Source organism: Mariniflexile gromovii (assembly GCF_017814435.1).
GTDB lineage: Bacteria > Bacteroidota > Bacteroidia > Flavobacteriales > Flavobacteriaceae > Mariniflexile > Mariniflexile gromovii.
Window position 1 is genome coordinate 1 of the sequence record NZ_JAGJCB010000024.1, and the last position, 49572, is coordinate 49572.

48 protein-coding genes and 1 pseudogene are annotated in these 49572 nt (G+C 33.9%); 21 read left to right on the forward strand and 28 right to left on the reverse strand.

Features of this window, described 5'->3' with window-relative positions; translation table 11 throughout:
* Positions 1–87, forward strand: coding sequence for an IS3 family transposase (locus tag J8H85_RS19205; protein ID WP_394368987.1), 87 nt, complete (start codon positions 1–3; stop codon positions 85–87).
* A gap of 270 nt (positions 88–357) precedes the next feature.
* Here the strand turns inward: J8H85_RS19205 and apaG are convergent, their stop codons facing one another.
* Together apaG and J8H85_RS16790 are read right to left on the reverse strand one after the other, a co-directional pair.
* The gene (gene apaG, locus J8H85_RS16785) at positions 358–744 is read right to left on the reverse strand and encodes a Co2+/Mg2+ efflux protein ApaG (RefSeq protein ID WP_209656550.1); all 387 of its coding nucleotides are present in this window, start codon (positions 742–744) and stop codon (positions 358–360) included.
* An 85-nt stretch (positions 745–829) separates the two neighbouring features.
* A complete protein-coding gene (locus J8H85_RS16790) occupies positions 830–2083 on the reverse strand; it encodes a type IX secretion system plug protein (protein ID WP_209656552.1) in 1254 nt (417 codons plus the stop codon).
* A 157-nt stretch (positions 2084–2240) separates the two neighbouring features.
* On the opposite strand from J8H85_RS16790, the gene J8H85_RS16795 reads away from it, so the two are divergent.
* From J8H85_RS16795 to J8H85_RS16825, 7 genes are all read left to right on the forward strand, one after another.
* Positions 2241–3596, forward strand: coding sequence for a Na(+)-translocating NADH-quinone reductase subunit A (locus tag J8H85_RS16795; RefSeq protein ID WP_209656554.1), 1356 nt, complete (start codon positions 2241–2243; stop codon positions 3594–3596).
* Complete coding sequence (locus J8H85_RS16800; RefSeq protein ID WP_209656556.1) at positions 3596–4822, forward strand: NADH:ubiquinone reductase (Na(+)-transporting) subunit B; 1227 nt, start codon at positions 3596–3598, stop codon at positions 4820–4822. The genes J8H85_RS16795 and J8H85_RS16800 overlap by 1 nt, the downstream gene beginning before the upstream one ends.
* Before the next feature lies 1 nt (position 4823).
* On the forward strand, positions 4824–5573 hold the full coding sequence (locus tag J8H85_RS16805) for a Na(+)-translocating NADH-quinone reductase subunit C (RefSeq protein WP_209656558.1): 750 nt from the start codon (positions 4824–4826) through the stop codon (positions 5571–5573).
* Between the two features lie 4 nt (positions 5574–5577).
* The gene (locus J8H85_RS16810; protein ID WP_209656560.1) at positions 5578–6222 is read left to right on the forward strand and encodes an NADH:ubiquinone reductase (Na(+)-transporting) subunit D; all 645 of its coding nucleotides are present in this window, start codon (positions 5578–5580) and stop codon (positions 6220–6222) included.
* A 74-nt stretch (positions 6223–6296) separates the two neighbouring features.
* On the forward strand, positions 6297–7013 hold the full coding sequence (gene nqrE, locus J8H85_RS16815) for an NADH:ubiquinone reductase (Na(+)-transporting) subunit E (protein WP_209656562.1): 717 nt from the start codon (positions 6297–6299) through the stop codon (positions 7011–7013).
* 1 nt (position 7014) lies between these two features.
* Positions 7015–8322 (forward strand): NADH:ubiquinone reductase (Na(+)-transporting) subunit F, encoded by a 1308-nt coding sequence (gene nqrF / locus J8H85_RS16820; RefSeq protein ID WP_209656639.1) that lies wholly within the window; start codon positions 7015–7017, stop codon positions 8320–8322.
* A 661-nt stretch (positions 8323–8983) separates the two neighbouring features.
* A complete protein-coding gene (locus J8H85_RS16825; protein WP_209656564.1) occupies positions 8984–9370 on the forward strand; it encodes a pyrophosphohydrolase domain-containing protein in 387 nt (128 codons plus the stop codon).
* Positions 9371–9477: 107 nt separating this feature from the next.
* On the opposite strand, the gene J8H85_RS16830 is transcribed toward J8H85_RS16825, so the two are convergent.
* Positions 9478–10545, reverse strand: coding sequence for a branched-chain amino acid aminotransferase (locus J8H85_RS16830; protein ID WP_209656565.1), 1068 nt, complete (start codon positions 10543–10545; stop codon positions 9478–9480).
* A 94-nt stretch (positions 10546–10639) separates the two neighbouring features.
* On the opposite strand from J8H85_RS16830, the gene J8H85_RS16835 reads away from it, so the two are divergent.
* From J8H85_RS16835 to J8H85_RS18995, 4 genes and pseudogenes are all read left to right on the forward strand, one after another.
* A complete protein-coding gene (locus tag J8H85_RS16835) occupies positions 10640–11104 on the forward strand; it encodes a DUF4920 domain-containing protein (protein ID WP_209656567.1) in 465 nt (154 codons plus the stop codon).
* Positions 11105–11106: 2 nt separating this feature from the next.
* Positions 11107–11835 carry a tRNA (5-methylaminomethyl-2-thiouridine)(34)-methyltransferase MnmD gene (gene mnmD, locus J8H85_RS16840; RefSeq protein WP_209656569.1) on the forward strand — a complete coding sequence of 243 codons (729 nt, stop codon included), beginning with the start codon at positions 11107–11109 and terminating at the stop codon, positions 11833–11835.
* 265 nt (positions 11836–12100) lie between these two features.
* Entirely contained in the window at positions 12101–13006 is a 906-nt protein-coding gene (locus J8H85_RS16845; protein WP_209656571.1) for a TIGR01777 family oxidoreductase, read from the forward strand.
* Between the two features lie 367 nt (positions 13007–13373).
* Positions 13374–13721 (forward strand): annotated as a pseudogene (locus tag J8H85_RS18995) (transposase); the annotation flags it as partial.
* Between the two features lie 439 nt (positions 13722–14160).
* Here the strand turns inward: J8H85_RS18995 and J8H85_RS16855 are convergent.
* Both J8H85_RS16855 and rsmG read right to left on the reverse strand, forming a co-directional pair.
* A complete protein-coding gene (locus J8H85_RS16855; protein ID WP_209656573.1) occupies positions 14161–14388 on the reverse strand; it encodes a hypothetical protein in 228 nt (75 codons plus the stop codon).
* Positions 14389–14658: 270 nt separating this feature from the next.
* Positions 14659–15294, reverse strand: coding sequence for a 16S rRNA (guanine(527)-N(7))-methyltransferase RsmG (gene rsmG, locus J8H85_RS16860; RefSeq protein ID WP_209656575.1), 636 nt, complete (start codon positions 15292–15294; stop codon positions 14659–14661).
* A 142-nt stretch (positions 15295–15436) separates the two neighbouring features.
* Between rsmG and J8H85_RS16865 the strand changes: the two genes are divergently transcribed.
* Together J8H85_RS16865 and J8H85_RS16870 are read left to right on the forward strand one after the other, a co-directional pair.
* Entirely contained in the window at positions 15437–16537 is a 1101-nt protein-coding gene (locus tag J8H85_RS16865) for a fatty acid desaturase family protein (protein WP_209656577.1), read from the forward strand.
* A 20-nt stretch (positions 16538–16557) separates the two neighbouring features.
* Positions 16558–17742, forward strand: a complete 1185-nt coding sequence (locus J8H85_RS16870; protein WP_209656579.1) for a pyridoxal phosphate-dependent aminotransferase — start codon at positions 16558–16560, stop codon at positions 17740–17742.
* Between the two features lie 68 nt (positions 17743–17810).
* Here J8H85_RS16870 and J8H85_RS16875 read toward each other — a convergent pair whose 3' ends face one another.
* The 14 genes from J8H85_RS16875 to rpsO form a co-directional block, all read right to left on the reverse strand.
* Positions 17811–17975 carry a hypothetical protein gene (locus tag J8H85_RS16875; protein WP_209656581.1) on the reverse strand — a complete coding sequence of 55 codons (165 nt, stop codon included), beginning with the start codon at positions 17973–17975 and terminating at the stop codon, positions 17811–17813.
* Positions 17976–18009: 34 nt separating this feature from the next.
* The gene (locus J8H85_RS16880; RefSeq protein ID WP_209656583.1) at positions 18010–18468 is read right to left on the reverse strand and encodes a ferritin-like domain-containing protein; all 459 of its coding nucleotides are present in this window, start codon (positions 18466–18468) and stop codon (positions 18010–18012) included.
* 27 nt (positions 18469–18495) lie between these two features.
* Positions 18496–18999 (reverse strand): hypothetical protein, encoded by a 504-nt coding sequence (locus J8H85_RS16885; RefSeq protein WP_209656584.1) that lies wholly within the window; start codon positions 18997–18999, stop codon positions 18496–18498.
* 39 nt (positions 19000–19038) lie between these two features.
* Positions 19039–19701, reverse strand: a complete 663-nt coding sequence (locus J8H85_RS16890; RefSeq protein ID WP_209656587.1) for a hypothetical protein — start codon at positions 19699–19701, stop codon at positions 19039–19041.
* 74 nt (positions 19702–19775) lie between these two features.
* Positions 19776–20030 (reverse strand): YtxH domain-containing protein, encoded by a 255-nt coding sequence (locus J8H85_RS16895; protein ID WP_209656589.1) that lies wholly within the window; start codon positions 20028–20030, stop codon positions 19776–19778.
* A gap of 72 nt (positions 20031–20102) precedes the next feature.
* A complete protein-coding gene (locus tag J8H85_RS16900; protein ID WP_209656591.1) occupies positions 20103–20255 on the reverse strand; it encodes a lmo0937 family membrane protein in 153 nt (50 codons plus the stop codon).
* An 18-nt stretch (positions 20256–20273) separates the two neighbouring features.
* The gene (locus tag J8H85_RS19000; RefSeq protein ID WP_209656593.1) at positions 20274–20843 is read right to left on the reverse strand and encodes a DUF4142 domain-containing protein; all 570 of its coding nucleotides are present in this window, start codon (positions 20841–20843) and stop codon (positions 20274–20276) included.
* Positions 20844–21012: 169 nt separating this feature from the next.
* The gene (locus J8H85_RS16910) at positions 21013–22797 is read right to left on the reverse strand and encodes a CHASE3 domain-containing protein (RefSeq protein WP_209656595.1); all 1785 of its coding nucleotides are present in this window, start codon (positions 22795–22797) and stop codon (positions 21013–21015) included.
* A complete protein-coding gene (locus tag J8H85_RS16915) occupies positions 22798–23244 on the reverse strand; it encodes a response regulator (RefSeq protein ID WP_209656597.1) in 447 nt (148 codons plus the stop codon). It lies immediately after the preceding gene.
* 21 nt (positions 23245–23265) lie between these two features.
* Positions 23266–23829, reverse strand: a complete 564-nt coding sequence (locus J8H85_RS16920; protein ID WP_209656599.1) for a helix-turn-helix domain-containing protein — start codon at positions 23827–23829, stop codon at positions 23266–23268.
* A gap of 163 nt (positions 23830–23992) precedes the next feature.
* A complete protein-coding gene (locus J8H85_RS16925) occupies positions 23993–25105 on the reverse strand; it encodes an AI-2E family transporter (RefSeq protein WP_209656601.1) in 1113 nt (370 codons plus the stop codon).
* A 332-nt stretch (positions 25106–25437) separates the two neighbouring features.
* Complete coding sequence (locus J8H85_RS16930) at positions 25438–25644, reverse strand: hypothetical protein (protein WP_209656603.1); 207 nt, start codon at positions 25642–25644, stop codon at positions 25438–25440.
* Positions 25645–25832: 188 nt separating this feature from the next.
* Positions 25833–28085, reverse strand: coding sequence for a polyribonucleotide nucleotidyltransferase (locus J8H85_RS16935; protein ID WP_209656605.1), 2253 nt, complete (start codon positions 28083–28085; stop codon positions 25833–25835).
* 156 nt (positions 28086–28241) lie between these two features.
* The gene (gene rpsO / locus J8H85_RS16940; protein WP_209656607.1) at positions 28242–28511 is read right to left on the reverse strand and encodes a 30S ribosomal protein S15; all 270 of its coding nucleotides are present in this window, start codon (positions 28509–28511) and stop codon (positions 28242–28244) included.
* A 145-nt stretch (positions 28512–28656) separates the two neighbouring features.
* Here rpsO and J8H85_RS16945 point away from each other — a divergent pair, with 145 nt between their 5' ends.
* Positions 28657–29817 (forward strand): sensor histidine kinase, encoded by a 1161-nt coding sequence (locus J8H85_RS16945; RefSeq protein ID WP_209656609.1) that lies wholly within the window; start codon positions 28657–28659, stop codon positions 29815–29817.
* A gap of 19 nt (positions 29818–29836) precedes the next feature.
* On the opposite strand, the gene accD is transcribed toward J8H85_RS16945, so the two are convergent.
* The 3 genes from accD to tamL form a co-directional block, all read right to left on the reverse strand.
* On the reverse strand, positions 29837–30694 hold the full coding sequence (accD, locus tag J8H85_RS16950) for an acetyl-CoA carboxylase, carboxyltransferase subunit beta (protein WP_209656610.1): 858 nt from the start codon (positions 30692–30694) through the stop codon (positions 29837–29839).
* A gap of 246 nt (positions 30695–30940) precedes the next feature.
* Positions 30941–32008: a class II fructose-bisphosphate aldolase gene (gene fbaA, locus J8H85_RS16955; RefSeq protein WP_209656612.1), complete on the reverse strand. Its 1068-nt coding sequence runs from the start codon at positions 32006–32008 to the stop codon at positions 30941–30943.
* A 136-nt stretch (positions 32009–32144) separates the two neighbouring features.
* A complete protein-coding gene (gene tamL / locus J8H85_RS16960; RefSeq protein WP_209656614.1) occupies positions 32145–34676 on the reverse strand; it encodes a translocation and assembly module lipoprotein TamL in 2532 nt (843 codons plus the stop codon).
* A 264-nt stretch (positions 34677–34940) separates the two neighbouring features.
* Here tamL and J8H85_RS16965 point away from each other — a divergent pair, with 264 nt between their 5' ends.
* Positions 34941–35660 carry a TrmH family RNA methyltransferase gene (locus J8H85_RS16965; RefSeq protein WP_209656615.1) on the forward strand — a complete coding sequence of 240 codons (720 nt, stop codon included), beginning with the start codon at positions 34941–34943 and terminating at the stop codon, positions 35658–35660.
* A gap of 176 nt (positions 35661–35836) precedes the next feature.
* On the opposite strand, the gene porT is transcribed toward J8H85_RS16965, so the two are convergent.
* Positions 35837–36565: a type IX secretion/gliding motility protein PorT/SprT gene (porT, locus tag J8H85_RS16970; protein ID WP_209656617.1), complete on the reverse strand. Its 729-nt coding sequence runs from the start codon at positions 36563–36565 to the stop codon at positions 35837–35839.
* A gap of 4 nt (positions 36566–36569) precedes the next feature.
* Positions 36570–37295 carry a bifunctional demethylmenaquinone methyltransferase/2-methoxy-6-polyprenyl-1,4-benzoquinol methylase UbiE gene (gene ubiE / locus J8H85_RS16975; protein WP_209656619.1) on the reverse strand — a complete coding sequence of 242 codons (726 nt, stop codon included), beginning with the start codon at positions 37293–37295 and terminating at the stop codon, positions 36570–36572.
* A 216-nt stretch (positions 37296–37511) separates the two neighbouring features.
* Between ubiE and trkA the strand changes: the two genes are divergently transcribed.
* Together trkA and J8H85_RS16985 are read left to right on the forward strand one after the other, a co-directional pair.
* Positions 37512–38861: a Trk system potassium transporter TrkA gene (trkA, locus tag J8H85_RS16980; protein ID WP_209656621.1), complete on the forward strand. Its 1350-nt coding sequence runs from the start codon at positions 37512–37514 to the stop codon at positions 38859–38861.
* A 12-nt stretch (positions 38862–38873) separates the two neighbouring features.
* On the forward strand, positions 38874–40367 hold the full coding sequence (locus J8H85_RS16985; protein ID WP_209656623.1) for a TrkH family potassium uptake protein: 1494 nt from the start codon (positions 38874–38876) through the stop codon (positions 40365–40367).
* 447 nt (positions 40368–40814) lie between these two features.
* Here the strand turns inward: J8H85_RS16985 and J8H85_RS16990 are convergent, their stop codons facing one another.
* Complete coding sequence (locus J8H85_RS16990) at positions 40815–41771, reverse strand: tetratricopeptide repeat protein (RefSeq protein WP_209656625.1); 957 nt, start codon at positions 41769–41771, stop codon at positions 40815–40817.
* A 409-nt stretch (positions 41772–42180) separates the two neighbouring features.
* Positions 42181–43809 (reverse strand): L-glutamate gamma-semialdehyde dehydrogenase, encoded by a 1629-nt coding sequence (pruA, locus tag J8H85_RS16995; RefSeq protein WP_209656627.1) that lies wholly within the window; start codon positions 43807–43809, stop codon positions 42181–42183.
* 151 nt (positions 43810–43960) lie between these two features.
* On the opposite strand from pruA, the gene J8H85_RS17000 reads away from it, so the two are divergent.
* Together J8H85_RS17000 and J8H85_RS17005 are read left to right on the forward strand one after the other, a co-directional pair.
* Positions 43961–44686 carry an NRDE family protein gene (locus J8H85_RS17000; RefSeq protein WP_209656629.1) on the forward strand — a complete coding sequence of 242 codons (726 nt, stop codon included), beginning with the start codon at positions 43961–43963 and terminating at the stop codon, positions 44684–44686.
* Positions 44679–45671 (forward strand): DUF6695 family protein, encoded by a 993-nt coding sequence (locus J8H85_RS17005; protein WP_209656631.1) that lies wholly within the window; start codon positions 44679–44681, stop codon positions 45669–45671. The genes J8H85_RS17000 and J8H85_RS17005 overlap by 8 nt, the downstream gene beginning before the upstream one ends.
* Before the next feature lie 82 nt (positions 45672–45753).
* Here the strand turns inward: J8H85_RS17005 and crcB are convergent, their stop codons facing one another.
* Positions 45754–46119 (reverse strand): fluoride efflux transporter CrcB, encoded by a 366-nt coding sequence (crcB, locus tag J8H85_RS17010; RefSeq protein ID WP_209656633.1) that lies wholly within the window; start codon positions 46117–46119, stop codon positions 45754–45756.
* Complete coding sequence (locus J8H85_RS17015) at positions 46120–47160, reverse strand: SRPBCC family protein (protein WP_209656635.1); 1041 nt, start codon at positions 47158–47160, stop codon at positions 46120–46122.
* A gap of 181 nt (positions 47161–47341) precedes the next feature.
* Here J8H85_RS17015 and J8H85_RS17020 point away from each other — a divergent pair, with 181 nt between their 5' ends.
* Entirely contained in the window at positions 47342–49378 is a 2037-nt protein-coding gene (locus J8H85_RS17020) for a dipeptidyl-peptidase 3 family protein (protein ID WP_209656637.1), read from the forward strand.
* The last annotated feature ends 194 nt before the right edge of the window (positions 49379–49572 follow it).

Below are 49572 nucleotides of genomic sequence, written 5' to 3' on the forward strand. Positions count from 1 at the left end.
ATAAAGTATTATAATAATGAAAGAATTAAACTAAATTTAGAAGGTATGAGCCCGACTGAATATCGAGCTCATTATTATCAAAATTAATTATAAATTTGTCTAACCTTTTGGGTTCACTCTAAATGTGGTAGGAAATATACTAAATATTTGAATGTTCCAAACACGGATTTTAGCAAAAATCCGTGTTTCATGTTTGGAAAATTGCATTTCGTTAGAAGTGCGTTAGCGATAGTAGTGGATAGCTTTTGGCGAGTATGCGCAGCGAGCAAAAACTAGTAACGGATAGCGCGACCCTTGTGGTAGCGCCCAAAATATAATTAAAGGATGGCTTTGTTGTTTGCTCTTTACAATTAAATATTAATTGATGGCAAACGGTGCGCTTAATTTAAACGTAGGTATGGTAACATTAAAGTTTTTGGTGGTGGTAAAATTTACCATGCTGTAATACCCTTGCATGGCGCCAAATGGCGAGGTTAATAAACAGCCCGATGTGTAAGTGTGCGATTCGCCCGGTTTTAAAACGGGTTTTTTGCCTATAACACCTTCGCCAGAAACTATTTCAACATTATTTAAAGCGTCTAGAATTTCCCAGTGGCGTGCATTAAGTTGAACGGAGTCTTTACTTTGGTTTTCTATGGTTACGGTATAACCAAAGGCGTACTGTATTTTATAGTTTTTATAAAATGAGCCTTCGTAGGTGGTTTCTACCGAAATTTTTATGCCTCTTGTAACTTGTTGAACCATGTTGAGTATGGATGTTCCCTGTATTTATGTTGCTAAAATACTAAATTTAAACGGGATTGATTAAAATATTAGTTAAACGGTAAGTTTAATTGGAAATATTAACCGAACTGCCTTCGCCTATGCCTATAATTTTGTCGTAGCGGGCACCCAAATCTCTATAATAAACAATTACCTTATAATTATTTTCGGTTTGGTAGAAGTTGCCACTTATGGCACCTTCATCCAGACTTCCGTTTTTGTTTTTTACAACAAATTTGTAGTTGTAAAACCCTTGTTTTAATAGGATGGCGTTTCTAAAAACATCATTACGCTCATCGTACATTAATTTTGTGCTATCGTCAATAACATAATTATTAAAATTTCCGTACACATGTATGTTTTTGTTTTTAAGCCATTCGGTTGGTGCTAACGAAAAATGGACCCAAACATAATCGGCTTCAATACTTGGGTTGTCGGCATCTAAAATGGTTATTACATAATTTCCGTTTATATCGGGGTTGTAAGTATATGGTTTGCTGGCACGTTCTACATTTGTGAACAAATAGTTGTGATACAGATCTTGTAAATCGATGGCACGAATGCCAGTGTTGGCAGCACGTACATCTTTGTTTTCAAAAAACAAATATTCATTACCGCCCCAAAAACTGGTTTCGCTGTCGTATTTGTAAATTAACTGATTGCCTAAAGTGTATTGTGGCTTTAAATTATAAATGGCAGTGTTTAAATTGTTGTTTTGAACGATTACCGTTTTTACCGTTTGTGTTGGGTTGTTAAGTTGCCCGCTGTTTGGGGTAATGAGAATTTCAACACGCTGTTTTTTTTCGATAAATTGAATGTCGCGTGCTCGTTTTATGCTAACGCCAACGGCAGCTTGGTCTTCGTAAATCATGAATTTTCTGGAAAATACAAGTTCATCATTATTGTTGAAGACCCTTAATAAATAGTTGCCCGATACTTTTAAGCGTTTGGTTTGCTCGTTTGGGATGGTGAGTTGGTAATGTGAATATATTTGATAGGTGTTGAATGAGTTTTCATAATTTCGGATGCGTTGGTTATCAAAACCATCCATAAATTCAGATTTCATTAAAATTGATGGCGTCCAGTCGTAATTATAATGGTCTATTTTGTAGTAGTAATCATCCTCGTTTCCGTTAAGGGCATCAAATTCTAAAACTACATATTCGCCCAATTTTAAAATGGGTAGTTGGGTTTCGGGCGTATTGCCTTTAAAATTGATGGTTTTAATATAGTTTGGCGGGTTCACTTCTTTCACTTGGGCAAATAAGGTTGTAGAAACCAACAGTAAAAGAAGAAAATATTTATATTTCAATAAAGGCATTTTTAAAAGCAGTTTTTTTGTAAATATAAACAAATTTTATGCCTAACTCCTATATTCTATTTGGCTCAAAAAAAATCTAAGTATTTATTATGTAAACTGCATATTTAATTTGTATTTTTGCACCGATTTTTAGACAAATAATTTCAATATATATAATATGTCAAACGACATTCGCATTAAAAAAGGTCTAGACATTAAACTTAAAGGTGAAGCTGAAAAAACCTTGGAAAAGGCGATTTTAAGCAACTTTTATACTTTAAGGCCTGAAGATTTCCATGGCGTTATCCCTAAATTAATTTCTAAAGTTGGAACTAAAGTGAAAGCGGGTGAACCTGTTTTTTTCGATAAATCCAACGAAAACATCAAGTTTGTTTCTCCAGTTTCTGGTGAAATTATAGAAATTGCCCGTGGTGAAAAACGCAGAATTTTATCAATTAAATTTCAAGCAGATAAAGAGCAAACATACCAAGATTATGGTGTGTTTAATGTAGATGCCGCCAAACCAAATGAGGTGAAAGCGCATTTATTAGCTTCTGGTTGTTGGCCTTTTATAAAGCAACGACCGTACGATGTGATTGCAAGCCCTGATAGAGCGCCAAAAGCTATTTTTATTTCAGGTTATGCCAGTGCTCCTTTAGCAGCCGATTTGGATTTTACACTAAAAGGAAAAGAAGCAGCATTGCAAGCAGCAGTTACGGCACTAGGTAAACTTACCGAAGGTAAGGTGCATGTATCGGTTGGAGCTAAGTCTACATCGCCATTAGCAGGTTTGTCTGGTATTACGCTTCATAAAGTGTCGGGTCCGCATCCGTCTGGAAATGTGGGAACTTTGATTAATAAAGTAGATCCCGTAAATAAAGGCGAAGTAGTTTGGACGGTTGCAGCACAAGATTTAGTTATTATTGGTGAATTGCTTTTAACAGGTAAGTTTAATGCTGAGCGTATCGTGGCTTTGGCTGGTTCTTCAGTAGAAAAACCAAGATATTTTACTACTAAAATTGGTAGTGAAGTGGCTACCATGATTTATGATAAAGGCATTACCCAAAGAGCACGTGTGCGTGTTATTTCCGGGAATGTATTAAGCGGTAAACATATTAAACCAGATGGTTATTTAGATTATTACAGCAATGTGATTACGGTAATTCCTGAAGGTGACGATTACGAACTTTTCGGTTGGAATAAACCTGTATTTAATAAAGTTTCAACATCAAGAGCATTTACATTTTCTTGGTTAAACCCAAATAAAAAATACGATTTAAATACCAATACCAATGGTGAGCATCGTGCTTTTGTGGTTACAGGTGGTTATGAAGAAGTTTTCCCATTAGATATATATCCGATGCAAATTCTAAAAGCTTGTATGTATAAAGATCTAGACGAAATGGAAGCTTTAGGTATGTATGAAGTTGCACCTGAAGATTTTGCTTTAACCGAATTTGTATGTGTATCTAAACAACCACATCAAGAGATTATTAGAAAAGGATTAGATGTAATGCTTAAAGAGATAGGGTAATGAATTTAAAGACACGATTACATATTTTAAAAAGAAAGTATAGAGGGTCTAAATGGGCTCCAGCGTTCAATGCGCTTCACACTTTTTTATACTTACCAGATGAGACCACGCATAATGGAACTCATATTAAAGTTGCCGATGATTTAAAACGTACCATGAACACCGTAATAATGGCTATGGTACCATGTTTAATCTTCGGAATGTTCAATGCTGGTTACCAACACAACTTAGCTGTTGGAGATATTCAAGCAGTAGCAGGAAGTTTTTTTAGTTCGGAATTTTGGACCTTAGATAACTTCTTAATTGGCTTCTGGAAAATAATTCCATTGGTTATTGTTTCTTATGGTGTTGGTTTAGGAATTGAATTCTTATTCGCCATCATTAAAAAACACGAAGTAGAAGAAGGATACCTTGTAACAGGTATGTTAGTGCCACTTATTGTTCCTGTTGATATTCCACTTTGGATGTTGGCTGTAGCCGTTGCATTTGGTGTGGTAATAGGAAAAGAAGTATTTGGTGGTACAGGTATGAATATCTTAAATCCGGCATTAACTATTAGAGCCTTTTTATTCTTCGCATATCCAACTTGGATGTCTGGAGATAAAGTTTGGGTTGAAGGTGCGGTTGAAAGAACCAATGAAATTGCAGCAGGAGCTAACTTAGATGCTATTTCTGGTGAAACCATTTTAGGTAGTTTGGCTCAAGGAAAAGAAGTTGCTTTTTCAACTTGGGATATGTTTATGGGCTTTATACCTGGTTCCGTAGGTGAAACTTCCACTTTATTAATCCTTTTAGGTGGGTTATTTTTAATATTCGCTAAAATAGGAAGCTGGAGAATCATGTTGTCATCAGTATTAGGTGCTTCGGTAATGGGTTTAATATTCAATCAAATTGTTGATGCAGGTGTTATTACTGAAACTAGTAAATTTTATTCATTAATGAGTACCCCTTTTTGGGAGCACTTAATTATTGGTGGATTTGCTTTTGGTACCGTGTTTATGGCTACCGATCCTGTTACAGCATCACAAACCAACAAAGGAAAATGGTACTACGGATTTTTAATAGGATTCATTTCTATTTTAATTCGTGTATTCAACCCTGCATATCCAGAAGGTGTTATGTTGGCTATTCTTTTAATGAATGTGTTTGCTCCAACTATAGATTACTATGTAATTCAAGGCAACGTGAAGAAAAGATTGAAACGTTTAAAAGTAAAAACGGCTTAAGATGGAAAGTAGAACAGATAAAAATTCATATACCATAATATTTGCGATAGCAATGGTACTTATTGTAGGGGCTTTATTAGCATTTACAGCATCTTCATTGAAACCGCAAATTTCTGAAAACCAACGTATAGAAAAGCAACAAAACATTCTATACGCCATGGGTGTAAATAATAATGATGAAAGTAGTGCGTCTTTCGTATCTACCCAAGAAGCTGCCGCTTTGTTTTCAAAACACATTAAAAAACAATTGGTTATTGATGGAGGCGATGTAAAGGAAGATAGCGAAGCTTATTTAATTGATGTTAAAAAAGAGCAAGCGAAAGCTAAAACCGGAGGCGTAAGAAGGTTGCCTTTGTTTGTTGGTGAAAAAGACGGTAAAACGTTTTATGTTGCACCAATATATGGTAAAGGACTTTGGGATGCTATTTGGGGCTATGTGTCTTTAGATGAAAACATGGTAATTCAAGGTGCTTATTTTGACCATAAAGGGGAAACTCCTGGTTTAGGTGCCAATATTAAAGAGCGTTTCTTTATGGACGATTTTATTGGTGAACACCTATTAACAGATGCTGGCGATTTTGCAGGTGTTACCGTAGCAAAAGGAAATGCCGATCCAAAAAACGATATTAAAACAGATAATGAGGTGGATGCTATTGCTGGAGCTACTATTACGGGCGACGGTGTAACAGCTATGATTAAAAGCGATTTAAAGCTTTACAAACCTTATTTTGATAATTTAAAAAACAATTAATCTTATGGGACTTTTATCAAAAAAAGACACGAAGTTAATTACTGATCCGTTAGCGGATAACAACCCAATTACCATTCAGGTATTAGGTATTTGTTCAGCTTTGGCTATTACAGCGCAATTAAAAGCATCTATTGTAATGGCAGTGTCGGTAATGGCGGTTCTAGGAATAGGAAACGTGGTTATTTCATTAATGAGAAACATCATCCCATCTAAAATTAGGATTATTGTTCAATTGGTTGTGGTTGCTGCTTTAGTAATTATAGTAGACCAAGTATTAAAAGCGTACTCTTACGAGTTAAGTAAAACCTTATCGGTTTTTGTAGGTTTGATTATTACCAACTGTATCATCATGGGGCGTTTTGAAGCGTTCGCTTTAGCAAACGGTCCTTGGCGTTCGTTTTTAGATGGTATTGGTAATGCTGCTGGTTACGGATTGATTCTTGTAATTGTTGGTTTCTTTAGAGAATTGTTAGGTTCTGGTACTTTGTTAGGATTTAAGGTTTTAGGAGATCCTATCGAAAAAACAGGATTATACGCTATTGGTTACGAAAATAATGGTTTCATGTTATTGTCTCCTATGGCATTAATAGTAGTTGGAATCATCATTTGGGTACAACGTTCAAGAAATAAAGCATTAATAGAAGATTAATCAGTATACAGTTTGCAGTTGCAGTAAACAGTAGTCACTGTAAACTGAGACTGAGACTGAAAACTTAAAAGAATATGGAACATTTAGAATTATTTTTAAAATCAATATTTATAGATAACATGGTGTTTGCCACGTTCCTAGGAATGTGTTCTTACCTTGCTGTATCAAAAAAAGTAAGTACAGCAGTTGGTTTGGGAGCTGCCGTTATTTTTGTATTGGCTATTACAGTCCCTTTAAACTGGTTATTGGATCAGTATTTATTACAACCAGGTGCATTAGCTTGGTTAGGTGCTGAGTATGCCGATTACGATTTAAGTTTCCTATCATTCATCATGTTTATTGCTACCATTGCAACTATGGTACAATTGGTAGAGATTGTTGTAGAGAAATTTTCACCATCATTATACAATTCACTAGGTATCTTTTTACCACTTATCGCGGTAAACTGTGCTATCCTTGGTGGATCGTTATTTATGCAATCGCGTGAAATTCCAACATTAGGTTTAGCCACCACATACGGTGTTGGTTCTGGTATTGGATGGTTTTTAGCTATTCTTGCTATTGCCGCCATTCGTGAGAAAATTAGATATTCAAATGTACCACCTGCCTTAAGAGGGTTGGGTATTACATTTATCATTACGGGCTTAATGGCTATTGGATTTATGAGTTTTGGAGGTATGTTAACTGGTGGTGATGAAGGTGCAAAACAAGAAGAAAAAACAGCCAAAGTTGATTCGGAAGTAGAAAAAGGAGATAAAGTGTTAGCTAATAATATAAAAGACAATGAGTAATATAATTTTAGCCGCAGGTACATTAGGAACAATCATAGCTACAGTAACAGCTTTTTTAATTATTACTATTTTATTGGTAACATTATTATTAGTTGTAAAACAAAAATTATCACCATCAGGACCGGTAAAAATCACGATCAATGGTGAAAAGGAAATTGAAGTAGCTTCAGGAGGTAGTTTACTATCTACTTTAGGAAATCAAAAAATATTCTTGCCATCAGCTTGTGGTGGTGGAGGAACTTGTATTCAATGTGAATGTCATGTATTATCTGGTGGAGGTGAAGCACTTCCAACTGAAACTCCTCATTTTACTCGAAAAGAGTTACAGCATGGAGCACGTTTAGCTTGTCAAGTTAAAGTGAAACAAGACATGAACATTACCATTCCAGAAGAAGTTTTTGGTATTAAAAAATGGGAAGCAACGGTTGTTCGTAATTATAACGTAGCATCGTTTATTAAGGAATTTGTAGTTGAAATTCCTGAAGATATGGGTTACAAAGCAGGTGGATATATTCAAATTGAAATTCCTCCTTGTGAAATAAAATATTCAGATATGGATATTACGGCGCATCCTGAAGAACATGAAACACCAGATAAATTTCAAGCAGAATGGGATAAGTTTGGTTTGTGGAGTTTAACAATGAAAAACGCCGAAACTGTTGAGCGTGCCTATTCTATGGCTTCTTACCCAGCTGAAGGACGTGAAATTATGTTGAACGTTCGTATTGCAACGCCACCTTGGGATAGAAATAAAAATGGTTGGATGGATGTAAACCCTGGTGTAGCTTCATCATATATTTTCAACCAGAAAAAAGGAGATAAAGTAACTATTTCAGGACCTTACGGTGAGTTCTTTATCAACGAATCAGATTCTGAAATGCTTTATGTTGGTGGTGGAGCAGGTATGGCGCCAATGCGTTCGCACTTATACCACTTGTTCAAAACCTTAAAAACCGGTAGAAAAGTAACCTATTGGTACGGTGGACGTTCTAAACGTGAGTTATTCTATTTAGATCACTTTAAACAATTAGAGGATAGTTTCCCTAACTTTAAATTCTATTTAGCTTTATCGGAGCCTTTACCAGAAGATAACTGGAAAGTAAAAGCAGATATCGATTCGCCAGGTGATGGGTTTGTAGGATTCATTCATAACTGTGTTATTGATAATTATTTAAGCAAACACGAATCGCCAGAGGATATAGAACTATATTTCTGTGGACCTCCATTAATGAACAAAGCTGTTCAAAAAATGGGTGAAGATTTTGGTATTCCAGATGAACACATCCGATTTGATGACTTTGGAGGATAATTTTCCAATAAAATAAAAGCAGAATCTTAAATTAAGGTTCTGTTTTTTTATTGACACTAAATACCAAAAGAATAAGGTTTACAACTATAAGAGCACTGATAATGAGAATTATATTCATGATTTTAGTTATGTTAGTTACTTAATAGATGCACAACTTTAAAAAAGGTTGCGTCAAATATTCAAACTAATTATAAAACAGCTAAAAAAAGTTTTTTCCCAGTGAGAAAAGTACACTTTTTTATCATTCACCAATTGTTTATAATTAGTAATAATTCAATTTGATGTCAGGTCGAGCGCAGTCGAGACCTCATTATCACTCGGGTTATTTGGTATACTTTTGATTGTAATTAAAGTAACATCAGATAATGAGGAATAACAAATAATTGATTACTTAAATATAAACTTAATAGCGGCAATCAACAATATAAAACTTACAAAAGCGATGAGTACCCATATGCTGCCAGAGTAAAAGCGTTTGTGCAGTTTAAAATCTTTTCGGTAAGTATAACCAATAACGATGGTGAACACAATAAAAAATAAAACTCCGAAAATGATTTGACCTTTACTAAACATATGATTAATTTTATGCAAAAATAACAATAATGATGAGATTCCTTCTCGATAGTTTTCGAGATTCACCGGAATGAGAAAATAAGTATTTATGAAAAACAAAATAGAAGCTGTAAAGGCATTTCATACGGCATTTAAAATTGGACATAGCGAAACTCCAAAGGCCCATTTAGGTATTGAAAAAAACACGCTGCGTTTTAATTTAATGAAAGAGGAAAATGAAGAATATTTAGAAGCAGCCAATAACAACGATTTGGTTGAAGTAGCCGATGCCCTTGGCGATATGCTTTACATTTTATGCGGAACCATTATAGAACACGGTATGCAGTACAAAATTGAAGAAGTGTTTGATGAAATACAGCGTAGCAATATGAGTAAATTAGGTGAAGATGGTTTGCCTATTTACAGAGAAGACGGTAAGGTGCTAAAAGGACCTAATTATTTTAAACCAAATATTGCATCTATTTTAGACAAATAAAATAGTGGTTATCGTCATTTTGAACTTGTTTCAGAATCACATAATTATAAAGACAAAAAAAAGAGAAGCCAATTAGCTTCTCTTTTTTTAATATATCATTAAATGTTTTAATCTAATTTATAACGCCATCCAAACGGGTCTTCAGTTTTATTAGTTTGAATATCGGTAATACGCTTTTTTAAATAGCTTGCGTAAGTATCTTCTAATTCGGGTAAATCATAATCGTTGTCTTTGTATCCAAATCCTGAAATTGGCGAAATAACCGCCGCAGTACCTGCACCAAACATTTCTTTTAAAGCCCCGTTTTTAGCTGCTTCAACAACTTCATGTACCGATAATTTTCTTACTTCAACATTAATACCTTCGGCTTTAGCCAATTCAATAATGCTTTTTCTGGTAATACCATCCAAAATTCTATCACTCGTTGGTCCTGTAATAAGTGTATCGTTTATACGTACAAAAATATTCATAGCACCAGCTTCTTCAATATATTCATGAGTGGTATCATCAGTCCAAATAACTTGTTGGTATCCTTTTGCAACTGCTAATTGTGTTGGGTAAAATTGACCTGCGTAGTTACCACCAGCTTTAGCAAAACCTACACCACCATTGGCAGAACGCGAATAGGTTTGTTCAATTAGCACCTTTACTTTACCTGAAAAATAAGCACCTGATGGAGCTGTACAAATTAAAAATTTATACTCGTTGGCAGGTGATGCATGAAAACCGTTTCCAGATGCAAAAATGAAAGGACGGATGTATAAAGAGCTGCCTTCGTTTTTAGGAATCCAATCTTTATCAACTTCCAATAAAGCTTTTAAGCCTTCCATAAAATGGCTTTCCGGCAATTCAGGAATAGCTAAACGTTTAGAAGAAATATTCAAACGTTTGAAATTTTCTAACGGACGGAATAACCAGACATCTTCATTGGCGTCTTTATATGCTTTCATACCTTCAAAAACCGATTGTCCGTAATGGAAAATCTTAGCAGAAGGGTCTAAAGTAAGGGCTTGGTAAGGAACCACTTTAGGCGCTTCCCACTTCCCATCTTTAAAATTACATTCAAGCATATGGTCTGAAAATACACTTCCAAAAGCCAAATTATCAAAATCTACCTCGTTTATTTTTGTAGCTTTTGATTTTATAATCTCGATGTCGTTGATTATAGAGTTCATAAATCTTGTTATTTTAAGTTACAAATTTAAGTAAAAACGTTTTTAAAAAAGCGGTATATTTACAACAAATCATCCAAAAATTAAATTTTATTGTATGAAACATCTATTATTCGCAACTTTTTGTCTGTTCTTGCTAAATTCTTGTAAAGATAAAGATACATACAATTCCTTTGGAGAAAAAATATCTGCCGATGAAGCTAAAGAAGCGTCTTACATGACAACACAATATAAGCGCATGCAGGTTGGGGATAGCGTGAATTCTAAAATAAAAGCTAAAGTGATGGATGTGTGTCAAGCAAAAGGCTGTTGGATGACTTTAAATTTGGAAGATGGACGTGAAGTGATGGTGAAATTTAAAGATTATGGGTTTTTTGTACCGAAAGACATTGCAGGAAAAGAAGTGATTGTAAACGGAAAAGCTTTTGTAAACGAGGTTTCGGTAGGTGAACAACGCCATTATGCTGAAGATGCCGGAAAAACTTCTGAAGAAATTGCAAGCATTACCCAACCGAAACGAACCTATTCTTTTGAAGCCGATGGCGTTTTAATAAAACAATAAATTTGGAAAGAGAAGTAGTTATTACCGGAGATGGATCATCAACCATTCACTTACCGCAATGGGATGAGCAATACCACTCCAAGCACGGCGCCATACAAGAAGCGTATCACGTATTTATAAAACATGGCTTGCATTTTTTTTGTTCTGATAACGAGGTTTCTATTGATGTAACTTCGAGCACAGTCGAGAAGTCTCAGAAAGTAAGGAATGAGCAAATTTCAATCCTAGAAATAGGCTTCGGCACAGGATTAAACGCCTTTATAACTTTACTAGAAGCCGAAAAATTAGGTGTTAAAATTGATTATGTTGGTGTTGAAGGCTATCCCGTAGGAATGAATGAAATTGAGCAACTCAACTATCCCAATCAATTGGAGGCAAACGGAAAAGAACCTCTTTTTAAAATCATGCACGAGGTTTCTTGGGAAACCCCACATGCTATTTCCAATAACTTTTCACTTGCTAAACAAAACCGTTTTTTTTCAGAAATTGAAGAAACCAATAGCTATAACCTCATTTATTTTGATGCTTTTGGCGCCCGTGTTCAACCCGAATTATGGACGGAAACCATCTTCAAAAAAATGTATGAAGCCTTAAAAGAAAATGGTGTATTAGTAACTTACGCCGCCAAAGGCAGTGTACGTCGCGCTATGCAAGCCGTAGGTTTTAAAGTAGAAAAACTCCCTGGGCCACCGGGTAAACGTGAAATGTTGCGGGCTTCTAGAGAAGCGTAACATTCAACGAAGTTAAATGCTCAGAGCCACGAAATAGTTTTCAGTCTCGGTGAACAGTCTCAGTTTTTACTCAAAATATTTGCTTTGCGCCTCTGCGTCTTTGCGAGATTTTTAGTTTTACATTATCAATTATCAATTATCAATTATCAATTATCGACTAACACCTAGCACCCAATACCCAACACCCAATACCTATTCTGTTAAACCTAATACAAAACCTTAGCAAATGCCTTTTTCGTTTCGTAACTTTAAATAAAAAAGAAAAATGCGAGTTTTAATTACAGGAGCAACGGGACTTATAGGGCAAGAGATTGTAAAACTTTGTCATAAAAAAGATATTGCGGTAAATTACTTAACCACGAGTAAATCTAAAATAAACCAATCCGATAAAACACAGGGCTTTTATTGGAACCCCAAACAACAGGAAATTGATATCAATTGTTTTAAAGGTGTTGATGCTATTATTCATTTAGCGGGCGCTACGGTGTCAAAACGGTGGACTTCCTCATACAAAAAAGAGATTATTTCAAGCCGAAAAGAAACCACACAGCTATTGGTTGCCAGTTTAAAAACCATTGGGCATACGGTAAAACAAGTTATTTCAGCAAGTGCCATTGGTATTTATCCAGATTCGTTGATTAATTATTATGATGAAACCTTTAAAGATTTTGACGATTCGTTTTTAAGTAGCGTTGTGCAAATTTGGGAGCAGGAAGTAGATGCTTTTTCCGAATTAAATATTACGGTATCTAAAATTAGAATAGGCTTGGTGCTTTCCCATAAAGGTGGTGCGCTTACCGAAATGCTTAAACCCATAAAATTAGGCATGGGTGCTGCTTTTGGCGATGGAAAACAATGGCAATCGTGGATACATATCTCCGACTTGGCACAACTATTTTTATACGTATTAAAGTATCAACTACCTGGAGTGTATAATGGTGTAGCGCCCAACCCGGTAACCAACCAAGAATTAACAAAAACCATAGCGAGTACATTAAATAAACCTTTGTTTTTACCCAACATTCCAAGGGTTTTTATGAAATTGGTTTTAGGCGACATGCACACCTTGCTGTTTGATAGCCAACGCGTCAGCAATAAAAAAATAGAAGATAAAGGCTTTTATTTTGAATACCACCACTTACAGCCTGCTTTGGAGGTTTTGTTGTGTTGATTTGAAGATCTCGTTTAACGGTCTCGGCTCGTATGTTTACGACATGGTTGTTAATTGAATTTAAAAATAGTAAATTTCTGATTAATAATACAAGTAAAAATAGAAGGGATAGAGAGGTCTCGGCTAGATACACAGCTTTATTGTGATATCGTTTCATAGAAATCCCACCCTTCTATCATTCTCTTGGAATCTGGACAGTACCTAGGTCCTATGGCAAGAGACCGAATAAAGTGCGAGCAAAGATGCATAAGGAAATTAACCATGTTAAAAATAAATAGATATGGATACAAAACTAAAGCAATGTTTAGGGATAGATGTTTCTTAAAGGAATGTATCTATTAGTTTAGGACTGTTAAATTCCAATCTAGAAAAGGAATTTACCGTAACCTATTACCGCGCCGAGTATGAGCGAAATATTGCCAGAGTAAATAGCCCACAGGGACGCTACATGAAAGGCAAGCGGCAAAGTACGGTAGAGCCTGTATTTGGCACCCTAACCCAGTTTATGGATCTAAGCAAGGTTAATACCTTCGGTATCAAGCAGGCCAATAAATGTATGCAGATCTCTGCCATAGCCTACAATCTTAAAAAGTACCTGAAATTTACAGAAAGAAGCAGCAAAAGTGGTGCAGAAAGCCTAGGCGCCCATATACAGACCATTAAAGGAATGCTATCGCTAATTTTAGCACCATACAATCCCTCTAATTTTGTTTAAAAGGTACTTAATCCAAAAAATAAACGCCCTTAAAGGGCGTGTTTTTAACTTGTTTTTTTCAAATTAGGGACTTGTGCAACGGCTACTCGTGCTGTAGTGCGTTTTTTTATTTTATTCCAATCTATTTTTCAAGTTTCGATTTATTTTCGTCGACAGCCACCCAAGTGTTTAAAGTTTCAGTATTTTGTCTGTTGTAAGCACTCAAATATTGCAAATTAATTTTTTCTCCAGTTTTTAATTCAGGAACATTCGTTTGGATTGAGGACTTGTTTAACTCGGTTATTTCTTGCCAATGGTTTTTTGTATTCAAAAGTCGAGTTGGAAACCAATCATTATTTTAGCTCTATAATTCAATACTTCTCCATCTTCAGTTCCAATGTGTAATTTGCATTGGTCATTTGTGATTTCGAAAGCATCTAAATTTTCGTCAGTGATAAAGTCAAATCCAACATTTAGAATCAGATATTGTTTCTCCAAGATAATTGGGTTGTTTTATTTTAAATTCAATCAGTTCAATGTCGAATGCAGAAGTTTTAAACTTTTCATAAGTTCCGTTTTCATAACGTCTAGCGTTATGAGTTTCAATAAATGAGAAGTTTGATTTTAGAGCACAAGAAATTATTTCTAATGGTGTTTTAAATGTTCTATTTGTCAATGTGTTTTTCATTTCTCAAATGCAATACAACAATTGGATGTAAACAACTGTCTATATCAATATTATATTTACGAATATGCAAATATTCACTTATAAAAACAATGGATTTTTTACGCCTCTTTAGCTCAATTTTATCCAAAATTTAGCAAATACTCGTGGTTCTATTAAAAAGTAACTAACATTGGTTGCAGGTGGGTTAGCGATAGAAACGGTTAGCTTTTGGCGAGTAGGCGCAGCGAGCCAAAACTATTAGTGTATAGCGCGACCCTTGTGGTAACACCCTTATACTAACCTCTTAAACTTTAAAGGCAAGTGAACCACTTTTTTGGTTTCGTAAAAATCTTCGGTATAAAAATCGCTTAAATTATAAATGGTTACAGTTTTGTAATCTTGAAGTTCTTCGGTTAAATCGCCGCCTTTTAAATATAAAATACCATTTTTAAGGGCGTTTTTTTGTTCTTTGGCAATTTTGCCTTTTACCCAGTGTGTAAAAGTTGGCATAAAGGCTACGGCTCTGCTTACTATAAAATCGAAAGTATCATTAATTTCTTCAACCCTGCTGTGGGTTGTTTTTACGTTGGTTAAGCCTAAACCTTCAACAACTTCATCAACCACTTTTAATTTTTTGGCAATACTATCAACCAAATGAAACGAACAGTTTGGGAACAAAATGGCTAAGGGAATGCCAGGGAAACCTCCACCGGTACCAACATCTAAAATCTTGCTGCCATCTTTAAATTCAACAACTTTTGCAATGCCTAAAGAATGTAGAACATGTCTTAAATAAAGTTCATCAATATCTTTACGAGATACCACGTTTATTTTCAAATTCCAATCTTGATAAAGCGCTTCTAATTTTTGGAATTTACTTATTTGATCGTCGGTAAGATTCGTAAAGTATTTTAGTATCAGGTCCATTCTTGTTAAATTTTCAACAAAAATATACTTTTTAAGTACATATTTTTACAAAAAAACGTTATTACTTAAGTTGGTTTATGCCTATCTTTGCGGCGTATTTAATAAAGCCAACTTAATTATATACAAACATTAAATTAATAGCATGACAAAAGAAACGCTTTCATTTTCGAGAATAGACTCTGCAAAGTTTTTTAGAACACTAAACAAACGTGTTAACGATTACTTTAAAGATAATGACATTAAAAGAACAGGAAACTGGAAATTATGGGCCAAAACCATTGTTATGTTTTCTCTGTTTTTAACACCTTATTTTTTGCTTTTAACATTAAGCATTCCTGGGTGGGCGCAATTATTACTTACCATTGTAATGGGAATAGGTATGGCTGGTGTTGGTATGAATGTGATGCATGATGGAAACCACGGCTCTTTTTCCAACAAAGAATGGATAAACCGTTTAATGGGAAGCAGTATTTATATTCTTGCGGGCAATGTTTATAACTGGAAAGTGCAACACAACGTTTTGCACCATACATACACAAATATTCATGGGCATGATGAAGATTTAGAAGCGGGACGCATTATGCGTTTTACCGAGCATTCTGAATGGCGTTGGTACCATAAATTTCAACAATATTATTCGGTTTTACTATACGGGTTGTTAACCATTAATTGGGCTATTACTACCGATTTTCAACAAATGAGACGTTACATGAAACGTAAATTGTCTTATGGAAAATTCCCAAACCCCGTTTGGAACTGGAGTAAACTGGTTATTTCAAAAATTATTTATGTGGCTGTTTGGATTGTGCTGCCTATGTTGATTTTAGATATTGCTTGGTGGAAAATTTTAATTGGCTTTTTTGTAATGCACTATACTGCTGGTTTAATTTTAAGCGTGGTGTTTCAATTAGCTCACGTTATGGAAGATGCTGAAATGCCTCTGCCAGAATCTGACGGCACTATGAAAAACACTTGGGCTGTTCATCAACTTAGAACCACCATCAATTTCAGTACCAAAAACAAAATAGTAAATTGGTTTACTGGCGGATTGAACCACCAAGTAGAGCACCATATTTTTCCGCATATTAGCCATGTTCATTACACTAAAATTTCAAAAATAGTTAAGGAAACCGCTAAAGAATTCAACTTACCATACAACGAATATAGAACTACCCGTAAAGCTATTATGGCACATTTCAAACATTTAAAAGAAATGGGCATGAAACCCGCTTTACACGTCTAACAATTATTATTTATTTATAAATGCAATTACTATCAGATAGGATTTTAAACATGGCGCAGTCTGCAACTTTGGCAATGGCTGCAAAAGCAAGAGAGTTAAAAGAAGAAGGTAAAGATATTATAGGCTTAAGCCTTGGTGAACCGGATTTTAATACTCCAGATTTTATAAAAGAAGCCGCTATTCAAGCAATTAACGACAATTACAACTCATACTCACCTGTTGATGGATATGGCGATTTAAAACAAGCCATCATCACGAAGTTTAAGCGTGATAACGGTTTAACTTATACACCAAACCAAATTGTGGTTTCTACCGGTGCTAAACAATCGTTAGCTAATATTGCCGCGGTTATGACCAACAAAGGTGATGAAGTTATTATGCCTTGCCCATACTGGGTTAGTTATGCCGATTTGGTAAAATTAAACGATGGTATTCCTGTTGAAGTTAAAACAACGATTGATACCGATTTTAAAATGACACCTGCACAGTTGGAAGCGGCCATAACACCAAAAACTAAAATGATTTGGTTTAGTTCGCCTTGTAACCCAAGTGGATCTATTTATAGTAAAGAAGAATTGCGTGGTTTAGCTGATGTACTGGTGAAATACCCAAATATTTATGTGGTTTCTGATGAAATTTATGAACACATAAACTATGTTGGTGGTCATTCAAGTATGGCACAGTTTGAAGATATGTACGATAGAACCATTACCGTAAACGGTGTATCAAAAGCGTTTGCTATGACGGGATGGCGTATTGGATATATTGGTGCTCCTGAAAAAATTGCGCGTGCATGTAACAAAATGCAAGGACAAATTACAAGTGGTGCTAACTGTATTGCACAACGTGCTACCATTACAGCGCTTAACGAATCTCCAAGTCGTGTGCAATATATGATTGATGAGTTTAAGGTACGTCGTGATTTAATCTTAGGATTACTAAACGAAATTGAAGGTTTTAAAACCAATATTCCTGAAGGTGCTTTTTATGTATTCCCGAATATTTCTTATTTCTTTGGAAAAACCATAAAAGGACATAAAATTAACAATGCCTCTGATTTTTCATTGTTTTTATTAAGCGAAGCTTTAGTGGCTACTGTTGATGGGGAATCGTTTGGAAATCCAGATTGTATCAGGATTTCATACGCTGCATCTCAAGAGCAAATTATAGAAGCTATTAAACGTATTAAAGCAGCTGTAAGTTAAAGAACTTAGATTTTATAAATAAAAAAGACTGCTTTTGGCAGTCTTTTTTATTTATGCTAAATATATTATTAATCTACAGCGTCTTCAACGTCATCTGCTGCATCTTCAATTCCATCTCCTACTTCTTCAACGCCATCTTCAATTTTTTCACCTGCCGTTTTTTTCTCTCTACAGCCTGTGAAAATTGTTCCCGCTGCTGCTAATATTAAAAATGTATATGCTAATTTTTTCATTTTTTATGTTTTTTAGTTAATTAATTTTTTTTTACTACTTTGAAATATCTTCAAGTCTTTTTACAGTATTTAAGGCTGTTTTTACACTAACCATTTGATTGTAAACTACATTGTTCACATCTGAAAAGTTACTAACTTTTTCAAGTTGTTTTTCATATTCGTTTACACTGGCTTTTTCACCTCTGATGCATTCTTCAAGAATTGCTTCGTCTGTGTTAGAACTTAAAGTGGTTTTTACATCAATCCATGCTCTATGTGCAGATCCTAAAAGCGAACCATCTTTAACAGGTGTTGCATGTAAGTTTCTTATTAAGCCATCTAATTCATTTGCAAATTGGCTTCTTTGTTTCGCTTTATCTTGCAACCACTGTTTCAAAACTGTATTCTCAGCTTTCTGCATTATTTGTTTGTAACCTGCTTCAGCATCGTAATTTTTCTGAAGCAATTCTTGTAATATATTTACGGTTTCTTCGTTTGCTTTTGTAATTTCCATAATTTTAATTTTTAAAATTTATTTAATTTAAAACTGATATCTAACGCCTAGGGCAATATCAAAATCCAAGTCATTGTTATCATAAACTTCGTCACCAAATCCTATTTCGGGTCTGAAATCGAGGGATAATAATAAAGGAAAATCGAAATTATATTCTATACCAATGTCACCAGCGGCAAATACAAACGTATCACTACGGTCATTACCATTGCCATTATTAAAATCATCGTTAAAACTATAAGATCCTAAACCGCCACCAACACCAGCGTACCAATTAAAGCCGCCATCGATATTCCACACCCATTGGTGTAATGCTGCTAGTTTAAAACCATCATAGTATCTACTATCTCTCCAACCAAGGTCAAACTCTAATCTTTTATTAGCGTTTAAAGCTCTTTGGTAGGAAACTTCGGCTCCAAAACCATCACTATCACCTAAACGTAATCCTAATGCGTTTTTTGAAATATCTTGCGCATTCATTGATACTGTTGCTATTAATATTAGAATACCAGTTATTAAATATGTTTTCATTTTTTTCTTTTTGGTTTTTTAGTCTTTATAAACTAATAATTATTTTTTTGCCTCGGCGTTTTCATCTGATTTTGCGCCCATTCTATTTACTGTGTACATAGGTGCAAATTTCAATTTTAAAGCGGCAATTTTTCTGTTATCTTCACTAGACAAACCTTCTTTTTCGACGGTGTTTTTTCTAGTGTCGATGGCTTCGTAAATCAATTTAATTTCATCCCAATCTTCACGAGAATATGAATCTTTGTTTTTATCAACGGTATCAACAAAATTTTGGTAAACACCTAAAATATTATCTTTGTTAATCCATGCAAACTGCATGTCGCCACCTGTGTATTCACTTCCTAATAATGATTTGCGAATCATCATTTTTGAATTTTCGGCTTTCATTATTTCATGTTCAGCAATCACTTCCGATTTAAATTTTTCATATTTTAAGGTTGCTTGATCCACGTCATTTTGCAATACTGAATTCTCTTCTACAGATGTGATAGAATTATCCACATCAGCTTTCATTTTTTGATAGTTTGCTTCAATAGCTTCCCAATTTTCAGCGGCCTCATCAACTGCTTCACGACTAACGGAATCTATATAAAATTCGAAATTGTCTACTTTTTTTTCAGCCACATTTTTCTGGCTATCGTTACATGCAACAAACATTGCTGATGCTACAACGAGTCCTAATGTTATTTTTAATGTTTTCATTTTACTTTTTTTTTATTTGATTAATTACTTCTTACTTGAAGACGATTCAGTTCTTTTGGTTTGCTTTTTTAAGCTTAAGAATTCGTCGTTTTTTTTACTTCTTTTTTTCCTTTTTCAAGAATTTCTTCCCCACTTTTAACTGCCGTTTCATACTTTTTAGATACGGTATCTAAAAAATTATCAAACTCTTCTTTTAGTGTTTCTTTAGCTTCAATAGTTTTGTTTTTAATTTTTTTTCTTGTTTTTGATCCTTTATCTGGTGCAAATAACACCCCTAATATGGCTCCTGTAGCAATTCCTGCTAATACGCCTAATACATTTGATTTCATAATTTGTTTTTTTAAATTTATAATTAGTCATCATGTTGTTGATGCTTTTGTTTTTTTAAGTTGGAATTGAAACTATACGCCTCTACCACCAATTAATCTTAGTAGTATGGCTATTACAGCTATTACTAATAAAATATGTATCAATCCTCCTGCACTGTAAACGAAGAACCCTAAAGCCCAACCTATTATAAGTACAACCGCTACTAGATATAATAAACTTCTCATAATATTTAATTTTAATGGTTAATAATTTGTTTTTAGAATTTTTTGTGTTTGATTTAAATTATAATTTAAATTCACTAATATTTTTACAGTTAGTACCTTAAAATCTACATCATTTGTAATGTTTGATAAATATTCCAATTGTGTAATTTGATTTTTTAATAAGGCTTCAATTTTTTTTAAATAGATTTCAGAAAAATCAGCTTTTTCATTTTCATGTAGCTCGAGTATTTCATTTTCATCTATTTTGTTTGGTAATAGAATCAATTTTTTTTCTGCTAATTCATTTAAGCTTTTTTTAATTTTTAGGTTGTCTTTTTTTAACTTATTTGATATGTTTTTAACATGATAATTATTGCTTTTTCCTTTTACGGAATCACTCATAGCTATTAGAGTTTCGTTCAATATTGCTATGTCTGACATTATTTTGGCTTCTTCTATATTAACTTGAACTCTTTTGTTTATAGCTTCATTATTGTATAGATTGTTTTCGTTTTCATCTCTATCAAAATCGCAAGAAAATATGCTGACACCTACTGAAATGATTAATGTAAGCGTTAATTGTTTTTTTATGTTTTTATTAATTATCACTTCTATTTCTTTTCTACATTACAAAGATGCAACCCATACCGAGGTTTTGCGTTACAGCATTTTTAAGGTTTGTTATAGAATTTCAATACTGTAGGTTTGAAATAAAAAAAAGCCCTAAAGAATTTTACTTTAGAGCTTTAAATGTACTTTTTAGAGTTTGTTAAACTACTTATATGGGAAGGTAAATAGTGAAAATGGCCCCTATATTAGGCTCGCCATTGGCTATAATGATTCCGTTATGATTATCTATAATTTTTTTACAGATGGAAAGTCCAACGCCAGTTCCTGAATATTCTTGTTTGTTATGAAGTCTGTTAAATAATTCGAATATTTGATTGGCATATTGTTGTTCAAAACCAATACCGTTATCAGAAAAGGTTATTTTATGATATTCGTTTTTGGGTATATTTATTAAATTAATATCGTCTTTTGAATGGACTAGTTCATAGGTTATTTTAATAACAGGAGCCTCTGCAACTTTGCTGTACTTTAAGGAATTGCTTAACAAATTCAAAAACAATTGATGCACTTGAAAAGGGATTACAGAAACCGTAGGCAAAACATCGCTTGTAATAATGGCTTGTTTTTCTATAATTGTTTCGGCCACATCTTGTTTTGCTTGTTCTAAAAGTTCATTCAAATTGGTTAAAACAAATTCTTTATCGGGTTTGTTGGTTCTTGAAAACTGTAGCAAATCATCAATTAACAAACGCATTCTGGTAGCAGATACTTTTATGCGTTCTAAATATTGGTTGCCAGAAGCTGAAAGGTTTTTTGCTTCTTTATCTTCTAATCTGGAAATGAAGGTTTGGATTTTTCGTAAAGGTTCTTGTAAATCATGGCTGGCAACATAGTTGAATTCTGATAGTTCGGCGTTGTTTTTTTCCAATTCCAAATTACGTTCTTCAAGTTCTAGAAAACGCTCAATTTCATCAGATATATCCGTAATATTGCCAACTATTCGTTTTTCACCATCATTATTTATCAATAGTTTTCCGTAGCCTTTTATATGTTTAACTGTTCCATCTTTTTTTATAATTCGATAGTAAGTAAAAGGCAGATCCTCTTCTTTCATCATCCTTTCAACATCAGCAGAAAACTTTTTCCGGTCGTCTGGATGCACAAATTCTAAAAAGGCCTCAAAAGTAGGTTCAAAAGCTCTTGGTTTTTCGCCTAAAACCCTGTATAGATTATCTGAAAAGGTATATTTATTACTTTCTACATACCACACCCAATTACCATGTTTACCTACGGTTTCCAACTGAATGGTAGCTTCTTTAAATATGGATAATTGGTTGTTTATTATTTTAATATTCTTAAAGTCATTATTTATTTTACTATATGAAACTATAATCAACACAAGCGTTAACAATAGCATTAAATACAAAAATAATGGTGTGAATTCTAAATTGGATTGGTATTGTTTTTGGCGCTCTTGGAGGTGACGGTTTTCAAGATCCATCATCTCGCTGATTTTATGCCTGATGGAATCCATAATTATTTTTTCTTCAAAAAAATTGGATTTAAACTCTTCAGTTAATGCAAATCCATTTTCAACAAAAGCACTGGTTTGTGTAAAGTTTCTAAAAAGCGAATCGATGTACTTGCTTAATGTCTTTAAATTCTCTTCCTGTACAGGGCCGTGGTTTGCTATTTCTTTCAACTCAGCAAAAGACTCGTTAACTTTTTCCCTGGCTGTTAAATAAGGTTCTAAATGCGTTGTGTCTTTTGTTAGAATGTAATTTCTATGACCATTTTCAGCATCTTTTAAATAAGACATGACCTTCTCTAACTCAACGTTAACTTTAAAGGTGGTAACAACCAGTTTACTGGAGTTTGTTAAATTAGAAATATGCTTATATGTAAAACCGCCTATTAAAAGAATAAGAAAAACACTTATTAAAAAGATGATCCTTAAAAATATCGCGGATTTTGAAATTATGCGTTTAATCATTTAAAGCCTCATTAAAAAATTATCTTTATTTAAACTATTTGTATGGTATTGCCAATTCATAGACACAACTTCGGCCAATACTTTTTTAAGTTGTTTAAAGCTGCTTGGTTTTTTTATGTAAATATTAGCCCCCAGCACAAAGGTTTCTTCAATATCTTCTTCTGATGCTGAAGTGGAGTAAATAGCAATGGCGATATCAGACATTTTGCTATTGGCTTTAATTTCGTTTAAGCACTCAATACCATTTTTTAAGGGCATGTTTAAATCTAAAAAAAGCACGTTGGGCAATATGGCATCTTCGCTGTTTAAATAGTCCATAAGTTCTACACCATCATTAAACGTGTTTACTTTGGTGTTCATCTTTAACTCATCAAAAGCATCGGTAAAAAATAGTCTGTCATCTTCATCGTCATCAGCAAGAATAATATGTATATAATCGTTAGGCATAAGGGATTTTGTAAAAATTGGTTAGTTTTTTTGTTGAGCAATACTTCGCCTTTTAGAAATGATACGCTGAAAAGCAGAAGGCGTAATACCCGTAGCATTTTTAAATTGGGTACTTAAATGTGCTACACTAGAATAATTAAGTTTGAAGGCTATTTCGGTTAAGCTTAAATCGGTTGTTAACAACAATTGCTTAGTATATTCTATTTTTTGAATGATGATGAAGTTTTCAATAGAGGTATAAGTAACCTCTGAAAACAGGTTGGAAAGGTAGCCGTAACTGTGTCCTAATTTTTCGGATAAATACACAGAACTTTTAACGTTTACAGTAGAATCTTCATTAAAAACCATATCAATAATAGCGTCTTTAATTTTTTGGACCAGAATGCTTTTTTGATTTTCAACTATTTCAATTCCGTAACTGTTTAAAGCATCATTTAAAGCTTCGTATTTTTCTGAAGGTACTTTTTCCAGTAACTCAACTTCTCCAAAAGCAAGAATTCTGTATTTTATGTCGAGTTCTTCTAACTTCGTTTCTAGAACTTTTTTACAAATGGTGTTAAAGTCAAACTTTATAAATAATTTCATATGTAGATAATATCTGTTTTCTCAATGGGCGTGGTTTTGTTATATATTCTATTAACATCCTTTTGCACATTTCATATAAACTTTTAATTATTGTAAAGTTAATAAAGCATTTTGTTTTAATCTCGATTTATTTAACACTAAAAAACATTTATGTAACTATTATTTATTTAGCATTTCTAATGCTTTTCCATTTTTTTAATCGCATCCGTGCTTTACTTTGAAGGTGTTTATTTACAGGTTCTCCTATAAGGAATCCGTACGCTTCATAGCCAGGTGTATTGTCAAACAGTATTTTTAAAGTTGCTGTTATTGGTAAGGCTAGAATCATGCCTGTTATACCCCAAAGCATGGAAAACAAAACCAATGAAGAAATAGCTACAAATGCATTGACACTTACTTTTGAGCCTGTAATTTTAGGAGTTATAAAATTGCCTTCTAAAAATTGAATAAACCCGAAAACAGCAATAACACCAAAAGCGTACCAAGCAGAATCCTTAGTCGCCAAAGCGATGATGGCAGGCAATAACGACCCTATAATAACACCTATGTAAGGTATTAATAGTAAAAATGCTGCTAAAAACCCGAAGAAAAACGGATTGCCTATACCTAAAAGCAATAAGCCTAGACTATTTAAACAGCCAACAATTACAATAACTATAATTAAACCTAACAGATAATTCTGCTGAATTTCTACGATTTTTTTTAGAATTTTGTTGATAAATGATTTGTCTCTCGTCCTAAAAACTTTATAAAGAAACGTTCTAAAAAAAGCCCTGTAGTAAAGGAAAAAAAATATGTAAATGGGGATTAACACCAAATCACTTAAAAGACTACTGGATTCAGATAATAGAACGCCTATTTTATCTAAATTGTCTTTTATGATATTTTCTGCTTTAAGTTCGTTTTGCGAAAAAAGCCTGTTGTTACCTATATTAAATATGTGTTCTAAACTATTTACCGAATTATGAAATAGCTCTCCCAATTTTTGCGAGTACACTTCGATATTATCCATAAAATACATTAATCGTGTGCTAATTAATGTGAATATTAATGCAGTTATGAAAAATAAGGTAGTTAAAGACGTTAATGTTGCAAACAATCTATTGCAACGCCATTTTTTTTCTAGAAACCTTTGAATGGGAAATATCATTACGCTAAGTATAATAGCGAATAATATAGGTACAATAAAAGGCTTAATTATATATAAAATAAAAACCACAGCAATTAGTGACAATAAACTTAATGCACTGTGACTCACGTGGCTTTTTGTATTCATTTATTAAATAAAAGTTTTAGTAAAAATAAAAAACTGTCTAGAGATTACAAAGCACGATTTCACTAACCAACCAAACAACCATAATTTGCAACAATTCTAGACAGTATGCTTTTTCTTTAAATTTGAAATAATTTTGTATGTTTCTTATTTACTTTTACCAAGTTTTTCTTGGAATCTACCAACTAACTCATCTTTTCTTTTTCTTCTAATTAGAAGTAAATCATCATCTGTTAAGGTAGCGTATTTTTGTTTTAATTTTCTTTTTAACCTATTTTAGTTTCCTTTTGTTTCTGTAGGGTGAAAGATTTTAAAAAGTTACAATTCTGTTTTTTTTAAGCCTTCTTTCCACCTAAAAAATTAATAAGAATAGCAAAAAGTCCTAAGCCCATAGTTATAAACGCATTGGTGTTGTCTTGTGCCTCAACAAGATCTAAATCGCCAATACTAATTTGTGTTTCTGGTATAATCATGTTATAAATACCGTAACCCAACATTACAATACCTATTATCATTAAAATTGATTTTATACTCTTGCTCATACCTTTATTTTTTAATTGGTTGTAAGGCTGCTTAACTATATAATACAAAGGTATGGTGGATGGAAGCGTTCGCTATTACATAATTACTGCCGTTTGTTATAGAATTTTAATAAATGTATGTTTTGAGATAAAAAAAACCTGTCTCAAATGATGAAACAGGCTTTTCTAAATTATAGATTTTAAAAAACTTAATCGTCTTTTCTATCTTCTCTTGGTTTTCTATCGTCTCTGCGGTTATCGCGTCCACGATTATCTCTACCTCTGTTATCACGTCCACCACGATCGTTATTATCTCTTGGTGGTCTAGCAACATAACCTTCTGGTTTTTCTAATAAGGCTTTACGAGATACTTTTTCTTTGCGTGTTTTTGGGTCTACACCAAAATACTTCACATTAAAAACGTCACCCATATTTACTACATCAGATACATTTTCAGTACGTTCCCAAGCTAATTCACTTACGTGTAATAAAACTTCGTTTCCAGGCGCTTGTGTGTATTCAACAACCGCACCAAAATCTAACATCTTAATTACTTTCACTTCGTAAGTACCACCAACTTCTGGTTTGAACATTAACGAATCAATTTTAGCTAACACAGCATCAATGCCTGCTTGTCCAGTTCCTAAAATTTCAACAATACCTTCTTCGGTAATTGGATCTTCGTTAATAACAATCGTTGTTTTTGTAGCTTTTTGTAATTCTTGGATAACTTTTCCACCAGGTCCAATTAAGGCTCCAATGAATTCATTAGGAATCACTCTTGTAATCATTTTAGGAGCATGTGGTTTTACGTCTGCATTTGGCGCAGCAATAGTTTCAACCAATTTACCTAAGATATGTAAACGTCCAGCTTGTGCTTGTTTTAAAGCATTCACTAAAATTTCATACGAAAGACCTTTTACTTTAATGTCCATTTGGCAAGCGGTAATACCATCGGCAGTACCAGTTACTTTAAAGTCCATATCACCTAAGTGGTCTTCATCACCTAAAATATCAGAAAGCACCGCATATTTACCAGTATCAGCATCCGAGATTAATCCCATTGCAATACCAGAAACTGGTTTTTTTATTTGAACACCCGCATCCATTAACGCCATAGTACCAGCACAAACAGTAGCCATAGAAGACGAACCGTTTGATTCTAATACTTCTGACACTACTCTTACAGTATAAGGGCAATCTGCAGGCACCATACCTTTTAAGGCACGCTGTGCTAAGTTTCCGTGTCCAACTTCACGACGAGACGTTCCTCTTAATGGACGTGCTTCACCAGTTGAAAAAGGAGGGAAGTTATAATGTAAATAGAAACGCTCTTCACCTTCAAAAGATGGCATATCTATTTGGTTTGCTTCTCTAGAAGTTCCTAAAGTTACGGTTGCTAATGCTTGCGTTTCTCCACGTGTAAAGATTGACGAACCGTGTGTTGATGGTAAATAATCAACTTCACACCAAATTGGTCTGATGTCGGTTGTTTTACGTCCATCTAAACGTAAACCTTCATTTAAGGTTAAATCTCTAATCGCTTTTTTCTCAGCTTTGTAGAAATATTTAGAAACTAAACTACCAAAATCTTCTAATTCTTCTTCTGTAAATGTTGCTTTTACTTCTTCTTTAATGGCTTCAAAAGCAGCACTTCGTTCGTGTTTTGCCGATGCAGCTCCTGCAACAGCATATACTTTATCGTATGTTAAGTCATGAACTTTTTTCGCTAAATCTTCATCTTCGCGTTCTGGTTCATATTCACGAGTTTCTTTTTTGCCAAATGCTTCAGCTAATTTTACTTGTGCAGCACATTGTACTTTAATAGCATCGTGTGCAAACTTAATAGCGTCTACCATTTCTTCTTCCGAAATCTCTTTCATCTCACCTTCAACCATCATCACAGAATCGGCAGATGCGCCAATAACCATATCGATATCAGATTCTAATAATTGAGATTGTGTTGGGTTGATGATGAATTTATTATCAATTCTTCCAACGCGTACTTCAGAAATAGGCGTTTCAAAAGGTATATCACTTAATTGAATCGCTGTTGAAGCTGCTAAACCTGCCAAAGCATCTGGCATAACTTCTTCATCATGAGACATTAACTGAATCATTACTTGTGTTTCAGCATGGTAATCTTTTGGGAATAACGGACGTAAAACGCGGTCTACTAATCGCATCGTTAAAACTTCGCCGTCACTTGGTCTTGCTTCTCTTTTAAAGAAACCACCTGGGTATCTTCCTGCAGCAGCAAATTTTTCTCTGTAATCTACCGTTAACGGTAAAAAGTCAACATCACTTTGTTGGTAGTTGGAAACAACTGTACATAACAACATACATTTTCCAGATTGCACAACAACAGACCCATGTGCCTGTTTTGCTAATTTTCCGGTTTCAATGGAGATTTCTCTTCCATCACCAAGGTCTATGACCTCTTTAAAAACTTTTGGAATCATAAATTTTTTAATTCTAATTAAACAATGGTCGTTGTGTTGTTGTGTGTAGTTGTTGTATGACCAATGAAAAACTATAATAAGCTTCTTCAATACGGGTTTAGACTCTGCGCAGAGTTATAATTAAATCAAAAAAGAGGCTGAAAAGCCTCTTTTTTTTTATTTTCTTAATCCTAATTCTTTTACTATTGCACGATATCTTAAGATATCTTTCTTAGTTAAGTAATCTAGTAAAGCACGACGCTTACCTACTAATTTCACTAAAGAACGCTCCGTATTAAAATCTTTACGATTGTTTTTTAAATGCTCAGTTAAGTGATTTATTCTGTAAGTGAATAATGCAATTTGTCCTTCTGCAGAACCTGTGTCTTTAGCACCTTTACCATGTTTTGTAAAGATAGCTTCTTTCTCTTTTTGATCTAAATACATGCTAATATTATTGTAAATAATTGTTATGTAAACGAAAGTCTTTCTTTCGAGCGGCAAATATAGTAATTAATTATGATTGTACAACGCTTCTTTTTTTGGGATTTTTTCACTAAATTAACGTAATCAATTTTTTACTTATTTTTTTATGGAAAGAATAATTGCAGATGCATTAGACGCTAATTTGCTTCCAGATATTTTTAATCATGCTTATCATGGCATTGCTATAGTAGGGTTGGATGGTAAATGGTTGTTGGTAAGTAAAAGTTTGTGCGACATTTTGGGTTATAAAGAAAATGAACTTCTAAAACAAAGTTTTGATAAAATAACACACAAAGAGGATTTAAAAATAGATTTACGAAAACTTAAAAGGCTTTTGAAGGGAGATATTGAAAGCTATAAGATGGAAAAGCGTTATTTTAAAAAAAACGGAACCATTGTTTGGGCACAATTATCGGTGTCTTTAGTAAAAGATAAAGATGATAAGCCTAAGTATTTTATAAGTCAAGTACAGGATATTACAGAACAAAAAGAAGAAGAAAGGGAAAAGGAATTAATAGCCAATGTTGTAAAAGAGCAAAATGAAAGACTTTTAAACTTTTCTAGAATTATTACCCATAATTTAAGAACCCATGCAGGAAACTTAATGACTTTGATGGGGTTTGTTGAAGATGAAATTGAAGAAACAAAATCAAGCGATAGTTTTGAATTTTTGAAACAAGCCATTAATAACCTACAAGAAACCGTAACACATTTAACTGAAATAGCAAAGTTTTCAAAATACGATACTACCGAATTAAAAGCGCTCAACCTCCATGATTATGCTACTAATGCTATATATAACGTAAGCGCTTTGGCAAAAAACAGCAATTGTATTATTGAAAATAATATACAAGACATCTTGTATGTTACGGGAATTGAAGCATACTTGGATAGTATTCTTCTCAATTTATTAACAAATGCCATTAAATACAAGGCAGATGATAGGGTTTGTAATATTGTATTAAGTGCGAAATTGGAATGTGATTTTGTTGTGTTAAGTGTAAAGGATAATGGCCTAGGTTTAGATTTAGAAGCTTATGGGACAAAATTGTTTTCACTTTATCAAACATTTCACAAAAACAAAGATTCTAGAGGTGTTGGATTATTTATTACAAAAAATCAAGTAGAATCTTTAGAAGGTAAAATTGAAGTTAAAAGTGAAGTAAATAAAGGATCGGAGTTTTTAGTTTATTTAAAACATCCCAAAAAAAATATAACCAAAAACAAAAAAAAAGACCCACTTGATTTTGAAAACAAGCAGGTCTGAAATTTTATAATAAAGTAAATCAAGCTCTTAATGGCTGATTTAAAATTAAATCTAAGTACTGGTTTACTTTTGTTTTTAAATCTTTTCTCATCGTAATAAAATCCAAGAAACCGTGTTCTAGTAAAAATTCTGATGTTTGAAAACCTTCAGGTAAATCTTTACCTGTAGTATCTTTAACAACACGAGGTCCTGCAAAACCAATCAAAGCTCCAGGTTCGGCAATATTAATGTCTCCCAACATAGCAAAAGATGCCGTAGTACCTCCCGTTGTTGGGTCGGTACATAATGAAATGTAAGGAATATTTGCTTCAGCCAATTGAGCCAATTTAACCGAAGTTTTTGCTAATTGCATCAATGATAAAGCAGCTTCCATCATTCGTGCGCCTCCAGATTTTGAGATAACCATTAATGGAATGTTTTTCTTTAACGAATAATCTGCAGCACGTGCAATTTTTTCGCCTACAACACTACCCATAGAGCCACCAATAAAAGCGAAATCCATACAGGCAACAACTAAGTCTTTACCCTTAGATTTACCAACGCCAACACGTATAGCATCTTTTAATTTGGTTTTATCTTGTGCCGCTTTTAAACGATCGGGGTACTTTTTGGTGTCAACAAATTTTAAAGGATCTTTAGATTCTAAATCAGCATCAAGTTCTTTGAACTTATTATCATCAAAAAGAATCTCAAAATATTCTTTACTGCCAATTCGAACATGGTATCCATCTTCTGGACTTACATAAAAGTTTTTTTCAAGTTCTTCTGTGTCTACAATTTTTCCAGTAGGCGATTTGTACCAAAGTCCTTTAGGGGTATCCTTTTTTTCCTCTGTTGTAGTTGTTATTCCTTTTGTTTTTCTTTTAAACCAAGACATAAGATATACAATTTATGATTCACGATTTAAAGGTTGAAAACCTCTACATCGTTATTTTTTAGTGTTTTAGATACTTTTTTATTCAGCAAAAAGTAAAAAGCTAGATTACAAAATTAAAGCTTTATTTTAATTTTGGTATCACAGGCTTGTTTTTTTATTGATGAAATTACTTTTGTAAGTATTTATAAATGAAAAAAATCCTGCTTTGAACAGGATTTTTTTTCTGAATTTAAAAATGTCTATTTTTTATAATGTGTTCACATTGTTAAGGTCCTCAAAAGCCTTTTTTAAACGCTCAACAAACGTTTTTTCACCTTCGCGTAACCAAACACGTGGGTCGTAATATTTTTTGTTTGGAGAATCTTCGCCTTCAGGGTTTCCAATTTGGCCTTGCAAATAATCTTTTTTGCTGCTCATATAATCACGAATACCGCTCATAAATGCATATTGTAAATCGGTATCGATGTTCATTTTAATTACACCGTAGCTAATACCTTCGCGAATTTCTTCAACTGTAGAACCTGAACCACCGTGGAAAACAAAATCGATGTGGTTATGGCCTACACCATATTTTTTTGAAATATAATCTTGAGAATTTTTTAATATTTTTGGAGTTAATTTTACGTTACCTGGTTTGTAAACACCATGTACATTTCCAAAAGCGGCTGCAATAGTAAATTGGTCGCTCACTTTGCTCAACTCTTCGTATGCATAAGCAACCTCTTCTGGCTGTGTATATAATTTAGAATCATCCACATCGCTATTATCTACACCATCTTCTTCACCACCAGTAATACCTAGTTCAATTTCTAAAGTCATTCCCATTTTAGACATTCTTTCTAAATAGGTTTTACAGATTTCTATGTTTTCTTCAATAGGCTCTTCCGAAAGGTCAATCATGTGCGAGCTGAAAAGCGATTTTCCAGTTTCAGCAAAATGTTTTTCACTAGCGTCTAGCATACCATCTATCCAAGGCAATAGTTTTTTAGCACAGTGGTCTGTATGCAAAATTACAGGAACACCATAAGCTTCAGCTAAAGTGTGTACGTGTTTTGCACCGGCAATAGCACCAGCAATTGCTGCTTTTTGCCCATCATTATTTAAGCCTTTTCCAGCGTTAAATTGAGCGCCACCATTTGAAAATTGAATAATTACAGGTGCATTTAATGATGCAGCAGTTTCTAATACGCCATTAATAGTGTCCGACCCAATTACGTTTACAGCAGGTAAAGCAAATCCTTTTTCTTTAGCAAGTTTAAAAATGGCTTGTACTTCTTTTCCTGTAGCAACGCCTGGTTTTATGTTGTGTCCCATAATTAATTGAAATTTTTTATTTTAGTTTGTGAATTTCAAAAGTAATCAATTTTTAAATCATTTTTGTTGTTTTTAGGGGTTGAAAATGCTAAAAAATTACTAAAACGTTATAGTTTAAGAGGAATAATTAGCATGTTTAAAACGGATAGTTAATACCAATGTTGTAAACGGCATTTGAAAAATTATAGTCGTTAAACCAACGGTTTTGGTCTTGGTAAGAAGGGTCGTAAGTTTTAAATCCAATATCAAAACGGAAAACAAAAAAGCTAAAATCATAGCGCAAACCAAAACCAGAACCCACAGCAATATCTTTTAGAGAGCTAAAATTTGTAAAGGTGGAGTTTTCATCAGTAACATCATCAAGCACATTCCATATGTTTCCAGCATCAACAAAAACAGCACCGTTCAGTTTTCCAAAAACATTAAAACGCTGTTCAACACTTAGGGCCAATTTTAGATTGGCTTCGTTAAATTCGTTCGAGGATTCGGAACTTCCGGGGCCTAATCGATAAGCGGTCCAAGCGCGATTGTCGTTAGCGCCTCCAGCAAAAAAACTTTTAGAAAAAGGAATGTTGTTAGAATTTCCATAGGGGATGGCTATACCAAAATAACTTCTAGTGGCTATGATGTTTTTTTTGCCCAAATTCCAATGTTTAATATAATCCAATTCTGTTTTCACATATTGTGAATAGGCAACATTGAAAAGTTCATATTTATCATTTGCGTTTTTTTTAAGCCCCATTACATCCGATAAGCTTGATGCCAAATTTCCTGCCAATTCTAATTTGAAACGAAAAATAGAAAAATCTTCATCAAACAAACTTGATCGTTCATCATTGGTTAAGCTGAAATTGGAAGCTAAGATTAAGTTGTTTTCTGTTAATCTGTTTTTACGTTCGTTTATGGCATTTACTGTTGATAATTGTGATGATGAAACTTCGCTTGGGGTGCTGCCTGCCAAAACATAGTTTAAAAAAGCATCGGTTCCGGAAGGAATATCTAAGTCACTTTCACTATAGCCTATATCAAGTGAAACATCATTTAATGAATTATAGGAGGTTTTATATACGTTAAAATAATTTTGAATGTTTAAGTTTCTAACATATTGGATATTAAAAACATCCAAACTGTTAGTTACTTTGGCCGAAGGTTGCCAATTGTAATTGAAAATACCTGTAAAAGTTTGTTTGTCTAACCCTATGTTGGTTTGACTGGTGGTAGCCAAACTCATTCTAGTGCTTGGCGACATATATTTTGGGATAATTTTTTCGGTATTGAATGGAAAAAAGAATCGGGGGATGGTTAATTTTAAATTGGCTCCAATTTCGTTAATATCAAAAAATGGGTCTTCAGTATTGTTCCTTGAAGCACTTTTTGAAGCTCCAATAGCTCCAATGGCAGATATTTCTAGAGTTTCTGCACCTCTAAAAAGGTTTCTAATTATTAAACTTGGGTTTAATGAAAAGCCTATGGTTTGTATGTTGCTTTGAGACACATCGGCACTAAAATCCAAACTGAATTTTTTTAGAGGGGTTAGCCTAATGGTGTCTGTTAATGTGTTGTCTGCGTTTTCTATGTACTCAATATTGGGGTATTTAAAAGTTCTTAATTCGTTAAGGTGTCTGTAAGTTAAGGTTCGGTCGCTGTCTTTGAAAATAGTGTTCGGTGTAATAAAAACGGCATTGGTTAAAGCTTTGGGGCGGTATTTTATCTTGTTGTAACCATAAATTTTGTAACCTTCATAAATTATGGAATCTTGAAAAGGTTTACCTCTATTTTCAAATGAATAATCGGTTATAATATTTACATCTTTAATTTTATAAATTTTAAAAGGAACACGATTTATGGAATCTTGTGTTCTAATGGATCTGTTTTGAATTTGAACTTCAATATTTACCTTTTTATTGGTGCCAATCGTGTCCATTTCAAAAGTAATATAATCTTGATTGAAATGATACACGCCCGAGTTGCGCATTACATTCGCTATACGATCCCTTTCTTGTGAAAAGTTTGAAGATCTGTATTGGTCGTTATGCTTAACTAAAGTATGCTTTTTAGATCTTTGATATATGGAATCTACAATAGGTGATTTTATTTTTTCTGAAATTGTATCTAAAACATACGGAACATCGGTTTCAACTTGATATTCTACATCTGCACGTTTATTATCTTTTTTGTTGATTTTGTAAGTGGCTTCAACATCAAACCATCCGTTGCTTATGTGGTAAGCTTTAAGTCTATCAACCGATTTTTTAGCTTTGTTTTCGTTAACAATTACGGGGGCTTCCCCTGTTTTTCGTAACCAATCATTAAAACCTACAGCAGATTTTTTTAATTTGTCTAGTTGTTTTTTCGATAATCGTTTTGTTAAGCGTTCTCTTCGGTTCGGGGTTTTGTCCAACCAAGCTTCAAACAGGGAGTCTCTATTATTTCGAGCTAAATTATAAATATGTAAGCGCAGCGGTGTTCCAATTACCGGAATTTTGATGTTTGGTTCTTGGTATAATAAGTTGTTAATCAATTCGGTTTGCTCTTTTTTGCCATTTATCAAAACGGTATTCTTGGTAAGTAAATGTTGGTTTTCAGGAACGCGTTTAACCGCATCACAGGAAATGAGAAGCGTAGTAATTAAAACTAAAAGTGTTATTTTTGGGAATTGTAGTTTCATCTGCTAATTTCTATTTTTTTAAATGAGTCAGATGCAATTCGTAATATGTAAACTAATGATATGTTTTGGAGTTTTTTATCACTCATTTCAAATGAATTAAAAATTATTCAGGTTAAAGATGTTCACTTTTTTTGATTAAAAAAACAAGACCTTTGTGGACTCAAAAATACATTATTTTTAAGTGAAAATAATATTTTAAAAATTTATGTTGGAAACAAGGGTGTTTTCATTTCTTTATAAAAATCAATATTAATAAAAAGCGCCATGCTATCTAAAAATCAAATCAAATTAATAACGGGTTTAAAGCAAAAAAAACAGAGGCAGCAACATGGTTTTTTTGTTGTTGAAGGCGTCAAAACAATTAAAGAATTATTACAATCTCAATTTGTGCTACACGAATTATATACTACTGAAACCTTCAATATTGATGCCAAAAAAGAAGTTTTAATTTCTGAAGCCGATTTAAAGCGAATCAGTTTTTTAACGACACCCAATACAGCACTGGCAATTTTTAAAATACCTACACCAAAACCAATAGAAGCTAAGGGACTTATTGTTGCTCTTGATGCTGTGAGAGATCCAGGTAATTTAGGGACCATCATAAGGCTTTGCGACTGGTTTGGTGTGGAAAATTTAGTATGTAGCCATGAAACCGTAGATTGTTTTAACCCTAAAGTAATTCAGGCTACCATGGGTTCTATTACAAGAGTTGCCATTAATTATGTTAATTTGGGTGATTTTTTAAAATCGACCAACTTACCTGTTTTTGGTGCTTTTATGGAAGGTGAGAATGTTTATAAAACGAAACTTCCGGAAAACGGGGTTTTAGTTATGGGGAATGAAGCCAATGGGGTTTCAAAAGAAGTTGAAGCTGTAATAACCAATAAAATTTCCATCCCAAGGTTTGGCGATTTACAAGCAACCGAAAGTTTGAATGTAGCAACCGCCACGGCTATTTTGTTGAGCGAATTTAGACGGGGATAGTTTTCAGTCTCAGTCGCAGTTTTCAGTTAGTTGCGTTAAGTTTTTGAGTGTTTAGGTTTTTGATGGGAAATTGTTATACCGAAAACTCTTTTTTTGAATACTGATTTCGGTAACTAGTAAAACTATAAAATCACTTCTGAATTCTCATAAAACTGCGACAGAGACTGAAAACTAAATTATTGAAACGTGAAATTCACAAAAACACCTCTGGATTTCATGCTATTGATATTGCTGGTCCAAGGACTATCTGGGTTTTCATCTCTAACCAATTCATCATTTATTCCAAACAATCCACGGATAGAAGGTGTAAATTTGAAGTTGTGTAAGTAAAAATCAATGCCGAAACCTAACTCATAAAACAGGTTGTTTTTGGTGGTTCTAAATTGCCCATTTGAATTGTCATCTGGATTCGTTTCGTTGCTCGATAAGTTTAAAGCTGTAGAAACACCACCTACAATGAAGGGTTTAAAGTTGTTAACGCGTTTGGTTGAAACTTTAAGGAGTAAAGGTAGGTGTATGTAGGTAGATTTAACTTCTCGGGTTAAATCAGATTCTTTAACAGCAAGACCTTCAAAATATGTTTGGCTATAATATAATTCTCTGGTGGTGATAAATAAACCAGGTTCTAAGCGTAAATCCAAAAATTGGTTGATACGTAAATTTCCTATCAAACCAACACTAAAACCGGGGTTTCGTTTTACATAGATATCACGTAAATCTTCATTGTAATCGAAATTGAAATCGTAATTATTAATACCCAAAAAGTAACCCCAACGCAATAAGTTGTAATCTGTAGAGCCTCTTCCTGAGTTTGCGTCATAGATAACTTTTTCTTTTCTAAATAACTGTGCATTAGAATTTTCAGTAATAAGCAGACATATAATTAATGCAAAAAAGTACTTCATAGTTTTATTTTGACGATTTATAAATAGTCGCAACCCCAAAAGTTTGCGGAAAATCTTCAACATTAATAAACCCAATTTTACGTAAAATATTGTTTAAAGCTTCACCATAAGGAAAAACAGATGCCGATTCGCATAAATATTTATAAGCACTTCTATCTTTTGAAAATAGTTTTCCTATAAGTGGTAATATGTTTTTGGTATAAAATTTATACCCTTGTTTATAAGGCGTTTTAGTTGGGATAGAGGTTTCTAAAATTACAAATGTACCGTTGGGTTTCAGTACTCTATAAATTTCTTTTAAGCCGTTTTCAAGCGTTTCAAAGTTTCTAACACCAAAAGCAACGGTAATGGCATCAAAGCTATTGTCTTCAAAAGGCATGTTTTCACTGTCGCCTAAAACCATATCTATTTTAGAATCTAGTGCCTTCTTTTTAATTTTTTCTTTGCCAATCTCAAGCATGCCACTACTAATGTCCAGCCCAATAATTTTGGTAGCATTGGTTTCGGCCAGATTGATAGCTAAATCACCCGTTCCGGTAGCAATATCTAATATGGTTTCAGGGTTTGTTTCCTTCACCAATTTCACTACTTTTTTTCGCCACTTAATATCAATTCCAAAAGAAATAACGCGGTTTAACCCATCATAATCTCCAGAAATGGTGTCAAACATTTTAGTTACTTGCTCTTTTTTTCCTAAATCGCTGTCTTTGTAAGGCTTAATTTTTGTCAATGCAATGTTTTTTTGGCAAACCTACATAATTTATTTCTACTTTAAAATATCAATTAAAATCTAAATACATTTATGGCTTGAATAATTTTATCTTTAAAGTAATATATAACTGCAACTTGTAGCCTTTATTGGTTGCGTAAAGCTATTTTAATGTACAAATTGTAAATTATAGTATATTGCACTACCTTTAAAGGTGTTTTAAAATAATGTTAGCACATGAAAATAATTATAGCTGGAGCTGGTGAAGTAGGGTTTCATTTGGCTAAGTTGTTATCTTACGAATCTCAAGAAATTACTTTAATAGACCCAAACAAAGTAAGTTTAGCCTACGCCGATACTCATTTAGATATTAGGGTAATTAGGGGTGATGCTACATCAATAGCCATTTTAAAAGAAGCTCGTGTTGATTCTTGCGAATTGTTTATAGCCGTAACATCAAGTGAAACTACTAATATTACTGTATGTGTCTTGGCCAAACAATTGGGAGCCAAAAGAACCATTGCCAGAATTTCAAATACTGAATTTATACATCATAAAGAAGAAGTTGGCTTTACAAAATTTGGTATTGATGAATTGATTTCTCCAGAAGCTTTAGCAGCATCAGAGATTGAATTATCATTAAAACAATCATCATTTAATGAAAATTACGAGTTTGAGAATGGTGCGCTTACCATGGCGGGTTTAACGCTATCCAAATCGGCGTCTTTTGTTGGAAAAACAGTGAAAGAAGCTGCTGAAATTTTCCCGGAATTACATTTTGTACCTATAGCCATACAGCGTTTTGGAACACAATTTACCATAATCCCACGTGGAGATACTAAGTTTAAACGTGGTGATAATGTGGTGTTTATAACCTCGGAAGGTGGCGGTGATGAGTTGTGCAGGCTTACCGGAAAAACAAATAGAGCCTTAAAAAATGTGATGATTTTAGGAGGAAGCCAAATAGGTTTTAAAACCGCTAGAGATTTAAGTGAAAAAGGCTTTAATGTGAAACTTTTAGAAGGCAATAGAGATCGTGCTTTTGAACTTGCCGAAATACTAACCAAGGTGTTGGTTATAAATAGCGACGGACGAAATGTTGATTTACTGGACGAAGAAAACCTTAGCGATATGGATGCTTTTATTGCTGTTGGAGGAAATTCTGAAACCAATATCATGTCTTGTTTGGTGGCAAAATCAAAAGGTGTTAAAAAAACCATTGCTTTGGTTGAGAATATGGATTATTTTGAACTGTCGCATTCCATAGGAATTGATACATTGGTGAATAAAAAGCTATTGGCTGCCAATAATATTTTTAGATATATACGAAGAGGTGATGTGGTGGCCATGACAAAACTGAACAATTTAAATGCGGAATTGTTGGAGTTTGAGGTAAAAGGCACCTCTGCAATTTGTAATAAAACTATTAAAATGGTAGATTTTCCACGGTCTGCGATTGTTGGAGGCGTTATTAGAGACGGCGTTGGTATGATTGCGCTGGGTAATTTTAAAATTCAAGAAGGCGATAGAGTTGTGGTGTGTTGTTTGCTTCAATCTATAAAACGGGTTGAAAAATTATTCCTTTAAAAATATCAAGAATTGAAACTCAACTATAAAATTATTTTTCATTTTTTAGGACTGCTGTTAGTGTTTAATGGTGGTTTTATGCTATTGTCATCACTTGTAAGTTATTTTTATGATGATGGTGTTACGTTGCAAATATTTTTTGCGGGTTTGTTTACCATCATCATTGGTATGGTAACCATGTTATTTACTAGAAAGCATAAAAAAGAAATGAACAAGCGGGAAGGTTACATTGTGGTTACCTTTGGCTGGATTATTATGTCTTTGTCTGGCACCTTGCCATATGTGTTAACCCAAAGCATTCCAAGTTTTACGAATGCGTTTTTTGAAACCATGTCGGGTTATACCACAACGGGCGCATCTATTTTAAACGATATTGAAATAATGCCCGAAGGGATTTTGTTTTGGCGAAGCACCACACATTGGATTGGCGGCATGGGAATTATTGTGCTGGCCATTGCTATTCTGCCGTTATTGGGCATAGGAGGGATGCAGCTTTTTGCAGCCGAAGCACCAGGACCCAGTGGCGACAAATTACACCCTAGGATAACCGATACAGCCAAACGTTTATGGCTTATCTATTTTGGTTACACCGCAGCCGAAACCCTATTTCTTAAATTGGCAGGTATGTCTTTTTTCGATGCCATCAATCATTCCATGGCAACCCTGTCAACCGGCGGTTTTTCAACAAAAAATGCTAGTGTAGCCTATTGGAACAACCAACCCATTATCCAATATATCATCATATTATTTATGTTTTTGGCGGGTTCAAATTTTGTATTGAGTTATTTTGCATTTAAAGGAAGGGTTCAAAAAATAATTAATGATGAAGAGTTTAAACTCTACTTTAAGTTTGTAGTTGTTTTTACCATCATAGCGGCACTTATTATTTATTTTAAGGCAGATATGGAAGCTTCATCAATAAACCACCCCATGGTATGGGGCAAAGCGGAAAGTGCTTTTAGACATTCCTTATTTCAAGTATTAACAGTTATTACAACTACTGGTTTTATAAGTGCCGACTATACGCTCTGGACACCCTTTTTAGTGGTTTTCTTTTTCGGACTTATGTTTCTGGGTGGTTCAGCAGGAAGTACCTCGGGTGGTGTAAAAGTAGTGCGCCATTTAATACTTATAAAAAATGGTTTTTTAGAATTTAAACGAACACTGCACCCCAACGCCATCGTGCCGGTAAGGTATAATAATAAAGCCATTAACAGGTTTATTGTATTTAATGTATTGGCATTTTTTATACTGTATATGCTGTCGTTTATTGTGGGGGCTTTGGTGTTTTCCATGTTCAAAATAGATTTTGAATCTGCTATTGGTTTATCTGCTTCCAGTTTGGGAAATATTGGGCCAGCACTAGGCAGTTTTGGTCCAGTAAATAACTATGCAGCGTTACCGCCGCTAGCACAATGGTGGTCCTCTTTTTTAATGCTAATTGGGCGTTTAGAATTGTTTACGGTACTAATTTTATTTACACCTTTCTTTTGGCGAAATAGGTAATTCCTGCGCAGGCAGGAATCTCATTATTTTAAGTTTCTTAGGGTGTGAATGTTACTATTACCCTGAAATTAGGTTGTAAAACCAATACGTAAAGACTTGTAATACAACGTAATTTCCTTGAGATAGCATCTACGATTATAAAGTCATTGATTATATAAATATTGTTGAAAATTGAGAGGCTAAATTGGAACTTATAGGAAAAAGAATTTATGTGACACTTTTTTATGTAAACAACTGAATTTACCAACTCAAATCTGACTTTTAAAAAGATCGATGAAATGAAATGTGCAAACTGAAATGTAAACGTTTAGCCTCAAAAAACTAACCTCTAAAATGGTTCTTTTTAAATCATTTTTTGAAACAAAGTTATAATAAGATAATCGTGATTTAGCAATTACTAAAACCAAAAAGGCAGTTCATTTAACTTTAAAGAATAATGGTAATATTTTACAGTTTAGACATCGTATTGAAATTAGCATTAAATAAATAGTATTGATTTTGATACCAATAGGTATTTTTAAATTCGTCAATAGATTCTGCGTTTCCTTCTGGTGATATAATTGCTTTTGCTTTCTGGAAATATAATTTAGTATTATTTAAATCGTTCATTTTGTAATAGGTTAGGGCTAAACCTAAAAGTGCATCAAAATCTAAAGAATCAAATCGCAAAGCATTATTGTAATCTAAAATAGCTTCATTGTATTTTCCTAATAATAAAAAAGAAGTTCCTCTATAAAAATAGGCATAAGCATTGTTTTCATTTAATTTTAAAGCGGTTGTAAGGTCTAAATTGGCCTTTTCGTAATAATTAATGCCCAAATAAAACACCCCTCTGTTGTAGTAGGAATCTGAACTTGGGTCTGCCAAAATAGCAAGCGAATAATCATTCAGTGCTAACGGATATTTTTCTAAGGCATTATAGGCGGCAGCTCTTAAAAAATATGTTTTAGGCTCGGTAGGTACCGCTCTAATTACCAATGTAAAATCTTTAATGGCTTCTTCAAAATTACCTAAATCGAACTTTACACATCCAAGACTATAAAGGGCATCAATAAAATTAGGGTCTAGTTTGTAAGCGTTTTCATAATCTTCTTGAGCGCCTACATAATTTTTTAAATTGTAACGCGAATTTCCTCTGTTGTAATAAGTGTCAGCATCTGGCTGCAAAACAATTATTTTAGAATAATCTACTATAGCGCCAGAATAATCGCCTAAATCATTTTTAGCAAGTCCTCTATAAAAATAAGCATCCAAATTTTTAGGTTCCAGTTCTATAATTTGGGTGTAAAGCTCTATTTTTTCGGTTAAATTGGTTGTTTTGTTGGCTTGCCTGAACAATTTATTAACTTGAGAAAAAGCTAATAGTGGACAAATAAGGAGTATTAAAATTATATTTTTTTTCATGTATATTTTATCGTTTTATAATGGATACATGTTGTTCGCTATTGATTATTTCGGTGTGGAATAAACATTGTAACATGCTCGTTTTATAAATAAGTAGTTATCAAATAATATGCCTTACTATCTTTTAAGACCAATGAAAGGTAATTAAATTTTCAATAAAAAGAATAAACCCAACAAAATTGTCGGGTTTATTAATTGAAAAATTTATTTTACTTGTTATCTGTATCAATCATAAATTACTGTCCCTTGGAGCATTGCCGAAAACAAAACAAGTTTTGGTTGAAGTTAGCTCGCAAAGCGAATCGAAAGGTAATAAACCTTAATAACTTCAAAACGAGGTCTCGACTGCGCTCGACCTGACATGGTTAATTTTATTATGATTGATTAAGGATAATATTCAATTTATTTTTTATTCCCCTAAAAACGGGTAACGATAATCTGTTGGTGTTACAAAGGTTTCTTTTATTAATCTCGTGGATACCCAACGTAATAAGTTTTGTGGACTTCCAGCTTTATCATTCGTTCCAGAAGAACGTGCGCCACCAAAAGGCTGTTGCCCTACAACGGCACCCGTACATTTATCGTTAATATAAAAGTTTCCTGCACAATTTTGTAATGCGGTTGTTGCCTGAGTAATCGCGTATCTATCTGTAGCTAAAATTGCTCCTGTTAGGGCATATTCGCTGGTGCTATCTACTAATTCTAACGTGTCTGCATAGGCATCATCTTCATAAACGTAAATAGTAATTACAGGGCCAAATAACTCGGTATGCATGGTTGTATAATTCGGATTGCTTGTTACAATAATCGTAGGTTCTATAAAATAACCTTTGCTTTTATCGTAATTGCCACCAGCAATAATTTCAACATCGGCATCTTTTTTGGCAGCATCAATATACTTAGCTAATTTATCAAAAGAACCTTCATGAATTACGGCTGTTATAAAATTACCCATATCTTCCGGTGAACCCATTTTGAATGATTTTACATCTTCAATGATCAGTTTTTTTACTTCAGCCCATAGGCTCTTCGGAATATAAGCCCTGGAAGCAGCACTACATTTTTGGCCCTGAAACTCAAAAGCACCGCGAACAATAGCTGTAGACACCTGTTTGGGTACCGCGCTTTTGTGGGCCATGATAAAATCTTTTCCGCCAGTTTCCCCAACAATTCTTGGGTAGGTTTTATAGTTGTGTATATTGTTGCCTATTTGTTTCCAAAGTTCTTTAAAAATAAAGGTAGAACCTGTAAAATGTAATCCCGAAAAATCTGGACTTGACAATACGGTTTCAGATATCATAACAGGGTCGCCAAAAACCACGTTAATAACTCCAGGAGGTACTCCGGCTTCTTCAAAAATATCCATAATTACCTTGGCTGAATACACTTGGCTATCACTTGGTTTCCAAATTACAACATTTCCCATTAACGCCATACATGCGGGTAAATTTCCGGCAATGGCAGTGAAATTAAAAGGTGTCACTGCATAAGTGAACCCTTCTAAAGGTCTGTATTCAACGCGGTTCCAAGCATCACTGGTACTTTTAGGTTGCTCACTGTAAATCTCCGTCATGTATTGTACATTAAAACGTAAAAAATCTACAAGCTCACAAGCCGAATCAATTTCTGCTTGAAATATGTTTTTTGACTGCCCTATCATGGTAGCAGCATTAATTTTATAACGGTAAGGGCCTGCAACCAATTCGGCTGCTTTTAAAAATATGGCAGCACGTTGTTCCCAAGGCATTAAGGACCATGCTTTTCTTGCTTCTAAAGCAGTCGCAATGGCATCTTCTACATGTTTTTTTTCAGCTAAATGATAAGTTCCTACCACGTGTTTATGGTCGTGTGGAGGCGACATGGTTCTGGTATTTCCTGTTGTTATATGCTGCCCGTTTATATATAAAGGTACATCTACTTTGCTGGTGTACATCTCTTTATAAGCCTTTAATACAGCGTCGCGTTCAGGTGTTCCCGGTGCGTAACTTTTAATAGGTTCGTTAATAGCAATTGGTACATTAAAAAAACCTTTTCCCATGATTTGTTTGTTTTTGTTATTGAATTATCAGTAAATTGGCCACAAATTTACGAATTTTCAAACGATTTATTACGGTGATTCGCTCTTAAAAACACGTTAAAGTTTATTTGTTTTTTGTAAGTTGCTAATCTGTTTTCAGACTATAGTTTTTATGTGTACAGTAACAATTATTCCAAAAGGAGGAAATGATTTTGTATTGACCTCCAATAGAGACGAGGCTCCTAATAGAATTTCGCTACCTCCAGATTTTTATATGAATGAAGATATCAATCTTTTGTTTCCTATGGATAAACGTTCCGGTGGTACATGGATTGGTTTAAGTGAGAAAAATAGAGTGGTTTGTGTTTTGAATGGGGCATTTAGTGTACACGAACGTAAGGAAGATTATTCAAAAAGTAGAGGTATTATTGCTTTAGATTTTTTGACTTCTGAAAACATTTTAACAGCTGTTGAAACCTATAGTTTAACCAATATAGAGCCATTTACCATGATTATTGTAGATTGGAATTCTACACTCAAGTTTTACGAATTGGTTTGGGATGGTGTTAAAAAACATTTTAAGGAATTACCCTTAGAGCCCAAAATTTGGTCGTCTTCCACATTATATACAACTGAAATGAAACTAGAACGCCAGCAGTGGTTTGAAGCTTTTAGAGATGATCATATTTTGAATGCACAGTCGTTGTTGGCATTTCATAAAAAAACAAAACCGGAAAATAAGGATTATGGTGTTATTATGAATCGTGGTTTTGTGAAAACAACTAGCATCACACAAATTGAAAAATTTGGTGACTCCCTTGAGATGTACCATGAAAATCTTCAAAATAAAACCATTTCAAGTAAAACTTTTCAACTTCCTACAGCAGTAAATGACTAATACTGGCATTATTTTAACTTTAGCTTACCCAGAAACTATTGTAATGGTGTCTAAAGAATGGTTTTCTCCATTTTTAAGATTTTTAGGTGTGGGCAAAAAGAATTATTTACGAGCAGGTCATGCGGCTTTGGTGCTTATAAATAAAGAAACGGGCATTTTAGAGTACCATGATTTTGGACGTTACATCACACCCGAACCTACTGGTCGAGTTAGAGGGGCAGATACCGATAATGAGTTGCATTTCCCGTTAGTTGCAGAAATAAAAAACGATAAAATTGTTAACTTAAATACTATTTTAGGGTTTTTGGCTACCCATCCTAAACTAACACACGGCGATGGAAAAATGATAGCTTCAGTTTGTAATGCTATTGATTATGGTAAGGCAAGAACCCATATTACCAGCATGCAGGAAAAACACTTTATACGTTATGCTGCTTTTATAAAAGATGCTTGCAATTGTGCACGCTTTGTAACCGATACTTTAATAGCTTCACTTACTGATAAAACGATTAAAAAGAACCTTGAAACCTCCAAATGGTTTACGCCAAGTACCGTTGGAAATGTATTATTGGCAAATACGGAAGCATGTGCTTTTGAAGTGAGTGAAATGGGTGTGGTTTCAACATTTAAGGGTTCTCAAAAAAGTGAGAACATACGTTGTTTTTTAGATAAACTTAAAACCCACACACCTAATTTTATTGGCACTTTACAACCTAAACCTCTTCATGATTTACACGAAAATGCACAATGGTTACCAGGTATTGCCGCAGGAGCTTGGTTTGAGCTGCATAAAACAGATAATAATTTAGAATATTTTTTTAGAAGGATTTCACCTGTTGGAAATGTAGATGTACAAGCGCTTTTTAAAGTTGATACGGATGCTTTTAATTATCATGAAGCTTTTGAGTTTGTACATTATTCCAACTGTAAATTCTTTCATGTGAAACAGGGCGATGTTGTTTTTAGGTTTGAAAGATTGGATTGATTTATGGTTTTCTTCTTTTTCGAAACTGGTTTTTAGTCCTTTGGCCTTTTGTGATTCAGTATTTTCAATACAATTAAAAACTTCACTTCACCAAAAACATACCCAAAAACACGGCTAAAAAACCAACCGTAAAACTCGCTATGGTGTAAATGGCAAAGCTTAAAAAATCGCCCGATTTTAAAAACACGTGGTTTTCATAAGCAAAGGTTGAAAATGTTGTGAAACCACCACAAAATCCTGTGGCAAGCAGTAAGGTTTGATTTTGGGTTAACGAATCGTTTTTAGCGGCAAAACCTAAAATAAGTCCTATAAGTAAACTTCCTAAAATGTTTGCTAAAAAAGTGCCGTAAGGAATCCCGTTTTCAGGATTGTTTAGGTATTTTCCAATAAGGTAACGAAGTACACTGCCAAAACCGCCGCCAAAAAAAACAAGTAAAATGCTCTTCATTTATTCAATGGTATCTTTTTCTTTTACGGCTATGTAAATTTCGGTTAGCAAATCGGCAGGATTTGGTGTGTTTGTTGGGTCATTTAAGTAAGTTTCTATCATAGGCCCATTTTCAGCAAATTCTAAACCGTTTTTTGGAATATAAGCCATAGCAGTTTCCCATGCCTCTTTTAAATGGCTATAGTTTCCTTTAAGCGTTGTTTTAACGGCTTTAAAACTTTCCATTTTTCCTGTAATGATATCGTCTCCTTCAGCAGTAATCACTTGTTCTGCAGTTGGAATACAGCACGAAAATATAACGGCATTGTTTTCTTCATCCCATTTCATATAATTTATAAAAGGAGTACCGGCTATATTAATGTGGTTTTTCTTGGCATAGGCTATTACTTTAGGTAACATGTCGTCAATTTTGCTTTCCAACTCGCTTATTTTACATGATGTGGTATTGTATAAATAGTAGCCGCCACTGTGGTTGGTTATGCCATTTACGGTAATGCTATATTTTTTCATTTCTGCAACAACAATGCTGTCCAATTTTTCCAAACTGCGTTCGTAATGTGGGCCAATTTGTTTGTCCATGCCACCTGTAAAAACATTGTAGGCTTTAAAGCCAAATGGTAAATCTTTGCCGGAAATAGTCCAAGTTACATCGGTACTGCCATCATTATTGGGTTGAAAAACCCAAGTGATGTCAGATGCAGGAAATTCTGCAATCTGCATTTGTTGTTTAATAAATGCATTGGCAATGGCTTCCATCGTTTTCATGGTGCCAACACCATCTTTATCTTCCCAAGTGTACGAACCGCCAACACCCTTAGTTTGGTTCGGGTAGGTAATTTTCATGTTAGGGTCTGCTTCAACCCAAGACGACCAATCTTTCCAGTTTTTAAAATCTATAACGTTATTATAAATAACCGCGGCAGGAGCTTTCATGGTTCGGGTTCTGCTAACCTCAAACGTGTTAGGTTGCACCGAAATGTATATGGCGGTTCCAATGATGGCAATTAATAATAAAAATGCGATGTACTTAAAAACTTTCATTTTACTTTTTTTTTGAAAAGATGATAATCAAAGATAAACAAATTTAAATTCTCGTTAATAAATTATTACATTTGTAGTGATAAAAATAAATATTCAATAATTTAAAACGCAGAAATCAATATAATCAACAATTTAGATTGATTAATTGCCGTTTTTTATAAGAAAAAATAATTTAAAACAAATGAAACTAAAATCAATATTGAGTTTTGTGCTTATTGGAGCACTGGTATTTTCCTGTGGAAATGATAAAACTAAAGAAAATAGTGAAGATTTAAAAGCAAGTGAGCCAACATTTGAATATAATGTTGATCAATTTGCCGATGTTAAAGTATTGCGCTACCAAATTCCGGGTTGGGAAAACTTAACCTTAAAAGAAAAAAAATTGGTTTATTATTTAACCCAAGCAGGTTTATCTGGACGCGATATTATGTGGGACCAAAATTACAGACACAACCTTAAAATTAGAAAGGCTTTAGAAAACATCTATACCAATTTTAAGGGCGATAAATCTTCTGAAGCATGGAATGCTTTTGAAGTTTATTTAAAGCGGGTTTGGTTTAGTAATGGTATTCATCACCATTATTCAAACGATAAAATTAAACCCGAATTTTCAGCCGATTATTTAAAACAATTACTAGCTGAAACCAATACGGTTTTAGAAGGTGAAGCATTTGATGTTATTTTTAACGACGTGGATGCAAAAAAAGTAAATCAAGCTAAAGGAGTTGATAATGTAGCGCTTTCGGCAGTTAATTTTTATGGAGTAGGCGTTACCAATAAAGATGTTGAAACATTTTATGCAGCTAAAAAATCTCCAGATCCAGCTAAACCTTTGTCTTTTGGTTTAAACTCTCAGTTGGTTAAAGAAAACGGTGTGCTTAAAGAACGCGTTTACAAATCGGGAGGGTTATACGGTTCAGCCATTGATGAAATTATCAAATGGTTGGAATTGGCAAAAGGTGTTGCCGAAAACGAGGCGCAAGGCAATGCGCTAGGTTTGTTAATTGAATATTATAAAACAGGCGATTTACAAACTTGGGATGATTATAATGTGTTATGGACAGCTGCCACCGAAGGCAATATCGATTATATAAATAGTTTTATTGAAGTGTATAACGATCCTTTAGGATATAGAGGTTCCTATGAAACTATTGTGCAAATTAAAGATTTCGATATGTCGAAAAAAATGGAAGTGCTTTCAAAAAACGCCCAGTGGTTTGAAGACAATTCACCTTTAATGGAACCTCATAAAAAGAAGAATGTGGTAGGTGTTTCCTATAAAACGGTTAATGTGGCGGGTGAAGCGGGTGATGCCTCACCAAGTACGCCTATAGGTGTTAATTTACCAAATGCCAACTGGATTCGTGCCGCTGTAGGAAGCAAATCGGTGTCTTTAGGGAATATTGTAGATGCCAGTAATAACGCAGGAAGTTCCGATAGATTGAAAGAGTTTGTGAACGATGAAGAAGAGTTGGCTTTAGAGGAAGTTTACAGTAAGTTGGCCGATAAATTACATACGGCTTTACACGAAGTGGTTGGGCATGCATCGGGTCAATTAAACCCTGATGTTGGCGAAACCAAAGAAACTTTAAAAAATTACGCGTCTACACTTGAAGAAGGTCGTGCCGATTTGGTGGCGCTATACTATTTGTACGATAGTAAAATTCAAGAGTTGGGACTAACCGATGATTGGAAAAAAACCGGAAAAGCAGCTTATAACGATTATATTAGAAACGGACTTTTAATGCAACTAATTCGCTTAAATTTAGGCGATGATATTGAAGAAGCGCACATGCGAAACAGACAATGGATTTCTGCTTGGGTTTTTGAAAAAGGAAAAGCCGATAACGTCATAGAGAAAATTACCCGAAACGGAAAAACCTATTTTAATATAAACAACTATGTAAAACTTCGTGAGCTTTTTGGAGAATTATTGCGCGAAACACAACGTATAAAATCTGAAGGCGATTTTAAAGCGGCTGAAACTTTAGTTGAAACTTATGGTGTAAAAGTAGATCAAAAAATACATGCTGAAGTTTTGGAGCGTAACAAACAATTTAAATCGGCACCATATACGGGTTATGTAAATCCTGTGTTGGTTGCAAAAACAAACGACGCAGGCGAAATAATTGAAGTGAACGTAGAGCATCCTAAAACATTTGTTGAACAAATGCTAGATTACGGTAAAAAATATAATTTTTTGCCAGAAGTGAACTAAATCCAGTCAGTAAATTACTTATAAAACTAAAAACCCAACTTATTCAGTTGGTTTTTTTTTATTGAAAAAAATGTCCCGTCCGGCAATAGCGATACACTCAAACCTTAGTGTAATGAAAACACCAGAAAACAGTGGGTATGTAAAGCGTACTCAAAAAGATTATTCGATTTCTTTTAAGCTTCAGGTTGTTCAAG

Bases quoted from the DNA above. Each gene is read 5' to 3' on its own strand.
- J8H85_RS17005 (WP_209656631.1), top strand. From the start codon at position 44,679: ATGACTAATACTGGCATTATTTTAACTTTAGCTTACCCAGAAACTATT.
- J8H85_RS17000 (WP_209656629.1), top strand. From the start codon at position 43,961: ATGTGTACAGTAACAATTATTCCAAAAGGAGGAAATGATTTTGTATTG.
- J8H85_RS16885 (WP_209656584.1), bottom strand. From the start codon at position 18,999: ATGAAAACATATTTAATAACTGGTATTCTAATATTAATAGCAACAGTA.
- J8H85_RS16790 (WP_209656552.1), bottom strand. From the start codon at position 2,083: ATGCCTTTATTGAAATATAAATATTTTCTTCTTTTACTGTTGGTTTCT.
- porT (WP_209656617.1), bottom strand. From the start codon at position 36,565: ATGAAGTACTTTTTTGCATTAATTATATGTCTGCTTATTACTGAAAAT.
- J8H85_RS16945 (WP_209656609.1), top strand. From the start codon at position 28,657: ATGGAAAGAATAATTGCAGATGCATTAGACGCTAATTTGCTTCCAGAT.
- J8H85_RS16810 (WP_209656560.1), top strand. From the start codon at position 5,578: ATGGGACTTTTATCAAAAAAAGACACGAAGTTAATTACTGATCCGTTA.
- J8H85_RS16910 (WP_209656595.1), bottom strand. From the start codon at position 22,797: ATGATTAAACGCATAATTTCAAAATCCGCGATATTTTTAAGGATCATC.
- J8H85_RS16920 (WP_209656599.1), bottom strand. From the start codon at position 23,829: ATGAAATTATTTATAAAGTTTGACTTTAACACCATTTGTAAAAAAGTT.
- nqrE (WP_209656562.1), top strand. From the start codon at position 6,297: ATGGAACATTTAGAATTATTTTTAAAATCAATATTTATAGATAACATG.
- J8H85_RS16835 (WP_209656567.1), top strand. From the start codon at position 10,640: ATGAAACATCTATTATTCGCAACTTTTTGTCTGTTCTTGCTAAATTCT.
- accD (WP_209656610.1), bottom strand. From the start codon at position 30,694: ATGTCTTGGTTTAAAAGAAAAACAAAAGGAATAACAACTACAACAGAG.
- rpsO (WP_209656607.1), bottom strand. From the start codon at position 28,511: ATGTATTTAGATCAAAAAGAGAAAGAAGCTATCTTTACAAAACATGGT.
- J8H85_RS16875 (WP_209656581.1), bottom strand. From the start codon at position 17,975: ATGAAAAAATTAGCATATACATTTTTAATATTAGCAGCAGCGGGAACA.
- J8H85_RS16925 (WP_209656601.1), bottom strand. From the start codon at position 25,105: ATGAATACAAAAAGCCACGTGAGTCACAGTGCATTAAGTTTATTGTCA.
- trkA (WP_209656621.1), top strand. From the start codon at position 37,512: ATGAAAATAATTATAGCTGGAGCTGGTGAAGTAGGGTTTCATTTGGCT.
- J8H85_RS16895 (WP_209656589.1), bottom strand. From the start codon at position 20,030: ATGAAATCAAATGTATTAGGCGTATTAGCAGGAATTGCTACAGGAGCC.
- J8H85_RS16805 (WP_209656558.1), top strand. From the start codon at position 4,824: ATGGAAAGTAGAACAGATAAAAATTCATATACCATAATATTTGCGATA.
- J8H85_RS16890 (WP_209656587.1), bottom strand. From the start codon at position 19,701: ATGAAAACATTAAAAATAACATTAGGACTCGTTGTAGCATCAGCAATG.
- J8H85_RS16845 (WP_209656571.1), top strand. From the start codon at position 12,101: ATGCGAGTTTTAATTACAGGAGCAACGGGACTTATAGGGCAAGAGATT.
- J8H85_RS16870 (WP_209656579.1), top strand. From the start codon at position 16,558: ATGCAATTACTATCAGATAGGATTTTAAACATGGCGCAGTCTGCAACT.
- crcB (WP_209656633.1), bottom strand. From the start codon at position 46,119: ATGAAGAGCATTTTACTTGTTTTTTTTGGCGGCGGTTTTGGCAGTGTA.
- J8H85_RS16915 (WP_209656597.1), bottom strand. From the start codon at position 23,244: ATGCCTAACGATTATATACATATTATTCTTGCTGATGACGATGAAGAT.
- apaG (WP_209656550.1), bottom strand. From the start codon at position 744: ATGGTTCAACAAGTTACAAGAGGCATAAAAATTTCGGTAGAAACCACC.
- J8H85_RS17015 (WP_209656635.1), bottom strand. From the start codon at position 47,160: ATGAAAGTTTTTAAGTACATCGCATTTTTATTATTAATTGCCATCATT.
- tamL (WP_209656614.1), bottom strand. From the start codon at position 34,676: ATGAAACTACAATTCCCAAAAATAACACTTTTAGTTTTAATTACTACG.
- J8H85_RS16800 (WP_209656556.1), top strand. From the start codon at position 3,596: ATGAATTTAAAGACACGATTACATATTTTAAAAAGAAAGTATAGAGGG.
- J8H85_RS16825 (WP_209656564.1), top strand. From the start codon at position 8,984: ATGAAAAACAAAATAGAAGCTGTAAAGGCATTTCATACGGCATTTAAA.
- J8H85_RS16965 (WP_209656615.1), top strand. From the start codon at position 34,941: ATGCTATCTAAAAATCAAATCAAATTAATAACGGGTTTAAAGCAAAAA.
- fbaA (WP_209656612.1), bottom strand. From the start codon at position 32,008: ATGGGACACAACATAAAACCAGGCGTTGCTACAGGAAAAGAAGTACAA.
- J8H85_RS16930 (WP_209656603.1), bottom strand. From the start codon at position 25,644: ATGAGCAAGAGTATAAAATCAATTTTAATGATAATAGGTATTGTAATG.
- pruA (WP_209656627.1), bottom strand. From the start codon at position 43,809: ATGGGAAAAGGTTTTTTTAATGTACCAATTGCTATTAACGAACCTATT.
- rsmG (WP_209656575.1), bottom strand. From the start codon at position 15,294: ATGGACCTGATACTAAAATACTTTACGAATCTTACCGACGATCAAATA.
- J8H85_RS16855 (WP_209656573.1), bottom strand. From the start codon at position 14,388: ATGAAAAACACATTGACAAATAGAACATTTAAAACACCATTAGAAATA.
- J8H85_RS17020 (WP_209656637.1), top strand. From the start codon at position 47,342: ATGAAACTAAAATCAATATTGAGTTTTGTGCTTATTGGAGCACTGGTA.
- J8H85_RS16935 (WP_209656605.1), bottom strand. From the start codon at position 28,085: ATGATTCCAAAAGTTTTTAAAGAGGTCATAGACCTTGGTGATGGAAGA.
- J8H85_RS16990 (WP_209656625.1), bottom strand. From the start codon at position 41,771: ATGAAAAAAAATATAATTTTAATACTCCTTATTTGTCCACTATTAGCT.
- J8H85_RS16865 (WP_209656577.1), top strand. From the start codon at position 15,437: ATGACAAAAGAAACGCTTTCATTTTCGAGAATAGACTCTGCAAAGTTT.
- J8H85_RS16830 (WP_209656565.1), bottom strand. From the start codon at position 10,545: ATGAACTCTATAATCAACGACATCGAGATTATAAAATCAAAAGCTACA.
- J8H85_RS16795 (WP_209656554.1), top strand. From the start codon at position 2,241: ATGTCAAACGACATTCGCATTAAAAAAGGTCTAGACATTAAACTTAAA.
- J8H85_RS16900 (WP_209656591.1), bottom strand. From the start codon at position 20,255: ATGAGAAGTTTATTATATCTAGTAGCGGTTGTACTTATAATAGGTTGG.
- J8H85_RS16880 (WP_209656583.1), bottom strand. From the start codon at position 18,468: ATGGAAATTACAAAAGCAAACGAAGAAACCGTAAATATATTACAAGAA.